At 46.5% G+C, this 57,671-nt stretch carries 48 protein-coding genes (1 of these 48 only partly in view); 19 read left to right on the top strand and 29 right to left on the bottom strand.

The window, feature by feature from the left end; genetic code table 11:
* Positions 1-804, bottom strand: the 5' portion of a protein-coding gene (locus tag H8K52_RS11490) for an adenosine kinase (RefSeq protein ID WP_186923041.1). 201 nt of this gene lie to the left of the window's left edge; 804 of the gene's 1,005 nt are visible here — the first part of the coding sequence; its start codon is at positions 802-804; its stop codon lies beyond the left edge, outside the window.
* 284 nt (positions 805-1,088) lie between these two features.
* Here H8K52_RS11490 and H8K52_RS11485 point away from each other — a divergent pair, with 284 nt between their 5' ends.
* Positions 1,089-6,077 (top strand): PAS domain-containing protein, encoded by a 4,989-nt coding sequence (locus H8K52_RS11485; protein ID WP_186923040.1) that lies wholly within the window; start codon positions 1,089-1,091, stop codon positions 6,075-6,077.
* Positions 6,058-7,023: a diguanylate cyclase gene (locus H8K52_RS11480; RefSeq protein ID WP_246464466.1), complete on the top strand. Its 966-nt coding sequence runs from the start codon at positions 6,058-6,060 to the stop codon at positions 7,021-7,023. Before H8K52_RS11485 ends, H8K52_RS11480 begins: the two co-directional genes overlap by 20 nt.
* 216 nt (positions 7,024-7,239) lie before the next feature.
* Here H8K52_RS11480 and H8K52_RS11475 read toward each other — a convergent pair whose 3' ends face one another.
* Positions 7,240-7,548: a hypothetical protein gene (locus tag H8K52_RS11475; RefSeq protein WP_186923039.1), complete on the bottom strand. Its 309-nt coding sequence runs from the start codon at positions 7,546-7,548 to the stop codon at positions 7,240-7,242.
* Between the two features lie 265 nt (positions 7,549-7,813).
* Between H8K52_RS11475 and H8K52_RS11470 the strand changes: the two genes are divergently transcribed.
* Together H8K52_RS11470 and H8K52_RS11465 are read left to right on the top strand one after the other, a co-directional pair.
* Entirely contained in the window at positions 7,814-9,379 is a 1,566-nt protein-coding gene (locus H8K52_RS11470) for a B12-binding domain-containing radical SAM protein (protein ID WP_186923038.1), read from the top strand.
* Positions 9,380-9,565: 186 nt separating this feature from the next.
* On the top strand, positions 9,566-12,562 hold the full coding sequence (locus H8K52_RS11465) for a bifunctional diguanylate cyclase/phosphodiesterase (RefSeq protein ID WP_186923037.1): 2,997 nt from the start codon (positions 9,566-9,568) through the stop codon (positions 12,560-12,562).
* A 2-nt stretch (positions 12,563-12,564) separates the two neighbouring features.
* On the opposite strand, the gene H8K52_RS11460 is transcribed toward H8K52_RS11465, so the two are convergent.
* From H8K52_RS11460 to H8K52_RS11440, 5 genes are all read right to left on the bottom strand, one after another.
* Positions 12,565-13,869, bottom strand: a complete 1,305-nt coding sequence (locus tag H8K52_RS11460) for a glycosyltransferase (RefSeq protein WP_186923036.1) — start codon at positions 13,867-13,869, stop codon at positions 12,565-12,567.
* A 34-nt stretch (positions 13,870-13,903) separates the two neighbouring features.
* Positions 13,904-14,413 carry an EexN family lipoprotein gene (locus H8K52_RS11455; protein WP_186923035.1) on the bottom strand — a complete coding sequence of 170 codons (510 nt, stop codon included), beginning with the start codon at positions 14,411-14,413 and terminating at the stop codon, positions 13,904-13,906.
* A gap of 28 nt (positions 14,414-14,441) precedes the next feature.
* On the bottom strand, positions 14,442-14,927 hold the full coding sequence (locus H8K52_RS11450) for an asparaginase domain-containing protein (RefSeq protein WP_186923034.1): 486 nt from the start codon (positions 14,925-14,927) through the stop codon (positions 14,442-14,444).
* A 109-nt stretch (positions 14,928-15,036) separates the two neighbouring features.
* Positions 15,037-15,237 carry a VF530 family protein gene (locus tag H8K52_RS11445; RefSeq protein WP_186923033.1) on the bottom strand — a complete coding sequence of 67 codons (201 nt, stop codon included), beginning with the start codon at positions 15,235-15,237 and terminating at the stop codon, positions 15,037-15,039.
* 8 nt (positions 15,238-15,245) lie between these two features.
* Positions 15,246-15,734 (bottom strand): FKBP-type peptidyl-prolyl cis-trans isomerase, encoded by a 489-nt coding sequence (locus H8K52_RS11440; protein ID WP_246464464.1) that lies wholly within the window; start codon positions 15,732-15,734, stop codon positions 15,246-15,248.
* A 186-nt stretch (positions 15,735-15,920) separates the two neighbouring features.
* Here H8K52_RS11440 and H8K52_RS11435 point away from each other — a divergent pair, with 186 nt between their 5' ends.
* The 3 genes from H8K52_RS11435 to H8K52_RS11425 all read left to right on the top strand — a co-directional run bounded on the left by H8K52_RS11435 (position 15,921) and on the right by H8K52_RS11425 (position 18,834).
* Complete coding sequence (locus tag H8K52_RS11435; protein WP_186923032.1) at positions 15,921-16,799, top strand: PhzF family phenazine biosynthesis protein; 879 nt, start codon at positions 15,921-15,923, stop codon at positions 16,797-16,799.
* Between the two features lie 56 nt (positions 16,800-16,855).
* Entirely contained in the window at positions 16,856-17,236 is a 381-nt protein-coding gene (locus H8K52_RS11430; RefSeq protein WP_186923031.1) for a SirB2 family protein, read from the top strand.
* 62 nt (positions 17,237-17,298) lie between these two features.
* Positions 17,299-18,834 (top strand): amidase, encoded by a 1,536-nt coding sequence (locus H8K52_RS11425; RefSeq protein WP_222613761.1) that lies wholly within the window; start codon positions 17,299-17,301, stop codon positions 18,832-18,834.
* A 107-nt stretch (positions 18,835-18,941) separates the two neighbouring features.
* Here H8K52_RS11425 and putA read toward each other — a convergent pair whose 3' ends face one another.
* Positions 18,942-22,586, bottom strand: a complete 3,645-nt coding sequence (gene putA, locus H8K52_RS11420) for a trifunctional transcriptional regulator/proline dehydrogenase/L-glutamate gamma-semialdehyde dehydrogenase (protein ID WP_425507534.1) — start codon at positions 22,584-22,586, stop codon at positions 18,942-18,944.
* Between the two features lie 162 nt (positions 22,587-22,748).
* Between putA and H8K52_RS11415 the strand changes: the two genes are divergently transcribed.
* Positions 22,749-23,207 (top strand): Lrp/AsnC ligand binding domain-containing protein, encoded by a 459-nt coding sequence (locus tag H8K52_RS11415; RefSeq protein ID WP_186891595.1) that lies wholly within the window; start codon positions 22,749-22,751, stop codon positions 23,205-23,207.
* Between the two features lie 100 nt (positions 23,208-23,307).
* On the opposite strand, the gene H8K52_RS11410 is transcribed toward H8K52_RS11415, so the two are convergent.
* The gene (locus H8K52_RS11410) at positions 23,308-24,567 is read right to left on the bottom strand and encodes a tetratricopeptide repeat protein (RefSeq protein ID WP_186923029.1); all 1,260 of its coding nucleotides are present in this window, start codon (positions 24,565-24,567) and stop codon (positions 23,308-23,310) included.
* Positions 24,568-25,044: 477 nt separating this feature from the next.
* Here H8K52_RS11410 and pabB point away from each other — a divergent pair, with 477 nt between their 5' ends.
* Positions 25,045-26,748: an aminodeoxychorismate synthase component I gene (pabB, locus tag H8K52_RS11405; RefSeq protein WP_246464462.1), complete on the top strand. Its 1,704-nt coding sequence runs from the start codon at positions 25,045-25,047 to the stop codon at positions 26,746-26,748.
* Here pabB and H8K52_RS11400 read toward each other — a convergent pair.
* The 4 genes from H8K52_RS11400 to gpmA are packed head-to-tail and all read right to left on the bottom strand — an operon-like array spanning position 26,737 to position 31,164.
* A complete protein-coding gene (locus H8K52_RS11400; RefSeq protein ID WP_186923028.1) occupies positions 26,737-27,489 on the bottom strand; it encodes a HesA/MoeB/ThiF family protein in 753 nt (250 codons plus the stop codon). The genes pabB and H8K52_RS11400 overlap by 12 nt on opposite strands.
* Before the next feature lie 32 nt (positions 27,490-27,521).
* Entirely contained in the window at positions 27,522-28,991 is a 1,470-nt protein-coding gene (locus H8K52_RS11395; RefSeq protein ID WP_186923027.1) for a S41 family peptidase, read from the bottom strand.
* 33 nt (positions 28,992-29,024) lie between these two features.
* On the bottom strand, positions 29,025-30,413 hold the full coding sequence (locus H8K52_RS11390) for a murein hydrolase activator EnvC family protein (RefSeq protein ID WP_246464460.1): 1,389 nt from the start codon (positions 30,411-30,413) through the stop codon (positions 29,025-29,027).
* A 4-nt stretch (positions 30,414-30,417) separates the two neighbouring features.
* Positions 30,418-31,164, bottom strand: a complete 747-nt coding sequence (gene gpmA / locus H8K52_RS11385; RefSeq protein ID WP_186923026.1) for a 2,3-diphosphoglycerate-dependent phosphoglycerate mutase — start codon at positions 31,162-31,164, stop codon at positions 30,418-30,420.
* A 157-nt stretch (positions 31,165-31,321) separates the two neighbouring features.
* Between gpmA and H8K52_RS11380 the strand changes: the two genes are divergently transcribed.
* The 5 genes from H8K52_RS11380 (at position 31,322) to H8K52_RS11360 (ending at position 34,303) form a co-directional block, all read left to right on the top strand.
* Positions 31,322-31,723: a rhodanese-like domain-containing protein gene (locus H8K52_RS11380; RefSeq protein WP_186923025.1), complete on the top strand. Its 402-nt coding sequence runs from the start codon at positions 31,322-31,324 to the stop codon at positions 31,721-31,723.
* Between the two features lie 9 nt (positions 31,724-31,732).
* The gene (grxC, locus tag H8K52_RS11375) at positions 31,733-31,996 is read left to right on the top strand and encodes a glutaredoxin 3 (RefSeq protein ID WP_186923024.1); all 264 of its coding nucleotides are present in this window, start codon (positions 31,733-31,735) and stop codon (positions 31,994-31,996) included.
* A 235-nt stretch (positions 31,997-32,231) separates the two neighbouring features.
* Positions 32,232-32,726, top strand: a complete 495-nt coding sequence (gene secB, locus H8K52_RS11370; RefSeq protein WP_186923023.1) for a protein-export chaperone SecB — start codon at positions 32,232-32,234, stop codon at positions 32,724-32,726.
* Between the two features lie 74 nt (positions 32,727-32,800).
* Complete coding sequence (locus tag H8K52_RS11365) at positions 32,801-33,253, top strand: SH3 domain-containing protein (RefSeq protein WP_186923022.1); 453 nt, start codon at positions 32,801-32,803, stop codon at positions 33,251-33,253.
* A gap of 54 nt (positions 33,254-33,307) precedes the next feature.
* Positions 33,308-34,303: an NAD(P)H-dependent glycerol-3-phosphate dehydrogenase gene (locus tag H8K52_RS11360; protein WP_186923021.1), complete on the top strand. Its 996-nt coding sequence runs from the start codon at positions 33,308-33,310 to the stop codon at positions 34,301-34,303.
* Here H8K52_RS11360 and H8K52_RS11355 read toward each other — a convergent pair.
* The 10 genes from H8K52_RS11355 to H8K52_RS11310 all read right to left on the bottom strand — a co-directional run bounded on the left by H8K52_RS11355 (position 34,295) and on the right by H8K52_RS11310 (position 43,687).
* Positions 34,295-34,501 carry a hypothetical protein gene (locus H8K52_RS11355; RefSeq protein WP_186923020.1) on the bottom strand — a complete coding sequence of 69 codons (207 nt, stop codon included), beginning with the start codon at positions 34,499-34,501 and terminating at the stop codon, positions 34,295-34,297. The genes H8K52_RS11360 and H8K52_RS11355 overlap by 9 nt on opposite strands.
* 47 nt (positions 34,502-34,548) lie before the next feature.
* The gene (locus tag H8K52_RS11350) at positions 34,549-34,743 is read right to left on the bottom strand and encodes a hypothetical protein (RefSeq protein ID WP_186923019.1); all 195 of its coding nucleotides are present in this window, start codon (positions 34,741-34,743) and stop codon (positions 34,549-34,551) included.
* Between the two features lie 29 nt (positions 34,744-34,772).
* Entirely contained in the window at positions 34,773-36,113 is a 1,341-nt protein-coding gene (gene hslU, locus H8K52_RS11345; RefSeq protein WP_186923058.1) for an ATP-dependent protease ATPase subunit HslU, read from the bottom strand.
* Positions 36,114-36,142: 29 nt separating this feature from the next.
* The gene (gene hslV, locus H8K52_RS11340) at positions 36,143-36,679 is read right to left on the bottom strand and encodes an ATP-dependent protease subunit HslV (RefSeq protein ID WP_186923018.1); all 537 of its coding nucleotides are present in this window, start codon (positions 36,677-36,679) and stop codon (positions 36,143-36,145) included.
* Between the two features lie 128 nt (positions 36,680-36,807).
* Positions 36,808-38,211 carry an STAS domain-containing protein gene (locus tag H8K52_RS11335; protein WP_186923017.1) on the bottom strand — a complete coding sequence of 468 codons (1,404 nt, stop codon included), beginning with the start codon at positions 38,209-38,211 and terminating at the stop codon, positions 36,808-36,810.
* 398 nt (positions 38,212-38,609) lie between these two features.
* Positions 38,610-40,607, bottom strand: a complete 1,998-nt coding sequence (locus H8K52_RS11330; protein WP_186923016.1) for a TonB-dependent receptor — start codon at positions 40,605-40,607, stop codon at positions 38,610-38,612.
* A 103-nt stretch (positions 40,608-40,710) separates the two neighbouring features.
* Positions 40,711-41,088, bottom strand: a complete 378-nt coding sequence (locus H8K52_RS11325; RefSeq protein WP_186923015.1) for a hypothetical protein — start codon at positions 41,086-41,088, stop codon at positions 40,711-40,713.
* Between the two features lie 185 nt (positions 41,089-41,273).
* Positions 41,274-41,729 carry an RNA polymerase-binding protein DksA gene (gene dksA / locus H8K52_RS11320; protein WP_186923014.1) on the bottom strand — a complete coding sequence of 152 codons (456 nt, stop codon included), beginning with the start codon at positions 41,727-41,729 and terminating at the stop codon, positions 41,274-41,276.
* A 322-nt stretch (positions 41,730-42,051) separates the two neighbouring features.
* The gene (locus H8K52_RS11315; RefSeq protein ID WP_186923013.1) at positions 42,052-43,128 is read right to left on the bottom strand and encodes a CobW family GTP-binding protein; all 1,077 of its coding nucleotides are present in this window, start codon (positions 43,126-43,128) and stop codon (positions 42,052-42,054) included.
* A 37-nt stretch (positions 43,129-43,165) separates the two neighbouring features.
* Positions 43,166-43,687, bottom strand: coding sequence for a Fur family transcriptional regulator (locus H8K52_RS11310; RefSeq protein WP_186923012.1), 522 nt, complete (start codon positions 43,685-43,687; stop codon positions 43,166-43,168).
* 199 nt (positions 43,688-43,886) lie between these two features.
* Here H8K52_RS11310 and H8K52_RS11305 point away from each other — a divergent pair, with 199 nt between their 5' ends.
* The 3 genes from H8K52_RS11305 to H8K52_RS11295 all read left to right on the top strand — a co-directional run bounded on the left by H8K52_RS11305 (position 43,887) and on the right by H8K52_RS11295 (position 46,856).
* On the top strand, positions 43,887-45,575 hold the full coding sequence (locus H8K52_RS11305) for a mechanosensitive ion channel family protein (RefSeq protein WP_186923011.1): 1,689 nt from the start codon (positions 43,887-43,889) through the stop codon (positions 45,573-45,575).
* Positions 45,576-45,690: 115 nt separating this feature from the next.
* Positions 45,691-46,239, top strand: coding sequence for a thymidine kinase (locus H8K52_RS11300; protein WP_186923010.1), 549 nt, complete (start codon positions 45,691-45,693; stop codon positions 46,237-46,239).
* A 461-nt stretch (positions 46,240-46,700) separates the two neighbouring features.
* Positions 46,701-46,856, top strand: a complete 156-nt coding sequence (locus H8K52_RS11295; protein ID WP_186923009.1) for a hypothetical protein — start codon at positions 46,701-46,703, stop codon at positions 46,854-46,856.
* A gap of 67 nt (positions 46,857-46,923) precedes the next feature.
* On the opposite strand, the gene H8K52_RS11290 is transcribed toward H8K52_RS11295, so the two are convergent.
* Positions 46,924-47,838 (bottom strand): YihY/virulence factor BrkB family protein, encoded by a 915-nt coding sequence (locus tag H8K52_RS11290; protein ID WP_186923008.1) that lies wholly within the window; start codon positions 47,836-47,838, stop codon positions 46,924-46,926.
* A gap of 351 nt (positions 47,839-48,189) precedes the next feature.
* Here H8K52_RS11290 and H8K52_RS11285 point away from each other — a divergent pair, with 351 nt between their 5' ends.
* A complete protein-coding gene (locus H8K52_RS11285; RefSeq protein ID WP_186923007.1) occupies positions 48,190-50,394 on the top strand; it encodes an OsmC domain/YcaO domain-containing protein in 2,205 nt (734 codons plus the stop codon).
* Positions 50,395-50,478: 84 nt separating this feature from the next.
* On the opposite strand, the gene H8K52_RS11280 is transcribed toward H8K52_RS11285, so the two are convergent.
* From H8K52_RS11280 to H8K52_RS11260, 5 genes are all read right to left on the bottom strand, one after another.
* Positions 50,479-50,925: a nuclear transport factor 2 family protein gene (locus tag H8K52_RS11280; RefSeq protein ID WP_186923006.1), complete on the bottom strand. Its 447-nt coding sequence runs from the start codon at positions 50,923-50,925 to the stop codon at positions 50,479-50,481.
* Between the two features lie 36 nt (positions 50,926-50,961).
* The gene (locus H8K52_RS11275; RefSeq protein WP_186923005.1) at positions 50,962-51,849 is read right to left on the bottom strand and encodes a type 1 glutamine amidotransferase domain-containing protein; all 888 of its coding nucleotides are present in this window, start codon (positions 51,847-51,849) and stop codon (positions 50,962-50,964) included.
* 52 nt (positions 51,850-51,901) lie between these two features.
* The gene (locus H8K52_RS11270) at positions 51,902-52,963 is read right to left on the bottom strand and encodes an AraC family transcriptional regulator (RefSeq protein ID WP_186923004.1); all 1,062 of its coding nucleotides are present in this window, start codon (positions 52,961-52,963) and stop codon (positions 51,902-51,904) included.
* A 144-nt stretch (positions 52,964-53,107) separates the two neighbouring features.
* Positions 53,108-53,881, bottom strand: coding sequence for a LytR/AlgR family response regulator transcription factor (locus H8K52_RS11265; protein WP_186923003.1), 774 nt, complete (start codon positions 53,879-53,881; stop codon positions 53,108-53,110).
* Positions 53,871-55,001, bottom strand: coding sequence for a sensor histidine kinase (locus H8K52_RS11260; RefSeq protein WP_186923002.1), 1,131 nt, complete (start codon positions 54,999-55,001; stop codon positions 53,871-53,873). The genes H8K52_RS11265 and H8K52_RS11260 overlap by 11 nt, the downstream gene beginning before the upstream one ends.
* Before the next feature lie 359 nt (positions 55,002-55,360).
* On the opposite strand from H8K52_RS11260, the gene H8K52_RS11255 reads away from it, so the two are divergent.
* Positions 55,361-57,580, top strand: coding sequence for a carbohydrate binding family 9 domain-containing protein (locus tag H8K52_RS11255; protein ID WP_186923001.1), 2,220 nt, complete (start codon positions 55,361-55,363; stop codon positions 57,578-57,580).
* The last annotated feature ends 91 nt before the right edge of the window (positions 57,581-57,671 follow it).

Genomic DNA, 57,671 nt, shown 5'->3' with positions numbered 1-57,671 from the left:
TGCCGCAACTTGGTGGCTTTGTTCACCGTCAAAAACCAAGGCACCATCAGCACCACAAGTAATCGCAAACTTCTTCGCGTATTGCTTCAAACGTTCACAAGCTTGCTCAAAATTGTCGGCTTGGGTAAAACCGATGGCTTCGTCGCGATTGCAAAAAATCAAATCGAGACCGTCACCGATCATTTCCAACAACCCATCGCGGAAAAATTGCACCATAGCCGGATCTGACAAGCTAATCGCCACCTGAGTTCCATGTTGTTGCGCTCGTTCACGCAATTGGATCGCGGCTGCCCGACCTGTTGGCGACGTCACCAGATAGCCTTCAATGTAGGCAAATTGGGAAGTTTTTAGCGCATCAAAATCGATTTCGCTAACACTTAATTCACCACTGATACCCAAAAAGGTATTCATGGTGCGCTCGGCATCCGGGGTAACCATCACCAAACACTTACCGGTAATACCATCTGGCGGAACAATATGTGATGGTGTGGCAACGCCAGCGGCTCTCAAGTCGTCTAAATAGAATGCACCGTTTTCATCGTTCGCCACTTTACAAGAGTAAAAATTTTGGCAGCCGAAATAACTGGCGGCGATAATGGTATTTGCCGCTGAGCCGCCACTGGCGCGCTTTGAAGCAATCAGATGATGCTCAAGCGCGGCAATCAATTCAGTCTGCCTAGCTTCATCAACCAAGGTCATTACGCCTTTATCGACCTTCATATTTTGCAAGTCGGCATCATGCAAAGTAATTTCTGTATCGACTAAGGCAGCGCCTAGACCGTAAATCGCGTATTTTGTGCTCATAAGTGTTTTAAATTAGATGATAAATAGTGGAAGGTGCATATTAGTATTGCTTGGTATAACTAGATAGAGCAAATAAGACGTGTCGGTACGATTTGTGAATTCGTCGCCTAGGTTAAACAAATGTCGATATTTCCATGAGAAATTCGAAATTGGCTATGACACGTGTTCAGATCAAGGAAACGTCAATAAAGCAGCCTAAGTCCGCAGAATGTTGCATTTTCGCGCAATTATAAGCTTCCCCAAAGAAATATTTGATTGACGGCAATATCAAAAGACCGCGATACTTGAAAACCGTCAATCGCTTTGCTACGCATGGACTGTCTTTCGTGAAGAAATTCTGGCTCTCACAGCGGTGGCTGCTACCTCGGTATCTCCCCACCGCCATCTTCATTCTGGGCATGTGCTTTGCTACTGCAGGCACCTGGTGGCTCAATCATAACGAAAAAAACAAACTCGAAAGAGAGTTTCAAAGCCGCAGTGAACGCGTCGTCAATGAAATTCAGCAACGCTTTACCATCCCGGTCTATGGTCTTAATGGCATCAAAAGTCTGTTTGGCATCAATCAGCATTTGAGCTCGAGCGAGTTTCGTGATGGCATACTCACCCACAATCTAACAGAAGAGTACCCAGGACTGCGTGGTTTTGGCTATGTCGAACAAGTTCCCAAAGCGGATTTGGACTCCTATATACAGCGACAAAAAGCGACGGGGAATGGGGCGATTACGTTTCAAGAGTTTGGCGACAATCCCGGAAACATGCGCTACATCGCCAAATATTTTGAATCTCCGTTCACCAATCATTTTGTCGCGGGGACCGATTTTGGATCTGACCGGCGCCGCCTGGAGGCAATAAACGAAGCCATTAATTCTGGCTTACCTAGTATGAGCCCCCTGATTTATGCACCGCCAAAAACTGAAAAAAAGGCCAGTGTTCTACTTTTTGTTCCCATTTTTAAAAAAGGACTGTCCCACGGGACGCCCGCTAACCGGCAACAAGCTGTGCTGGGCTTGGTATATACACCTATTTTGGTCAATGATTTATTGTCCTCCATCGCCGATATCGATCAGGATATCGTGCAATTCGAATTAAACAATACTGAAGGCTACGGTAATGTCGATACGACAAAATACTTTAGTGCTAACGTCGCACCCGGCGCGAAGGACGTAAACCCTGCCGACGCCAGCCAAACCCCGACGAGCACGCAAGTATTGCGAAACGCGATGTTCACGACTACCCGCACAATCACTTTACATAGACATAATTTTAAATTGGTGATCGCTAGTACTGCGATATTTGAAGCAAAGCTGCATCGTACGACACCGATAGCTTTTTTCTTCGCCATGAGTTTGATCAGTGCGTTATTGGCTTCATTATTAAAAATCCAACTGGGCATCAGTGAACAAATTCAAAAGCAATTGGACGCCGCGGTAAGGGATAATGAAGCTCTGCTCAGCACCTTAAATATGCATGCAATCGTCTCGGTCACTGATGCCAGTGGTTGTATTCTCGACGTGAACGATGCGTTTTGCAGAATCAGTGGCTACACACGTGAAAATTTATTGGGGCAAAACCATAGAATTATCAGCTCGAAAGAACAACCCAGCCAATTTTGGAGCGATATCTGGGAAAACATTTCGACCGGCACACCGTGGCGAGGCGCGGTCTGTAACCGAGCGCGCGATGGCTCCCTCTATTGGGTAGACACCTTTATTGCCCCGTTCAAAAATATTCATGGGGTGATAGAAAAATATATTGCCATCTGTACCGATATCACCGAGAGCAAAATGGCGGCACAAAAGCTGCAGGCCGCCTTGCGTGACAGCGATGCTCTGCTCAGTACCCTCAACATGCATGCCATTGTGTCTATTGCCAATGGCGCAGGAAAGATTATCGATGTCAATCAGGCATACTGCCGCATCAGTGGCTATAGCCGTGAAGAAATTTTAGAAGGTAATCACAAAATTGTTGCGACCGGTGTTCAATCGCCAGATTTTCTATCGACTATGTGGCGCACGATTTCTTCGGGTACACCTTGGCGTGGCGAAGTCTGCAACCGCACCAAGAACGGCAATTTATATTGGGTAGACACCTTCATTGCACCGTTCAAAAGTGCCGATGGTCACATTGAAAAATTCATTTCTATCCGTACTGATATTACCGCCAGCAAAAAGGCCGCCAGTCGCCTGGCAAACCAACGATCAGCACTCGCGCATATTATTGAAGGAACCAACGTCGGCACCTGGGAATGGAACATAGAGACCGGTGAAATGCGACTGAATGAACGCTGGGCGGATCAGGTTGGCTATGAACTCAACGAGCTCGGTACACCTACGATACAAACCTGGGATGACCTGACTCACCCTGAAGATCTAAGCAGAGTGAAAGCGCTCATGGCAAAACATTTTGCCCATGATCTTACCTACTATGAATGCGAGAATCGACTCCGACACAAAGACGGTCATTGGATTTGGGTACTGACCCGCGGCCGAGTGTCGTCCTATACCCCATTAGGTAAACCAGAATGGGTATCTGGCACACAAATGGATATCACCGAGCGTAAAACTGCAGAAGCCGAATTACACAGGAGCACACAACGTCTGCTGGCGGTACGCGACCAACTGAGCAAAGCTGCCGAAGTCGCCCAACTAGGAATCTGGAGCTGGGATATTGCGAACAATAAGATCGTGTTCAACGACCGTATGTATGAAATTTACGAAATACCACAAGCCAACCGACTGGAAAAATTAACATATGACTTTTGGCGTTCAAAAGTCCATCCAGACGACATTGCCGAGACCGAAGAAAGACTAAAAGCTGCGCTAGAAGACAATCACGTTTATAGTCCCATTTTTAGAATTATCAGCCCAACCCAGGGCATCCGCTACATCCAAGCTGCTGGCGGTGTCGAGTACGACGAGAACGGCAAAGCCATCTTGGTCACCGGAATTAATCGCGACATTACCTTGCAATACCACGCCGAAGAAACCTTGCGTCAAGCAAAACAAGCGGCTGACGAGGCCAGTCAGGCGAAATCGGCATTCCTCGCCAATATGAGCCATGAAATTCGGACCCCTATGAATGCGATTTTGGGTATGTTGAGTCTGTTGCGAAAAACAGCGCTGACACCGCAACAAAATGACTATGCCAGCAAGACCGAAGGTGCAGCTCGTTCTTTACTCAATTTACTCAACGATATTTTAGATATCTCTAAAGTCGAAGCTGGCAAGATGAGTTTAGATCCACATCCATTCAGGCTCGATCAATTACTCATCGATTTATCAGATTTGTTATCAATCAATATTGGTACCAAGCCTGTCGATATTTTATATGACATCGACCCACACATTCCTAATCGCTTGATTGGCGACGCTTTGCGCTTACGTCAAATTCTCACTAATTTAGGTAGCAATGCTGTGAAATTTACCGAGCAAGGTGAAGTCATTATGTCGATCCGTGCTGTGGCACAAACGGCAGAGTCCGTGACGCTCAACTTCTCAGTGAAAGACACGGGCATAGGCATCGCAGCGGAAAATCACGACAAGATTTTTACCGGTTTTACACAAGCAGAAACCTCCACCACCAGACGCTTTGGCGGCTCCGGCTTGGGTATTTCCATTAGTCAGGGCTTGGTCGATATGATGGGCGGCAAGCTGGAATTAGAAAGTGAGCTGGGGAAAGGATCACGCTTTTACTTCACAATCGATTTACCAATCGCAACACAGACGCAAGCAGCTTTAGAGAATAGCAAAGAGCAAGAGAAATCCGTCGCAATCTTAGTTGCCGAAGCCAATATTTTTGTCCGCGAGCACATTAAAGGTGCCTGCAAAGACTTGCACATCGAACCTGAATTTGTCGATAGTAGTCAATTGGCCTTGCAAATACTTCAATCGCATCGCCATGATTATCAGGCGGTATTAATTGATTGGGACAGCATAGAAACCGATGGCTGGGGCATCATTCGCGAGATCAGTGAACAGTGCCAACAAGGCTCGCAACATATGCTATTACTGATGCGCGAAACCGAACAAGAATTGTTTCAACGCGCGTCACCAAAAGAACAACGCCTGTTTGATCAAATTTTAGTCAAACCTGTCAATACCAAAAAACTGGCGGACCATCTGCTGAGTAAACTCGACAGAAGCAAGCAATCTGGCCCAGCAGGGGCACGCACCTTGCAAAATTTACGCATTTTATTGGTCGAGGATAATCTCAATAATCAACAAGTTGCGCGCGAATTATTGGAAGCAGAAGGCGCCACTGTTTTGATCGCCAATCATGGATTAGAAGCCATCGAATTAGTTGCCAACGAACGCTTACCCTTTGATCTGGTACTTATGGATCTGCAAATGCCTGTAATGGACGGTTTCACGGCGAGCAGAAAAATTCGTACCGAATTGGGGCGCGCGCATTTACCGATCATCGCGATGTCTGCCAATGTGATGGAATCAGATAAAGCCGCCTGTCTGGCTGCCGGCCTCAACGATCACATTGGCAAACCATTTGATTTACAAGACTTAGTCCAGGTGATATTGCGCCACACGGCACGCGATCATTTGGGCAATGTCTATCAAAGCGCAGCAAATGCGAGGGAAAACACTGAGCTAAGTAGTACTGCCGCCCAACTTGGAATCGATATCTACCCGGCCTTAAACCGGCTCGGCGGCAAACAAGATTTGTACTTGCGGATGCTGGAAATGTATCGCAAAGATCTGCAACTCATTCCGGCACAATTGCTCTCCAGCTTGCCCGACAATCTGAATAATACCTTGCGCCATTTGCATACGATGAAAGGTCTGTCTGCCACTTTAGGGGCAAATCAACATGCCAACACCTTGGCTGGCATTGAGAAAGAGTTCAACCAAGCTGCGGCGCAACAGCAGATTAGCGAATGCCGCCGCTTGATTGAACAGACTTGCCAATTAGTTACCGAGTTTGATCTACAACTCGCCACCCTCGCTAACTATCTGCACACGAACAACGCTACGGCGACACTTGGATATCCATCAGGAACGACATCTGAGGTAGATCACTCGCACGATGCTTTTGATCCCCTCGTATTCCGCCGCCGTCTGCTAGACTTATCCGAGCAACTCGACAATGCCGACATGGCCGCCACTGAAACTATCCTCGAATTGCAAAATGCGTATCGTAGTAAACTCGGTGCCCATTTGGCACCATTAGAAAACGCGATAACCACTTTGGATTTCGTCTTGGCGCAACAACTCTGCGCTGCAATCTTGGAGAACTCCGCAATTGATTCTCAATCCCTATAACATCAATCAAAACGAAGATTTTTTTCCTTCGCCAAGCCGACCACGCTTATTAGTAGTCGATGATCAAGCGACCAATATTCAGGTCTTGTACCAGATTTTGTCCAATGATTATCAGGTGCTGATGGCAACCAATGGCGCCCAAGCACTCGCGCTTTGCGCCTCCAAACAACCTGATATGGTGTTGTTAGATTTGGTAATGCCCGACATGGATGGTTATCAGGTTTGTCAAAGGCTCAAAGCCGATGCAATTACACGTGATATTCCCGTTATTTTTATTACTGCACAAACCGACGAATCAGCGGAGGAAAAGGGCTTTGACTTAGGCGCAGTGGATTTCATCTCTAAGCCGATTAATCCTCGCATCGTCAGAGCGCGAGTCAAAACCCATTTGACACTCAAAGCGCAATCCGATTTGCTGCGCAGCTGGGCGTATCTGGATGGCTTAACTGGGGTGCACAATCGTCGCTTTTTTGACGAACGCATTCATGCGGAAATGGGACGCGCGATCCGCAATCAGACTGCGCTCAGTGTCGTCATGATGGACGTCGATTTCTTTAAACGCTTCAACGACCATTACGGTCATCAAGCTGGAGACGACTGCTTACGCAAAGTCGCGAAAACGCTTAAGGCCAGTTTGATGCGCGCCAGTGACCACATTGCGCGTTATGGCGGTGAAGAATTTGTCTGCTTGCTACCAGATACGGGCTTTGCTGGGGCTATGCAATTAGCGGAAACCATACGAAAAGATATCGCGAGCTTGCAAATCGAACACAGCCAATCCTCGGTTGCACCGTTTGTCACTGTAAGTCTTGGAGTCGGATGCAAACCAGAAAAAGTACATGGCAATGCCAATCAATTAATCAATCTCGCCGATACTCAATTGTATAAGGCGAAAGAACATGGACGACATCGAATTTTTGGCGCGGAATTGTCACACGATGCCTAAGGATGGCACTGCAACTTGTTGACGATGAAGAGCACATAAAAATCAAAACTTTCTCATCTACCTATCGCTAGAAAAAGCGACGACTAAAGGTCAAAAAAAACTTTGATTTGTACACGCCAAGAAGAGTGTGGATCTAACGTCTTTACATCATTGACAAACGACTTTTACTGCACGATTTATTGGCACACTCTTCACTTCACTTGATGCATCATACGATCAGCCTTTGGCAGGTGTTTTGCTTTTTGCAGCCGCTTGCCAAGCGCGGTCTTGTTCATCCATCGCGACTTTTTGTTCTGCGGTTAAACGCTTCGCGCTGATCACAACCGTGTGCATACCTGTTGATTGCAAATCAAAAATCAATTTTTCTTCTGGACTCATGCGCTTGGCCGCAATGGTCACTTTCTGAATTTTTTGCTTAGGTGTCGCAACTTGCTCTTGCGTCGCTTGATAGGCAGTAGCAACGCTCATTGCTGCGACGACGGAAACGGTTGCTAACAGGACTTTACTTGCGAATGTGGTTTTCATTTTATTTCTCCTTAACGTTGATGTCGCTGGGTTTTTTACTGGTCTCGACCTGTGTCGATGGTTGAACTATAGCGATCTCGATTTTCACTCGCCATCGACTTGCGACGAAATGCAAAAACACGAGGATAAAGCTGCAAAATTCGCTAGCGAGCATGCATTCCATAGAATTCGTCAGCACACTGCGCTAGAAGCCTAAGGCCAGCGTACAATGACGCCTTTCGGGAACCGCAAAAGCTTAGCTCCCAGCATCAAATTCTCTATTTCTATGACCATCCTGCTCTCCACTCTGAACGCCCGCTACGCCCACGCTTCTATGGGATTGCGTTATCTCTATGCGAATATGGGAGAGTTGCAAGCGCAAACCCACTTGCAGGAATTTGTCATTGGTGCAAAAACCACCGACTTGTTAGAGCGCCTATTAAGCTGGCAACGCGCTGATGAAAAATTGATCATCGGTTTTGGTGTGTATATTTGGAATGTCGAAGAAACTACACGTCTGGTTGCACTAATCAAACGCGTCGCACCCGAAGTTATCATCGTGCTAGGTGGACCGGAAGTCTCGTATGAAACACAAGAACAGACTATCGTTGGCTTAGCAGACTATGTCATCACCGGCTGGGGTGATATTAGTTTTGCTGCGCTGTGCCAGCAAATTCTGCATGGTCCTAAGCCTTTGATGAAAATTCATGCGGGCGTACAAGCCAAACTCGATGACTTGCAATTACCTTACGACTATTACACCGATAAGGACATACAAACCCGCACCTTGTATGTTGAAGCTTCGCGGGGTTGTCCGTTTAAATGTGAATTTTGTTTATCGGCTTTAGACAAAACTGCTTGGCCTTTTGACATCGACCGATTCTTAGCAGAAATGGAAAAGTTGCACGCGCGTGGCGCCCGCTTGTTTAAGTTCGTCGACCGCACCTTTAATCTGAATATCAAGACCAGCTTAAAGATCATGCAATTCTTCCTCGATAAACTGGAAGCGAATCCGGATGACCCAGTGTTTGCCCACTTTGAAGTGGTACCCGATCATTTGCCGGACGCGCTCAAAGCGGGCATCCAAAAATTTCCGGATGGTAGTTTGCAATTCGAAATCGGCATCCAAAGTTTTAATCCCGAAGTGCAAAGCCGCATCAGTCGCAAACAGGACAATGCCAAGGCTGCTGAAAACATTCAATGGCTATGTCAACATTCCAAAGCCCATTTGCACGTCGATCTGATCGCTGGCTTACCCGGCGAAACTGTCAGCAGCTTTGCCGCTGGTTTTAATCAGCTGTATGCACTCGGCCCACATGAAATCCAATTCGGCATCTTAAAACGCCTGCGCGGTACACCCATCATTCGCCATACCGAAGATTTCAGCATGCGTTTTGATCCTTATCCTCCCTATACAATCTTGGCGAATAAGGATGTGCCGTTTGCCGAGATGCAAAAACTCGTACGCTTCGCACGCTACTGGGATTTAGTCGCCAACTCCGGTCGCTTTAGTCACACCTTGCCAGTGATTCTGGGCGACGCACCGTTCGAAAATTTCATGGCACTGTCTGACTGGATTTATGCCAAAACCGATGCGACGCATAAAATCGCCCTCGACCGCCTAGCAAACTTGGTCACACAATGGTTATGCCAAGAACGCGGCATGCCACAGCAAGAAGCCCTGACCATGATCGGTAAAGATTACGCGGGAGATGCCAAGCATAAACAAAGTCCAGAGGTATTACGCAGCGCGCATGTCATCGAGAATTCAGCAAAAAAACTTTCGCCAACAGAACTTGGGAATGACAATAAGGCTAGACCTAAACGGCAAAGTCGACATTTGGCTGGTTGAAGGTTCACCGATTGGTACGGCGACAACAATGTTTTTGTCTGATACCAATCTGATTAAATACAACATAAGAAACGGGTTTTTTAAGCATCATCACAAAATGACAAATTTTTGCCCGATAGAATGTTTTTTTACTGGAAGTTTCGCGCATAATGCAGAGGTTATCTTAAGTTTAATTACACTTGCATCATGCCGACCAATGCCCTCATTCCACCAGGTTCGAATCGTCTTCGCCTAGGCTTGCGTCTGTTTTTGGTGTATCTGGGTTACTACGGATTTGGTAAGTTAGGACTGGCGTTTCCTTTTATATCTTCCAACATCACGTTGATCTGGCTGCCAACCGGTATTGCCATTGCCGCTTTGATTGGTTGGGGATATTCAATGAATCTGGCGGTCTTCGGTGCCGCTTTCATGCTCAACCTCAGCACGGGAATTTCTTGGTACGCCGCCTTTGCAATCGCGGTTGGCAATTGCCTCGGGCCTTGGAGTGTTGCTTGGTATTTGCGCTATCGTAATTTTTCTTTTAACTTTACACATCGCGATGATGTGTTTCAATTTTGCCTCGCAAGCATCATTGGGATGAGTATCTCGGCCAGTATCGGCTGCCTAGTATTGGCGCAATTAGGTCATATCCCGGATCTTAAATTCGCCTGGCTGAGTTGGTGGGCTGGCGATACTGTTGGGGTGTTTTTAGCTGCACCTTTCCTCTTCGCCTTGTCCAGCCACTTTCCCAAATTCAGGCAATCCTACGAGGAAAATTTCATCTTCCTGTGCATTTTTGCCATTTCTCATTGGTTGATTTTTCTTTCCAAATCCAGCATCTTACATTTAACGTTTATCGCTGTGGCTGTGATGATTTGGGCCGCGATTCGATTAGGAAATTTACTCGCTTCCATCACCGTGCTGGGCTCCTCGACCGTTGCGGCGCTCGCGACCTACCAGGGTATTGGCCCATTCCAATCACTCAATCCAGTCGAAAGCTCTATCGTTTTATGGCTGTACATGGCGACTCTTTCAATTACGGCATTATTGATTACGGCCCTACAGGCAGAACGTGTTGCTGCCACCAGTGAATTACGTGATGCCTTTGAACGAATCAGTAAAGTCGCTTCACGCTTGCCTGGCGTTGTCATGCAATATCGTATTCGTCGTGATCGTAGTACATCAGTACTGTATGCCAGCAATGCAATTGAAACGATGTTTGAGATCGGCGTTGAAGTTATTCGTGGAAATGCTTCGATTTTAGTGAAGCGCATTCATACTGCAGACAAAAAAACATTTTTGGAAAATCATGAATATGCGACTAAGCACTTAAGCCCTTATCAAATGGAATTTCGCCATCATCGTCTTGACGGCACGATGCGTTGGTTATTCTTGGATGCCTTGCCGGAATTAGAGCCAGAAGATGGCAGCACGTTGTGGCACTGTTTTATCAGCGATATTACGGACAGAAAAGCGGCGGAACAAGATCTGCGAGTGGCGGCAATTACCTTTGAATCACAAGAGGGAATTTTCGTGACGGATAATCAGTGGAATGTCTTGCGCATCAATCAAGCATATTCACGTACCACCGGTTTTGATGCCCAAGAATTGATAGGTAAACCACTACCCCGTTATGTGAATCAGCAACAAGACGACGTATTCTTTGCCAGTATTGATAAAGGATTGGGGCTGCATCGATATTGGCAAGGAGAACTGTGGGCAGAGAAAAAAAATGGTGATGTCTATCCACAACTCATCACACTCACCGCGATTACCAATGATAGCGGTATGACCACCAATTACATAGGTTCATTCACCGACATCAGTCGCCACAAAGGCTATGAAGACGAGATTCTGAATTTGGCGTTTTACGACCCACTGACGCATTTACCAAACCGCCGCTTGTTAATGGATCGACTACAACATCTCATCGCCGCGAATCAACGCGACGAAGCCCATAGCGCTATTCTGTTTATCGATTTGGATAACTTCAAAACCCTCAATGACACTCGTGGTCATGATGCCGGTGACCTGCTCTTAATCGAGGCGGCCCAACGGCTACAAACCTGTGTGCGTGAGAGCGATACCGTGGCACGCTTAGGCGGTGATGAGTTTGTGGTGGTACTACAAGCACTAAGTGATCAGCGCGAAGAAGCGGCGATACAGACCGATCGCATTGCTGAAAAAATTCGTTTGCTTCTGAACGAGCCATATCAAATCACTGACTTCATCCATCATGGTGCCGGTAGTATCGGCGTGTGCCTTTTCCAAGGCTGCGATGTCACTGTCAAAGATCTATTCAAACGCGCTGATACCGCTATGTATGAAGCCAAAACTTCTGGGCGCAATGCCGTGCGTTTCTTTGACCCAGCGATGCAGGCGGTACTAGTGGTGAAGATGATGTTGGAGTCAAATCTGCGGGTGGCTTTGGCCTTAGAACAATTCCAGTTGTATTACCAGATCCAAGTCGATGCTGAAGGCAATGTGATTGGTGCGGAAGCCTTATTACGTTGGATACATCCTGATCGCGGCTTTATCTCGCCACTAGAATTCATCCCCGTGGCCGAACAAACCGGCTTGATTATCCCTATTGGTACTTGGGTGTTGGAAACCGCATGTAATCAATTAAAAAAATGGGGCAGAAACCCCAAGACCGCGCATTTAAGCTTGGCGGTCAATGTCAGTGCCAAGCAATTCCAGCAAAGTAATTTTGTGGAAACCGTGACCGAAATTGTACGCTTACACAACATCAATCCTACCCGTTTGAAAATCGAACTGACCGAAAGTACGATTCTCGATAACGTCGACGCGACTACCGAAAAAATGCAGCAACTGAAAAAGCTCGGTATCGCTTTTTCTATGGATGATTTTGGCACAGGTTATTCTTCACTGGCCTATTTGCAAAAACTGCCTTTGAACCAATTAAAGATCGATCAGTCTTTTGTCCGCGATCTGAACGACGACGAAAACGATGCGACTATCGTGCGGGCGATTATTTCATTGGGCTTAAATTTGGGCTTAGATGTGATTGCCGAAGGTGTCGAGACGGTCGCCCAAAGGCGCTTCCTGATCGAACACAATTGTCTGACTTTCCAAGGCTATTTATACTCTAAACCAATTCCTATTGAAGGCTTAGACGCCTTACTGGCAGGTGATTCTAGCGATCATCAGTTCTTACTAACACCGCCTGATCCCGATGAATAAGCTCATGGTGTACTGTACGTGATGCTCTGATTTTTTAGCTGTATCCACTGCGACATATACTGCGTACTTTTCATACTGTGATGTCTTAACATGGCACCAGTAAAATTTTGTAAGCGTCGCGCAGCCTGTTGTTCACGAGCCTGTAAGATCGCTGCGATAAAATCCAGTTCGGCAGATTGGCGATCAAAATGGTCTAGCAAAATTTGCTGTCCACGCTGTTGCGCCAATTGCCATTGCGCTTCATCGCTCACCAATAAAATTGCAGCATCCACAAAGTCTTCTAACTGATCCGCAATCACACCACCCCAAGCTAAATCGCCGTGCATAGACTCAGCACCAATGCTGGTAGTGACGCTGGGCGTACCACATGCCATCGCATCCGCCAGCTTACCCTTGATGCCCGCACCAAATCGCAAGGGTGCTAAACACACACGTGCCGTAGCCATCACTTGTTGCGCGTCTTCGGCCCAGCCACGCACATGAAAGCCCTGGTCGGGCTGATGCAGAGCAATTGCCTTTGGTGGCGGATAAGAACCGTAAATCTGAATTTGCGCGTCTGGCATCTTGGCGCGCAGACGTGGCCATACCGCTTGCTTCAAATACAAAACCGCATCCCAATTTGGCGCATGTCGGAAATTACCTATGCTGATAAAGCCTTGTCGGTGTTGGAAATCAGGTGATTCATTTACCACCGATGTCAACATCAGATTGTTTTCACACAATAAGTAGGCTGGTAAGGCGAAGGCATCGCGCAATAATTCGGTCTCGAAACGCGAAATCATCAAACTCAGGTCGCATCGATAAATTGCCGCAATCTCACGTTGCGCAAGATCACTCTGCGCCATCTGCTGCACCAAAACTGAAGTATCACATTCTGCCTGCAACACCAAATGCCGCTCACGCTCGTTGTGGCAAGCCTGCAATTGCTGCTTCAAAATTTGTTGACGCGCCTCGCGCAAGCTATGCAAGTCGCAGGTATCTAAAACGCGCAGTGCATTTGGTACCTGACGCTCAACCCGCCAGCCAAATTGTTCTTCGGTAAAGAAGCGGTCGAATACCACCAGATCAGGTTGATAGTCACGTACAAATTCATCGAAACTATCGCAGTTGAGCGTTAATTGTTTTTCTTCAATTTGCAATGCAGACAGATCAGCGCGATGCGGAGATAAAGCAGCGACCGAAGCAAAAATCACTTGCCAGCTTTGCTGACGAAACAAGCACAAAAATTCCATAGTACGGCTGCCAGCGGCAGACGAATTCGGCTCTGGCCAGACATAGCCGAGATATAAAACTTTTTGGATGGTCATACGTTAGAGCTGAGAAGACGATTTTGCCAGCGAGTTATTCTTCCGGCCAAATCGAGAGCACGATTTGTTCAACATCATTCGGGTCGCCAACTTTTTTCTTGGCCTCTATCCAGTCTTTGGGTTCTGGAATTGCCTTGTTGGTGTGCTTAGGCGTGTCAATCGCCATCTTGATCGCAAATACCATGATGCCGGTATCGACGTCAAAGGGACGCATTTTCTTTATCGCCTCGACGATCTCATAATCATAGTATTCGTGCAAAACTGGTTCCATATCTAACCATACCGCGACTTCTTGATCAGATCGCACCGCCACCACGATGTAGCCATTGCCGGGTGTCGTCTGTCCCTTTTGCATGACCTTTGCGACTTGGGTCTGTAAAATCCTGGTGTATTGCGATAACTGTTCGAGGTTAATTTTTTTCTTTTGCAGATCTTCTTCCGTCTGAAAAAAATACACCGAATCAAAACGCACTTGCACATTTTTTTGACAGCCTGTAAGCATGAACAAGCCGCAGCAGAGAAGAATAGAGAGTAGGCGTTTCATCATTGGCTTCCAGAAAAAAATGGGCTATTTAGTTAGGGACGAAGACCCCAACACTACGATCTTTTTTCACATTATCCCAAGGGAAAACTTGACCATTCATGGCAACATACACCCCAGCTGGCATCAATTGCGCAGCGGCGCAAGCAAAGCCCAGATTAAAAAATGCATCGGAATTGGTTACACCATAAGGAATCATGGCGCCTGTAAATATGATCACTTTGTCGAGCTTAGCCGTACCTAAAACATGCGCGGTTTCACGCATGGTGTCGGTGCCATGAATAATCACGATGGCTCTTTCTGGCGATTTTTCACAAGACTCTAGAATGTCTTTACGATCTTGATCAACCATGTCTAAAGAATCAATCAGGGGACGCACTTCTAACTCTACTGGCACAGTCAAACGCGCGCGTTTCAATACCTCTGGCAAATGACTTTCATGAAAAGTCAGCTTACCTGCCAATTCATCATAATGTTTATCAAATGTGCCGCCAGTGGCGATGATACGGAGTGTCATACAAATGTCCTTATTAACTGCAAAGAAAGTGGTACTAGGAGTATGGGTGATGGTGCATGGACTGTCAATTTGCGCATGTCAGCGCAAGCATTTTTTAGTCTTGTTGACGCTATGGCAAACTGACAAACAGTAACTCAACTTTCGCTCTTGCCCAGGGGGTTTTTCGCAAAAATTTCAAGCTCGATTTGATGCTGGGATCGTTGACAAAACATTGGATTGCGATCCGTTGCGCCAAGCCGTCCCAGCCATAGACCTCGACCAACTCAGTCAAGATCGTTTCTAAAGTTTTACCTTGTAAACTGCGTGCCATCGTCTGACTTACTTTTTGAGTGAGACGAGTTCAACTTCAAAAACCAAATGCGTATTTGGCGGAATATTGCCAGAACCTTGCGTGCTATAAGCGAGGTAAGCAGGGATCATCAAAGTGCGTTTACCACCGACTTTCATTCCCAACAAACCCATATCCCAACCGCGAATGACCTGTTTTGCACCCACGGTCAATGCCAAAGGCGTACCACTCGCACGCGACGTATCAAACTGTGCTCCCTTTAAATTCCAAGCTTTATGATTGTAGAGCCAACCAGTGTAATGTACCTCAACCAGATTGCCATTAACCACCGCATCACCAGTGCCCTCCAACGTATCGGTAATGCCAAGTTTAGTAATATGTAATGGCGCTGGTGTCGTGCTTAATGGCGCACTAGCGGCTGCTGTGTCCGCAGGGTTGGTCGCGTTGACGTTTTGTGCGTGCGTCATTCCTGTCGTAAGACAAGATGCCGCCATCAATAAAAAAGAAGCTAATTTCATAAATCTATCCAGAATAAAATGAATCACAGGGCAATAGCCTGCATGATAATCGAAATCCGCTTGAAACTAGTCGACATTTTCAGAAGGCCAAGCCGATGCTGAGCTTCGGGAAAGACAAGTGAATGAAGCTTACCGGACAAATTCACAACCATATTAAAATACTATTTTCATTTATTGCTCATCTCTATGCCCGCGTTCAATTATTTTCATGTTGATGTCTTTGCCAACAGACCGTATAGCGGCAATGGTTTGGCGGTGCTTTTACATACAGAAAACTGGTCAACCGAATTCATGCAGACCCTCACGCAAGAGATGCAGCAATTTGAATCTATCTTTTTGTCGCACATTCAAACCAAAAAGACTTACAGCGCGACCGCCAGAATTTTTACAGTGGAAGAAGAATGGCCATTTGCTGGTCATCCTATGCTAGGCGCGGCGGCAATATTGCATCGGACGCACGCCAGTCAAGACCCCGAATGTATGTGGTCTATCAAAGTGGGTGAGCGTAAAATCGCCGTCTCTAGCAAGCAACTTGGCGATCATTTTCTGTGTCAGATGAATCAAGGGAGGCCAGTCGTCCAAGGGACACTGACGCACCATGCCGTCAACAGCATCTTACAAAGAATGGGCTTACAAGTAACTGATTTAATCCAAGAATTGCCGCCACAAGTGATCTCTACGGGCTTAGATTATTTAATTCTACCAATACACAGTAGCGCGATCGATAAGGTGCAATTTTGCGGCACAGATCTAGAACAAGAATTAGCGAAGCTCAATGCCAAATTCGTGTTTATTTTTGATATCCAAAACCGCGAAATTCGAACTTGGGACAATACCGGCAAAGTCGAGGATATCGCCACTGGTAGCGCCGCTGGTCCGGCAGCCGCGTATCTTTATGAACATGACATAGTAAAAGCCGATCAACTTATTCAAATTCATCAAGGGCGCTTCCGCCAACGTCCTAGTCTCTTAACGGTCGAAAAAACCCCTGATGGTGAGATTCTGGTCAGTGGCGCTGTGTGCGGCGTCAGCGCGGGCTACTTAGAAGCAATGCCACAACAATAAACCCGCATTTCAAATAGAATTCGCCACTGATCATTCAAAAAAGCGAGATAGAACCCATGTACCTTCCCTTAAAACATCTACATCTGACTTGCATCACCCTCAGCATCGTGTTCTTCGTTACCCGCTTTTATTGGCGTAAGCAAAACTCAGGTATGTTACAAAAAAAATGGGTCAAAATCTTACCTCACACAATTGACACGGTCTTATTAGGAAGTGCCATCGGCATGGCGATTATTGCCAGCATCAATCCGTTTGAACAACACTGGTTAGCAGCAAAAATTCTGGCGCTATTGGCCTATATTCTTGCTGGCACTTTTGCCATCAAACGAGCACAAAGCGCACACGCACAAAACCTCAGTTTTGCGCTGGCGCTCGCTTGCTTTGCCTATATCCTGATGGTGGCAATCAGCAAGCAAGTCGCCCCATTTATGAACTAAATCAGGCGATACACATCCAATTGCAATTAAATTATTCAACAAAAACAAACACCGGAGACATGATGCAAAAGCAAAAACACCTCGCCCTCAGCGTGACCCTAGCTTGTATGACTTTCAGTGGCGCAATTTATGCGCAAAGCACCGAAGATTTGCACCAATTAAAGGAAGATCTGCAATCGGGTAAAACCACAGCAGTCAAAATTCTGGAACAGTATCAAACCCGCAGTGACAAACTCAATCCACGAGTCGCAGCCATTAGCGCAGTGCGTGCCGAAGCTAAACAAGATGCGATGTTGGCAGATACCAACAAAAATCCTCGTCTGATCTTGCAAGGCTTACCGATCATGGTCAAAGACAATATCGCAATTCAAGGCATGCCAACCACAGCCGGTTCTCTGGCCTTAGCAAATAATATGGCAAGCAGCGATGCATTTCTCGTCGCTAAGTTACGTGCGGCTGGCGCCGTACTGGCAGGAAAAACCAATCTGAGTGAATGGGCGAATTTTCGTTCATCTAAGGCCACCAGTGGTTGGAGCAGCGTTGGCGGGCAAACCCGCAACCCCTACAATCTGAATAAAACGCCTTGTGGCTCTAGCTCTGGCTCTGGCGCGGCAGTTGCGGCACGCTTAATTCCCGCCGCGATCGGCACGGAAACCGATGGCTCTATCGTGTGCCCAGCCGCGATCAATGGCTTAGTCGGTCTAAAGCCCACCTTAGGTTTAGTCAGTCGCAGTGGTGTCGTTCCACTCTCCCATAGTCAAGATACCGCTGGCCCCATGACCTTAAGCGTGCGCGATGCAGCACTGTTGATGAACGTAATAACAGGTAGTGATGCGAGCGATCCCGCCACTCTCGCAGCCGATCAACATCAAACGGATTACACAAAGGGCTTAGATGCGCAAGCACTCAAAGGTAAACGCATCGGTATTGTCAGTGCTCTCGTCAAAGGCTACGACAAACAAACGTTGGCGCTCTTCAAGAGTAGCGTGGAGATCCTCAAAGCACAAGGTGCCGTCATCGTCGATCAAGTCGAGATCCCGAACATGGAAAAGGCAGGCAAAGATGAGTACATCGTCTTGGTTTATGAATTCAAAGCCGATCTCAATGCTTATCTCGCCAACACGCCAAGCACCGTAACCACACGCAGCATGGCGGATGTGATCGCGTTCAATAAGAAAAATGCGAAACAAGTGATGCCGCATTTTGGTCAAGAAATTATGCTGTACACACAAGCAAAAGCTGGTGCATTAACTGACAAAGCCTACCTCGACGCCAGTGCAAACGCCAAGCGTTTATCAGGCCCAGAAGGCATCGATGCCGCGCTGAAAAAACACCAACTCGATGCCCTAATCGCACCAACCACAAGCCCAGCTTGGGATATCAACTACAAAAAAGGCGATGCCATCACTGGCAGCGCAAGCTCTCCGGCAGCCATTGCAGGTTACCCGCATTTGACAGTGCCTATGGGTTTGGTGAAAGGTTTGCCGGTTGGTTTGTCCTTCTTTGCTGGTGCATGGAGCGATGCGAGTTTATTGAAGATAGGATATGCGTTTGAGCAAGCGCGACCTGCTTTGCCTGCGCCCAATTTGTTGAAATAAAAATCTAAATTGAGTTTTAGTTTTAGTTTCAGTCTTAATTTCAAATTCAATAGACACAAAAAAGCCGCAACCCAAATTGGGCTGCGGCTTTTTTCCATGCAAGATAATTAGCTCTGTAAACTCATCAAGCTAGCATTACCACCCGCGGCCGTCGTATTAACACACAAAGCGCGTTCTGCGACCAAACGCCATAACGGCAATTCTGTCTTCGCATCACACTCCGCGATACAAACAATCGCACCAGTTTGCTGGGCTAATGCCACTTTGTAGCTGGCTGCAATATCACGGCCAAGCAGTGCAAAGTGCACGTGTTCAGAAGTACCGACGCTAATCGCATCGCTGACCAATTTCGGCAAATCTGCTGGCAACAAAGCCTTAGTTTTGTCTTCCAACACAACCGTATTACCCGTTGCGAGAACTGCGGCGATTTGATTGAGCAAAGTCGCAACATCGCTTGCTGCACAGAACACACTACCGCGCGAAGCAAACGCCAGCGTATTGGTTTCACCAGTTGGGCCAGGCAACAACATCGTCATCTTATAAGGATTGAGACGTGCGTATTGTTCAGCCAACAAAGCAACATCCGCATGACCATGGGTTTTCGCCCAGACAGTAAAAGCATCGAGTGCAACTGGCGCTTGTTTTTCATAAACGGTGTTGCCACTGAAGCTCATCACCGGATTGTGTTGCAAGCGTTTCAGATACAAAGGACCACCCGCTTTTGGACCAGTACCAGACTTACCTTCACCACCAAATGGCTGTACGCCAACCACAGCGCCAACGATGTTACGGTTCACATAGATATTGCCGACATGCGCGCGTTGTGTGATGAATTCGATGGTTTCATCGATGCGAGAATGCACACCCAAAGTCAAACCAAAACCCGTCGCGTTAATCGCATCAACCAAAGCTGGCAATTGATCACGGTGATAACGCAAGACGTGTAAAACTGGGCCGAACACCTCTTTGGTCAACTCAGACAACGATTTAATTTCCATCACGGTTGGTGCCACGAAAGTGCCGTTGCTGCAACTTGCTGGTAATTCCAAGCTGTAGAAAGATTTAGCTTTGCTACGCATGGCGTCGATATGACTTTGCAGATTTTTTTGCGCTTCTGCATCGATCACCGGACCAATATCGGTTGCCAAACGATCAGGAATACCCACGCGCAATTCTTGCATTGCACCGCGTAACATTTCCATTGTTTTATCAGCGATATCTTCTTGCAAGCACAATACACGCAAAGCTGAGCAACGTTGACCTGCACTATCGAAGGCCGATGACAACACATCATTCACGACTTGTTCTGGCAAGGCACTACTGTCGACGATCATCGCGTTCTGACCACCAGTTTCAGCGATCAAAGGAATATCAATGCCTTCAGCGACAGAACGTTTTGCCAAGGTGCGATTAATGATCTGCGCAACTTCGGTCGAGCCAGTAAAGATCACGCCTTTGACGCGGCTATCTGCCACCAATTGCGCACCCACGACTTCGCCTGAACCAGGTAAGAATTGCAATGCACCGACTGGTACCCCAGCTTCATGCATCAGTTGAATTGCACGATGTGCGATCAATGGTGTTTGTTCCGCAGGTTTCGCCAACACGACGTTACCTGCAGCCAAAGCGGCACTCACTTCACCGATGAAAATCGCGAGTGGGAAATTCCATGGGCTGATACAAACCACTGGACCCAGAGCCTGCGTTTGAGGTTGATTTTCAACTTGTGCGGCGTAATAGCGCAAGAAATCGACAGCCTCACGCACTTCGGCTAAAGCATTCGGCAAAGACTTACCTGCTTCACGAATTGCCAATGCCATGAAATCTAAAGTCTGTGCTTCTAACAAATCACCAGCTTTACTCAAGCACGCTGCTCGTGCGGCTGGCGTTTGATTTTGCCACTCTGCCGCATAGGCTTGTGCTGCTGCCAAAGCAGTTTGTACGTCGTTTGCATCAGCTTCGATGACCTGACCGACAACATCGCTGTGGTTCGCGGGATTCAAAACTGGGCGTGCAGAAGTCGCCGAAACTGAGCCTGCCAATAGCGGTGTCGCTGTCAAGGATTGCTGACTGAATGCGCTGAAATGCGCGCTGATTTTTTGCAATTGCAATTCATTGCTGAAATCCATACCAGCAGAATTTTGACGTTCTTTGCCGAACAGGTTTGCTGGCAAATTGATGCCACTATGCATCTTGCCTGCGAGTTTAGTGGCGATGCTGATCGGGTCTTCAATCAAAGAATCTATCGAGATTTTTTCATCAACGATTTGATTCACGAAGGAAGAGTTTGCACCGTTTTCTAGCAAACGACGAACTAAATACGCCAACAAAGTTTGATGTGATCCAACTGGTGCATAAATACGGCAAGGCTTATTCAATTTATCCGCGCCGACCACTTGATCGTACAAAGTTTCGCCCATGCCGTGCAGACATTGAAATTCGTAATCGGTGACTTTGGCTTCTTGCGCCCAGCTGTAAATCGTCGACAGTGTTAAGGCATTGTGCGTTGCGAATTGTGGGTAAATCACATCCGTGACTGCCAATAATTTTTGCGCGCACATCAAGTAAGACACGTCGGTGTAAACCTTGCGTGTGTAAACTGGGAAGCCCGGCATGCCATCCACTTGCGCACGTTTGATTTCCGAATCCCAATACGCACCTTTGACCAAACGCACCATGAATTTACGGCCACTACGACGCGCCAGATCAATCAAATAGTCAATCACAAACGGGCAGCGCTTTTGGTAGGCCTGAACCACAAAACCGATGCCTTCAAAACCTTCTAAATCTTTGTCGAAAGCCAGTGCTTCCATTAAATCTAAGGACAACTCCAAGCGATCGGTTTCTTCTGCATCGATATTCAAGCCGATGTTGTATTGCTTCGCCAACACCAGTAATTTTTTGAGTAAAGGCAGCAATTCTTCCATCGTGCGAGCACGTTGCGCACGCGAATAGCGTGGATGCAAGGCGGAAAGTTTGACGGAGATACCTGGACCATCTTTGATACCACGGCCGTTTGAAGCCTTACCAATCGCGTGGATCGCGGTTTCGTAAGCTTTGTAGTAAAACGCTGCGTCGTGCATGGTCAATGCTGCTTCACCCAGCATATCGTAAGAATAACGATAGCCGCGTCCTTCATTTTCTTGACTGTTTTTCAGCGCTTCATCAATTGTCTGCCCTGTTACGAACTGATTACCGAGCATACGCATCGCCAGATCCACGCCTTTGCGGATCAAAGGTTCGCCACCTTTTGCGATCAAACGCGTCAATGCAGAACCCAAACCTTGGTCGCTATTCGTGCTGACCAATTTACCCGTGACCAGCAAACCCCAAGTGGCGGCATTCACAAACAAGGATGGCGATTCGCCCAAATGTTTGCGCCAGTCACCCTTGCTAATTTTGTCAGCGATCAAACGATCTTTGGTCGCAGCGTCGGGAATCCGCAACAAAGCTTCCGCCAAACACATTAAAGCCACACCTTCTTCCGATGACAATGAAAATTCGTGCATCAAGGCGTCAACACCAGAAGCACGAGTACGTTGTTGGCGCACGGAGCTGACTAATGTCTTCGCGAGTTCGTGAATCTTGTTTTTTGCTGCAGGGATATCCTGCAAATTTGCCAACAACCAAGCGACCGCATCCGCTTCATCACGACGATAAGCCTCAGTGATTTTGACTCGTAACTCGGTGGGATTGGCCAGCAATTCTTGCTGTAGGACTTGAAAAGGGAGAGTGCTTGAAGGTAGGTTCATGGAAGGATTCATCATTTATTTATAAAAGCAAATATGATTTAATTGTATAGATCATTGGCGAGGATTAATTCTGGAAATTCCAAGGTATATCGAAATATTGTATTTTGTGAGAGAATTCCACCAAATATTATTAATAACCACTTAAACCCTATCTAACTTCTTATGCTAGACAAAATCAGTAAAAGAATTTTGGCCGAATTACAAAACGACGGCCGCATCAGTAATGTAGAACTCGCCACGCGCGTCAACCTGTCTCCAGCAGCTTGCTTGGAACGTGTTCGCAAACTGCAAGAATCAAACTACATTCTAGGCTATACAGCCCAACTTAATCCACATTTACTCGATGTGGCACTTCTGGTGTTCATCGAAGTGGTATTGGATCGCACCACCCCCGATGTGTTTGACGCGTTCAAACGTGGCGTACAGGCTATCCCAGAAGTGCTGGAATGCCACATGGTTGCGGGGGGGTTTGACTATCTGGTCAAAGCCCGCGTCAAAGATATGAACGCTTATCGCGACTTCCTCGGTAAGTCCTTGCTGCAATTAAGTGGCGTACGTGAGACACATACTTATGCCGTGATGGAGGAAGTCAAAAACACGACAGCCTTACCGATCAAATAAAGAGCGTGCCATACAGCACATCCTTGGTTAATCGATTCTGCATAAACAAAAAGCAGTAAAGACAAAATCTTTACTGCTTTTTTTATGCGCTATGCAAAATTTACTTCATGTATGTCCAGTAACGCGCCAACTCAACCGCGCCATCATTACCTTGTACTGTTTTCAGGATTTCAGCCGCTTTCGCTTTATTACCTGCCTTATGATAAGCCATACCCAAGTGCAATTTAGCTTCCTCGGGATACTTCAAGCCACCTTTTGCCAAACCAGCTTCGATCAAAGCAATACCGCGCTCGAATTGGCCATACGTCACAAAGTTATAGCCCATGTTGACCATACCTAAACCGGTTTTCGCCGCTTTAGCAGAAGCCTCTCCCGCATCTAAAGATTTCGCATCGTCGGCAGCTTGCTTATTCGCTTTGTCTTGTAAAGGCTTATGTTTGGCGAGATTCTTACCCTTACCAAAATAACCGCCTTTATACGCTGCATCGACAATATTTTTTGCTTCTAATGGCAAACCAGCCAAGAGGGCCGTTTCTGCCATTTCCATAAACTGAGAATCATCTTCTAAGTTTTCAAGAGCCAGCATAATACGATACCAGTCCAAACGCATACGATCGCTAAAGCCTTGTTTGGCAATTAGACGATACATCAAATCCGCCCAATAATCCTTGTTTGGATGATATTTGACCAACATTTCTAATGCTAGGGTTGAGCTGTCGATATCTTTCAACTTCATCGCTGAACCATGCATCAAACGCAGGCGCTTTTCATCTGGCACTTTGGCGGCCTGTTCGTCCGCCATGACTTGAACTTTAACTTCTTTTAAAGCATTCGCAAAATCTTCTACCAAATAATAGTTTTGCACTAACAAATCTTGCATCACAGTGTGATTTGGATTTGCGGCGAGATAACGTTTGGTCCAGATTTGTGAGTCATTGTATTGCTTCAGATTATAGAAAGTGCCCGCTAAACCTTCGGTGAAACGCAACTTCTCCTCAGCTGGCAAAAATTCGCTCGCAATCATTTCTTCAAAACATTTCGCCAACAAGGCATTGTCACCCATAGCGGAAGCGATGGCGGCTTTGGTACGACTTACGACAAAATTTTCATACGGCGTTTTCTTCTCAGAAGTTTCAAACATTTTTAACTTTTCGAGAGCCTCAGGATACTGCTTGTCAGTCATCAATTTTTGAATTTCGGTATATGGCTTCGACCATTCCGTACGTATGACTTCTTGTTTCGCTTTTTCTTTTTCCTTTTCTTCGGCAGTTTGCGCATACGCAGTTACCGGCATCACAGAAATAGAAGCAGTTCCAAGGGCTAACAATAAGGCCGCCAAGGCGATAGGAGATTTTTTCATCATAACTTTATTTATATAAATGAGATAAGTGAGCGAATGAACAGGACAACCCAGATTAAACAATTATTGTACACAACTGCCTTTGATCAAAAATTCATCTTAAAGAATTGAGACCACTTTAGGAGTCGCTATGTGCGCGCATTATAGCGCGTTTATTGCGGCTCTCTGCTGCTAACGCGCCACAAGCATTTTGGTTTCAAGCTTGTTCTTGGTCTGACTCAATTTTACCTATTTTTACATTCTAGGCAGGAAAATGAATCGCCTTACTGCAAGGAAGGCAATCTAGGGGTAAACTAGGCCCGATTCCAATCCCGTATAAGTATTGTGTCAGCTCTAACTTCCTCAAATTCCCTGCGACTCAACAATTCTGACTGCTTCGCATTATTAGATGATGCGCAAAGTGATGCTGGCGATTCGCGATTTTATTCCGGTCTAATTAGTTGTCTTCCCTGTGCCACAGCGGAGGCATGGCCAACGATGTGGCAACAAGCACAACAAGCGCTGGAGACTGGTCATTTCGTAGTAGCCGTTTTGAGTTACGAAACCGGGGCACAACTCCAAGCAATCGAAACGCGCCCGACTCCCCTCAAATCTGCGCAAATTTCACAGCTCTTAATATTTAATAAATGCCAGCACTGGACTCGACAGCAAGTTGCCGATTGGCTTGAGCAACAATGTGCCGAACAATATGCAGGCATTCGCGACATTCGCACCAACGTCGATGAGGCATTGTTCGCCAAAGCTATCGAAAAAATTCGTAACTACATTGCAGCGGGCGACACTTATCAGGTCAATTACACTTATCGTTTGCATTTCCAAGCCTATGGCTCAGCGATCGCTTTGTATCAAGCTTTACGCAAACGCCAACCGGTTCCCTTTGCTGCGCTGATCGCCTTACCTGATGGCAGCGTTATTTTATCCTTATCACCCGAACTATTTATTCGTCATCAAAACGGTGGTCTCTTCGCAAAACCGATGAAAGGAACGGCGGCAGCAAGCGGCGACGATGCGCGTGATCAGCAGATCGCAGAAGAGTTGCGCCAAGATCCGAAAAATCGCGCAGAAAATCTCATGATCGTCGATTTGCTGCGCAATGATCTGGGACGTATTGCCCAAACTGGCAGTGTTGCGGTGCCCGCCTTGTTTGAAGTGCAGCGCTTTAGCAGCGTGCTGCAAATGACCTCGACGGTCACGGCACGATTGCGCTCTGAACTCAAGCTGGAGCAAATCATGTCAGCGCTATTTCCTTGCGGGTCCATCACTGGCGCACCGAAACATCGCACCATGGAAATTATTCGCGAGCTCGAAACAGAAGATCGGGGCGTCTATACCGGTGCAATAGGTTGGTTCGATCCAGCTACAAGTCCACAGGCTATCGGTAATTTTTGTTTATCCGTACCGATACGAACTTTGGTCTTGCAAGCTGAGGATGCACAAGGCTGTCGACAAGGCGTGATGGGCGTCGGTGCTGGTATCGTCTACGACAGTGTGGCGCAAGAGGAGTTTGCAGAGTGCGCACTGAAAGCTAAATTTTTAACAGGTTTAACGCCAGATTTTGAATTATTTGAGACGATGTATGCGACACGAGAACTCGGTTGCCGACATCTCAATCGGCATCTGAACCGACTACAGACTTCAGCCAACTATTTTGAATTTTCATTTGATCGTGAAGACACTGCGCGACAATTACAAGCATACTGCGATCAATTCACACCACAGACTGCCTATCGATTGCGCCTGTCGCTCAACTGCAGAGGGCAAATACAAATTCAACATGCGGTTTTGAACCCTATTACAGAACCAGTACGGATCTTGATCTCATCTCAAATATGTGAAACGTCCGCTATCTTCCTAGCTCATAAAAGTAGTCATCGCTTGATCTATGATCGAGCTTGGCAAAGCGCCGAAAGATTAGGCGCCTTCGATAGTTTATTCATCAATCAACATGGATTCATCACCGAGGGTGGTCGCTGTAATGTATTCGTCAGAATAGGAAATGATTGGTTCACCCCGCCTTTGAGCGACGGTGTATTACCGGGAATTATGCGTGGTGTTTTACTGGAAGATCAGCAAATGCAAGCACGTGAGCGATCAGTAACGATCAAGGACTTACAACAAGCGGATGAAATCATAGTCTGCAATGCTTTGCGTGGCGCGCTTGCCGCAAACCTAGTGTTTTGATCCACAGACGAGGCAGTCACCATTCTTGCTAACACCTATGCTAGTCCACTCCATCGACATAGCATCAAGCAACATCAGGCGACCAACTAAACTCTGCCCTAAATCCATCACCAGTTTCAGAGCTTCAGCCGCTTGTATGGTACCGATGATACCGACTAAAGGTGAAAATACGCCCATCGTAGAACAGCGTACTTCTTCGACATCCTGATCCGCTGGAAATAAACAGGCATAACATGGCGCATTGGCTTTACGGGTGTCAAATACACTGAGTTGCCCATCAAAAGAAATCGCTGCGCCGGACACCAGCGGCACACCATGCGCGACACACGCGGCATTCACGGCATGTCGAGTTTCAAAATTATCACTGCAATCTAAAACCACACTGGCGCTCGCCACCAAATCGGATAAGCGCTGTCCTTGTAAGCGCTCCTTCAAAGCATGCACTTCCACTTCAGGATTGATTTGCTGCAAACTGATTCTGGCAGAGTCGACCTTATTTTGTCCCACTCGTTCAGTTGTATGCAAAATCTGCCGCTGTAAATTCGTCAAATCAACCGTATCATCATCAACGATGGTCAACTTGCCGATGCCAGCACTAGCCAAATATAGTGCAGCAGGCGAACCCAAACCGCCCGCGCCTACCACTAAAGCATGGGCGGCGAGTATTTTTTGTTGCCCTTCGATGCCGATTTGGTCGAGCAAGATGTGCCGCGAATAACGCAACAACTGACTATCATTCATGGTTCGAATTCTATCGTTGTGGAGAGTGACTATTACTGCTTACTAGTTGCGGATTTATTCTTTGGCGTTGCAATTTTTGCCGCCTCTTCCCCAGCATTGTCCAGCTTCGCGGTTTTCAAAGGTGTGACCTTCACTGGCAAGCCCTTCAAATGGTTCAGCGCCTGACGCAATTGAAAATCGTCTTTACTGCCAAAATCAACCGGCACACTTTTCTTCGCCAATTCAATTAAACGCTTTTCTTCTTCAAGCTCATCCACCGCTGCGGCATCAGATTCCGCTTCTTTGTCATTACTCAAATGCTTATGTAAATCAGCTTCGCGCGAACGGAGGGCGTTAAAACCATCGCCGTTAGCGGTTTCTTCTACCCGCAAATCGGGTTGTATACCTTTGGCCTGAATCGCTCTGCCCAATGGAGTGTAATACCGGGCGGTCGTCAATTTGATCGCGGTATCATCGGTGATTTGATGCACCGTTTGTACCGAGCCTTTGCCATAACTTTGCGTCCCCAAAATAGTGGCACGGCGATAATCTTGCAAAGCACCAGCGACAATTTCAGACGCGGAAGCAGAGCCAGTATTAATCAACACCACCATAGGCACGTTCTTTACGGCGGCTGGTAATTTCGCCAAAGGATCACTCCCAGCACGCCCAAGATAAAATTCTTTCTTGGCAAAATACGTACGTCTAGAGTCTTCTACTTGTCCATTGGTAGAAACGACCGCGACGTCTTTCGGCAAGAAGGCAGCAGACACCCCAATCGCACCCGGAAGCACGCCGCCCGGATCATTCCGCAGATCTAACACCAAGCCTTTTAGGCTTGGATCTTGCGCATACAAGACATTGATCTTTTTCACCATATCATCAAGGGTAGGTTCTTGGAATTGGGAAATTCTCAACCAAGCATAACCAGGCTCAACCACTTTGCCCTTCACACTATGTTGCTTAATTAATTCACGGGTCAAGGTCACCACAATCGGCTTGTCTTCAGTCTTACGCGCTATGGTTAAAGTAATTTTGGTATTCGGTTCGCCGCGCATTTTTTTGACCGCATCATCGATACTCAAACCCTTAATCGGCACACCATCAATGCGAGTAATTAAGTCACTAGGTTGTATGCCGGCACGCGACGCTGGTGAGTCCTCAATCGGGGAAACCACTTTGACATAACCGTCTTCCATGCCGACTTCGATACCGAGACCGACGAATTTCCCTTCGGTACCTTCGCGTAATTCCTTGAATGATTTTTTATCCAGATAAGCGGAATGCGGATCGAGTGCACTGACCATGCCATTGATCGCCTCAGTCAGCAATTTATCATCTTCGACTGGTTCAACATAATCTGATTTAATCATGCCAAATATTTCGGAAAACTCACTGAGTTTTTCTAATGGCAAAGGCATAGCATTAATTTTCTGCGCGATAGCAGAATATTGCAGAGATGCAGCAACGCCAGCGACAACGCCGAAGCTGATTAAACCAAAACTTTTTAATTTACTACCCATAGTCTCAAAACGGCAGCCGCCGTAAAAAATTGCTTATTTGCGAACCCAAACCATAGGGTCAAATACTTGTCCCTTATAGCGCATTTCGAAGTATAGTCCGGTTTCTTCATTGCCACCGCTGTTACCAGCATTGGCAATGGTATCACCTGCTTTTACCACATCACCGGCATGCTTAAGTACGGCCTGCGCATTGCTATAAAGGCTTAGATATTGACCACCATGATCAAGAATGATCATGTTGCCAAAGCCTCGTAACCACTCCGCAAAGACCACTTTGCCAGCAGCAATCGCCTTAACCTCGGCACCTTCGCTGGCTTTAATAAACAAGCCTTTCCAACTTGGTCCATCGCCGCGCTTAGTACCAAACTTGGCGATGAGTTCACCTTTCACTGGCAAACGAAGTTGACCTTTTAGTCGATTAAATTCTTGTCCATCAAACATGCCGGGAACGGGAGTCTGTTCAACCGTCATGCCTTTGCTAGCTTTAGTATCTTCGACATCTTTACTGACTTTACCGGCATTTTGGCCTGCAACTTGATTCTTCTCTCGTTGTGCTTTGTCCTGAGCTAATTTGTCTTTACGCTGTTTCTCTAACTGCGCCAAACGCTGCTGCTCAGCTTTGGCCTGCTCTTCCATCAACTTGTTCAAACGAGATACTAAATTACTTAAACGCTGCTCATCTTTTTCTAGGTTCGCGGCTTCTTTTTTCTGGGAATGTAATTTAGAGGCGAGTTGCGACAACAAAGACGCATGTCGCTTTTTCTCTTTTTCCAGTTCTTGCTTATGTTCACGCTCTTCTTGCGCGATCTCATCTAATTCGTCTTTGGTGTCTTGCGCCGACTGTTTGTTCTTTTCGATTTCCTCTAAGTTGTTGCGCAAAGCGGCGATCATTTTCGCTTGTGTCTGCGAGACATAACTCATGTAATGCAAGTCACGGTTAATACGATTGGGGTTATCTCCCGACAACAGCAATTTAATTCTGTCGCTATCACCATGCATGTATTGGCGACGTAGGAAATCCGACAATTGTTTTTTCTGCTGCTCGACTTGCGCGGTTAGCCGAGCTTGTTCGGCAACTAATTGATGCAATCGCTCATTCGCGGCTTGCTGTTCGATTTGTAGATCACGGATAGAACGATTGGCTTCAGAAATCGCTTGTTCCGAATCTTCCAAGGCATCACTGGCTTTCTCCTTGGCGGACTCAGTTTTGCTGATGTCCTTTTTTAAAGCCTTGAGCTTTTGTTGTAGCTCGATACGACTTACTTCCGCTTGTTTTTTTTCTTTGGCACGTGTGCTCTGTGCATTTGAGACACCAGGCAAAACGCACAAGCTCACGCTGGAAACAAGACAAACCATCTTTATCCATTTTGATAAAGACAGTTTGCCAGTTTGTAGATTTTGAAGCGAAGGAGAAAATGCCATCGAATTATTTCGACTTGCCTTGACTTGCTACCGCCGCTAATGCCGCAGCAATCGCGTCTTGATCGCCCAAGTAGTAACTCTTGATCGGCTTTAAATCCGCATCTAACTCATAGACCAATGGCTGACCATTTGGAATATTTAAATTCACAATATCAGCATCACTGATGCCGTCCAACATTTTGATTAGGGCACGCAAACTATTGCCATGAGCAGAAACAATAATGCGTTTGCCAGAACGGATCGCTGGAGCGATCGTGTCATTCCAAGCTGGAACCACGCGTTCTACTGTGTCTTTCAAACATTCAGTCAAAGGAATTTGTTCACGCTGCAAACTTGCATAGCGTGGATCATTGAACGACGTGCGCTCATCATCTTCAGCCAAAGGATTTGGTGGCGTGTCATAGCTACGGCGCCATACCAAAACCTGTTCATCACCATATTTAGCAGCCGTCTCAGCTTTATTTAATCCTTGTAAAGCGCCATAGTGACGCTCATTCAAGCGCCAATCATGTTGCACTGGCAACCACATCAAATCCATCTCGTCCAAAGTTCCCCACAGTGTACGAATCGCGCGCTTTAAGACGGAGGTGTAAGCCAAATCAAAAGTAAAACCAGCTTCTTTCAGCAATTTTCCTGCTTGACGCGCTTCGGCCACGCCTTTTTCAGTCAGATCAACATCGGTCCAGCCGGTAAAACGATTATCGAGATTCCAAGTGGATTCGCCATGGCGCATCAATACAATTTTATACATGATATTTGCTTATTTACTGTGGTTGAAGAGGAGCAGAAAGGAACTTATGACGGTTCTAAATCAAGATTTAAAACAGTTTAAAACTAATTTCCCCATCTATTTTATAATGAGGCGCTTGTCTTTAACCACTTATAAACTTTCTTAACACGGGAAAACTGTGAATTTCATTAGCGACAATCTGCTTTTACTGTCTATCGCCATCATATCCGGCGGTGCCTTATTACTCCCTAGCCTGCAAAGACGCGGCGCCCGAGTCTCGCAGCTGCAAGCGACACAGTACATGAATCAAGGTAAAACTCTGGTACTCGATGTGCGTAGCGCCGAAGAGTTTGCTACCGGCCGTTTGCCTAATTCTAAGAACATTCCCCTGAAGGAATTGGAATCTAGAATGAAAGAAATCGAGAAGTCTAAGGCGCATGTGGTAATCACAGTTTGTGCCAGCGGCGTGCGCTCTAGTAGCGCAGTTTCCATTTTGAATAAAGCTGGTTTCGAAAAAACCTTTAGTTTAGACGGTGGTGTTGCGGCTTGGCAGTCGCAGGGCTTACCAACAGTTAAGTAAGGAGTTGATATGACTGCCCATGTTGTGATGTATAGCACCGCCGTTTGCCCATATTGTGTAATGGCTGAACGCCTATTAAAGTCCAAAGGCGTGGAAGAGATTGAAAAAGTCAGAGTTGACCTCGACCCTGCGATTCGCGAAGCGATGATGCAAAAAACTGGACGCCGTACTGTGCCTCAGATTTACATAGGAGAAACACATGTAGGCGGTTTTGACGATTTATCAGCCTTAGATCGTGCTGGCAAACTCGATTCACTACTAAATCCAACATAAAACGCAGTGCACAAGCAGCTTTGATTGCGGTTTTTTGACTCTGCTTGCTACAATAGAAGGCTGATTCTGTTTCGTCACCTTAGTTTGCTTAGTTTGTCAGCATAATTTATTTGCATGGATTATTCGCAGCATTGATGGAACAAGGCAGAAAATGGGACTTGAATTATCCCTATTCGTCCCTAAGTAAGCAGCTAGTTGTTCCTGATTAATTTATAGAATTTTTAGAAAGCCTCACATGTCCGACCAAAATTTGCAGCCAATTTTCCAAATTCAACGCGTCTATCTGAAAGATCTGTCGCTCGAACAACCAAACTCTCCAGCGATCTTCTTGGAGCAAGAAGCGCCAACTATCGAAGTCACTTTAGACGTAGCTGCTGAACCATTGGCTGAAGGCATCGTTGAGTCCACAGTAACTGTAACAGTGACTGCAAAAATCAAAGATAAAGTCGCATTCTTGGTGGAAGCGAAACAAGCTGGTATTTTCGAAGCACGCAATATTCCACAAGATCAAATGGACCCATTGTTAGGCATCGGCTGCCCAAATATCATCTATCCTTACCTGCGTTCTAACGTAGCGGATGCGATTTCCCGCGCTGGTTTCCCACCGATTCATTTGACAGAAATCAATTTCGAAGCGTTCTACCAACAGCGTTTAGCTAACATGGCTGAACAAGCTAAATTGGCAGCAGAGGCTGGTACCGCTGAAGCAGCACCTGCAACTACGCACTAATTGTTTTACCGACCCATTATTCCTACCTCAGGAATAATGGGTTTTTTCTTTAGAACTTCATCCTAGGTTACGCAATGCGCCTTATTTCCAGACTCTCTACCCTGGTTTTTTTAGGATTAAGCTCTGTCTCAGGTCTTTCCCACGCATTAGAATTCCGTTCCATCGGTGCCACACCTGTCATCATGTACGATGCTCCATCCGCACGTGGTATGAAAGTGTATGTAGCTCCCGCAGGCATGCCAGTCGAGGTCATTTTGACGTCCGGCGCGTGGTGCAGGGTACGCGACATGAGCGGTGATTTAAGTTGGGTCGAAGCAAAAGACTTAATCACTCGTCGCAACCTCATCGTCAAAGCGGCCACCGCCCGTATCCGCGTTGCGGCTGAAGAATCTGCTGCCATGGTATTTAGTGCTGATAAACATGTTTTGCTAGAAATGGCGGAGCCGGCCATCGGTGCTTGGGTAAAAGTGAAACACCGCGACGGTCAAGCTGGTTTTGTCCGTACCAGTGAAGTCTGGGGTCTCTAGGCTTTTCAGCTTTACCGCACATTGTCCTAAATTTCTTCGTTGGACGGATTCATTATGAAAATTACTGTTCTGGGTGCTGGTGCCTGGGGTACCGCCTTAGCAATTTCTCTAGCGGCCAAAAATCAAGTTGTATTATGGGGGCGTAATCAAGCCGCTATGACGGACATGCAGAATCAACGCGAAAATCGGCACTATCTAGCTGGCTTTCCTCTGCCTAACAATTTACAAGCGACTTCCGATTTTGAAGCAGCACTCGAACATGCATTACATGATGGATTATTGATCATCGCCAGCTCCGTATCCGGTTTGCGTCCGATTCTGCAGCAATGTAGAGCGTTCCCATTGCGTCATGTCGTTTGGTTATGTAAGGGCTTCGAAGAGAGTAGCCGTTTATTGCCGCATCAGGTCGTCAAACAAGAGATGGGTGAGCAAGTACTTACTGGCGCATTGTCTGGCCCTTCCTTTGCCCAAGAGGTTGCACAAGGTCTACCGTGCGCGCTCACCATTGCCTCGCATTCTGCTGAACTGTGCCAGCTAGTGGTTGAAGCCGCTCATAGCCCTAGTCTGCGCATCTATTCCAGCGATGATGTGGTTGGCGTTGAAGTTGGTGGCGCGGTCAAAAATATCATGGCTATCGCCACGGGCGTAGCCGACGGTTTGGGCTTAGGTCTGAATGCACGTGCCGCTTTAATGACACGCGGTCTGGCAGAAATCAGCCGACTCTGTACCGCACTTGGCGGTCGACTAGAAACCTTGATGGGGCTCACTGGCGTAGGTGACTTAATCCTCACCTGCACCGGCAATTTATCACGCAATCGCAAGGTAGGTCTGGCGCTCGCTGAAGGCAAATCCTTAGAGACTATCATCCAAGAACTAGGACACGTGGCAGAAGGCGTGCGTTGCGCGCAAGCAGTCAAAGCGTTGGCGCATGAATTACAAGTGGAGATGCCGATTACAGATGCTGTCGCTGGGGTTTTATTTGAAAAGGTAGCCGCACGCGAAATGATAGAACGCTTGCTATCGCGCAATTCCAAAATGGAATCAATATAAGGGGTAATCGTTGTGGATCACCCGGGCAATCACAGGCTCGGGTACATTTTTTTCACGTAAAAAAGCGATCGCCTTTAAGCCACCAAAAGACTCCGCATAAGACATCCCCAATTCGACCAACATACGCGTCACTACGTCGCGCCGCCGAAGTGGACGTCGATATTTGTTGAGGCACTTACGTTTTCTGCAGCCTGACATGACGAACTCCGTTAATCAAATTGCGATGTGGCAACGACCCAAGAAGTTTAATCCCCATCGCCCTCGGTTGGCAATTTCTTTAAGGCTTGTTTTTGCGCTTGTCGTAAAGCCGCACTGTTTTTCTGATGGCTTCCCGCACCACCTCGCTTAGCCAATGCGGCTATAGGATTACGTGGCTTAGTGGCGGCGGGGTCGAGACGAAACACCATTTTTTGACGTGTTCCCAAAGATTTATTTGCCATCTCACCCCCGCTACTGAATCACACTGCGCTTATAAAACGTAGCGCGACAAATCCTCATTCACCGATAGCGCCTGCAAGCGCTGCTCGACATAAGCCGCATCAATCACCACGGTTTTCCCACTATTTTGATGGGCATCATAAGAGATTTCCTCCAACAATTTTTCCATCACGGTGTAAAGGCGACGAGCCCCGATGTTTTCGGTAGTTTCATTGACCGAATAGGCAATTCCAGCCAAACGTTGCACACCCTCTGGTAAAAATTCTAACTTAACGCCTTCCGTTGCCAATAAAGCTTCATATTGACGCGTTAAACAAGCGTCGGTACTGGTCAAGATACATTCAAAGTCAGCGATAGACAAGGATTCCAACTCGACCCGAATCGGGAAACGTCCTTGCAATTCAGGAATCAAATCAGACGGTTTAGCAAAATGAAATGCGCCGGATGCAATAAACAAGATATGGTCGGTTTTAATCATGCCGAACTTGGTATTGACTGTCGTGCCTTCTACCAAAGGCAATAAGTCCCGTTGTACACCAGCACGAGAAACCTCTGCACCGCCAGATTCCGAACGTGAGGCGATCTTGTCGATCTCATCCAAAAAGACGATGCCGTTTTGTTCAACATTTTTTATCGCGTCTTGCTTCAACTCGTCTTCGTTGACGAGTTTGGCGGCTTCTTCCTCTATCATCAATTTCAATGCGTCTTTGATTTTCAAGCGTCGCGATTTCTTACGACCACTGTTAACGCCAGAAAACATGGATTTGATTTGCTCAGTCATTTCTTCCATGCCGGGTGGCGCCATGATTTCCATCTGTGGCGCCGCTTCTGCGACATCGATCTCAATTTCCTTGTCGTCTAAACTACCTTCTCGCAAGCGCTTACGGAAAGTCTGGCGCGTCGCATTATCGCCGGCATTAGCTTCAGTCGAAGCGTCTTGGCCAATGCCAAAATCTCGCGCTGGCGGTAACAGCGTATCTAAAATTCGGTCTTCTGCAGCATCTTCTGCACGCGCACGCACTTTACGCATTGCCGACTCGCGCGTTTGTTTAATACCAATATCGACCAGATCACGAATGATGGTATCGACATCGCGACCAACATAGCCAACCTCGGTGAACTTAGTCGCTTCGATCTTAATAAATGGCGCATCGGCCAATTTAGCGAGACGACGAGCGATCTCAGTTTTACCAACACCGGTTGGACCTATCATTAAAATATTTTTAGGCGTGATTTCATAGCGCAAAGGCTCTGCAACCTGCTGGCGGCGCCAACGATTGCGTAAGGCAATTGCCACCGCACGTTTGGCGTTATGTTGGCCGACAACATGTTTATCTAATTCGGAAACGATTTCCTGCGGGGTCATATTCATCATTTTGATCTCAATATCGTAGGCACGGATTATTCTAAAGTTTCAATCGTGTGTGAAAGATTGGTGTAAATACAAAGTTCGCCTGCAATTGTCAGCGACTTTTTCACAATATCGATCGGTGATAAATCCGTGTTGTGGTACAAAGCCATCGCCGCCGATTGCGCAAATGTACCACCGGAGCCGATCGCACCAATACCGTCGTTGGGTTCTAACACGTCACCATTACCGGTAATCACCAAAGTCGTGTCTTTATCCGCCACCAACAACATCGCTTCAAGCCGGCGCAACATGCGGTCTGTACGCCAATCTTTCGCCAATTCGACCGATGCCCGCATTAAATGACCTTGGTGTTTTTCTAATTTCGATTCAAAGCGCTCAATTAAGGTGAAAGCGTCAGCAGTACCGCCAGCAAATCCTGCTAACACTTTGTTGTGATACAGCTTGCGCACTTTACGTGCGGTGCCTTTCATCACGATATTGCCCAAAGTGACTTGCCCATCACCACCCAATGCCACCACATTGCCTCTGCGTACAGTCAGGATTGTGGTGCCGTGAAATTGTTCCATAATGTCCTCGTTGATATGCTACCTACACAAAAGCATAGGCGAAAGCCGCGATCAGCGTAAGACTGACGCGCTCAGAAAATGAAAATGGGGTGTTTTTTGCCAATTGCAAGACTGGCCGCTTGACGTAGTTAAGATTGCTTGCGGGGGAAAATAGCTGCCACGTTTTTCAAACCCATGGCATTAAATAGGTGCATGACTAGATAATTCACTTCATGGAATTGGATCGATTTATTTTTGGTGCTCGAAATAGGTACCAAGCCATTCAGCAATTGTGCTGAGGCACCGAATTCAACACGCTCCAACTGCGAGCAATCCAAAATCACCAAATCGTGAAGCTTAGAATGCGTAGTAATTTGCTTCACCAATTCATCGGTACTGCCCTCAATAAATTTCGGCATCAAAAAGCGATCAGATGTGTCAACTTCTGGAACGGCCTCTGCCACTGCCGTAGTGACTTTACTCGTCGGCGCTTCGAAAGCGGGTGGAGAAACTTCAAAAGTCACGCAATAATCGATGCTCGCTTCTTCGAACACTTCTTTTAACTGCAATAACTGCAGAACCTCTAGTAGCAGCAACCACGGAGCTTCCGTCTCATCACGACGTCCCACTTCAAGTATCGAGCGAATCTGCTCAGTCAGATTTTGCGCGGCAACCAATACCAAATCATGCTTGGACTTTTTCAAGTTACGAATCGCGCGTAATAACAAACCACAGCCGACCGGATCAACGGATTTGACCCGACCAAAATCAATTTTCAAAACTTTACTGTTTTCACTAAAGTTATTCAGTTTCTGCAGTAATTTGATAATGTCACCGTCCAACTTCGATGGAAAAGTCAGGCTAGGAATCGCACTCTCGTCTTTACTCTCAGGTTCATTGCCTGAAGTTTCTGGATTACGCCAAACTGGAGGTGATGTTTCGTACTTGCCAGCATAGTCTAGCGAGAGGCTTTCAAAAGCATATTGATTTTGCTCGATCTGATAAAGATCAAACAACATAAACCAGGCTAGTGGCGTCGCATTCCCTAAATTATCCAAATCAATTGCGCTACGCAGCATGTGCTCTGCAACTTTAATCTGACCAGTTGCAAACAAAATCGCGGCCTCTTCCAACAAGGGAATCGACTCGGTCTGTGCCATTGAAGGTGCATTAAGCTCCGTGTGCCCGAGGAGCAACTCGGTGGTCGGCAAACTTAAAGCGATCGTACTCTGGAAATCGGTTGCGATGAAATCGCTATGAAATTGATTAGGGCCAGTGCGTTTGAGTGGTTCATCAACCGGACTCTTCGACTGCAAGGTCTTGGGTCGCCCCATATCACGCGACATTTCGAATTCAATCGCGTCGATCTTTCTCTCGGTTGCGCGCGCGATATGCTTTTTCTCGGTTAAGGAATGCGTCAAAGCTTCGTCATCTTGGAATTGTCCAATGACGGTATTTTGTCCCTTTACACGAGTTTTCTTGGAAGCTGGCTTGTCCGAGCTATTACTCTCTTCACGACCTGGCTTCTTTCCGAAAAGCTTAAAAATCCCCACGGCAACCTAACGAATGATTAAAAAAGTAAAAAACCATTTCAGTTCATGTAAACACGATACTGCACATAATACAGCGAACCGATTAAATATATCTAAATCAAATAAAGTTTCAAATATGAAGTATAGACCGAAATTTCGAAATTTTGCCGACTTACAACGTTTATAAAAATACTATCGTTAATAAACTACTACAACCTTACGAGTTACGAATCCGTCTGATATCGACAATTTTGCACTTCTCATATACAAATCTTAATGTTATAAGTATACGCCGAAGTCTCCGAAATGCCGGATGTGAATCACGACTAAAGCACATTTATTTCACATAAATTTGCGTTTGCTCCAAGAAAAACGATCATCTCTCATTTTTTCTCAGAGCAAACAACGGATTTCAAAAATCAGAAATTAACTCGAACGCCGCAAATGAAACCACGCATTGGCTGCGGTACGGTTTCCTTTAAAACAGAAGTCGCTAATCGGATGTCTTGGTTCAATAAGTTCTTTACTTGTGCAAACCAGGTTAACTGCGCATTCATGTATGGGTGAGTATAAGTCACATTCACATCCACTTTTGTAAACGCAGGTGTCGCATAGGTTTCTGATGCAGCCAAGCGGTCTTGTTTTTGTGCGTGTAACACACTCACGGTGTTGCGCCAGGCGCCACTACGATAGGACAAATCGATTCCGACCCGATTGGCCGCCTGCAAAGGCAAATTTCCACGTTGCTTTAAGGTGCCGCGAGAAGTATCAGCAAAACCACGGGCAGAAAACCCTTCACCAAATTGGTTATAAGCGATCTCTGCTTCTCCGCCGCGAACAGTGGCAGCGGCTTGTTTCCAAAACCGTTGAGTAAACTCGCCTTCAAGATCGTGTTCACCTTCTTCATTTACACGCAAACCATCAATTTCGCCATAAACGTAGTTATCAACCTCATTGATAAAACCATTGATCTTCCAATGAATTAAGCCTGAAGTCTTTTGTACACTCAATTCCAGATTGCGTGATTTTTCACGTAACAAGTGATTGTTACCAATATCAAAAGTCAAAGTTGATTCATGCGGCCCATTTGAATACAGTTCTTCAGTGGTTGGCGCCCGCTGTGCTGTCGATAGACTGCTGACAATGGCATACCCTTTGGCGACTGGAATGAGTGCGCCCACAGAAAATGAATGCAAATTGAATTGCCGATCAGGTAAATTGAAACTGGCTTGCGGCTGACGTTTTACGGTTTCAAAACGTCCGCCACCACTGAAAGTCACTTCGCCAAAATTCTTTTGTTCGACCAAAAAAATCGCATTGGAGGTACTGCGGGTAGTCGGCACGGTATCAGCACGACCCGTTTCTGCAGACAATGCAGAGAAATTGGTATTTTCCGTTTGTACACCGATACTCCCCTCCCACCCTTGCCAGTTCGTGTGTGACAAACTGGTGCGCGTCTCTAGATTTCGATTTTTAAAATCCGTAGCGGGTGTGCCATCTTGCAACTTTTCCGTGTGCTTATAGTCAGTTGATCCCAATTTAAATTTTAGGGTGTCAAACACTAGAAAAGGTTTAAACACCGCAGCGTCAATATCAAAACGAGTTTGGTCGAGATCAATGTAAGACATTTCTTCGGTTGGAATGCCGTAACGATCTGCCATCGTTTGTATCGAGGCACCGATGTGTCCCCAAGCTTTGACTAAAGTTGCGCCAAAACCCAAGCTATGTTCATGTGTAAAGCTATTCGGCAAACGACCTTTAACTTCACCATTACCGTAGGCACTGCCATAACCTGGGATCTTATAATCGCTGGTATTGCGACTATTACCGTCTAAGTGCAAAGCAATCTCGTCAATCGAACCATCGAGGAAAAAGGAAGCACTCTTTTCTGCGTTCACGCCCACATATTTCAATTCCATCTCACCATTAAGCTGCTTGCTCAAAGTGGTTGGAATGCGGCCATCAACCACATTCACCAATCCGCCAATCGCACCACTACCGTAAAGCAAGGCAGCGGGACCGCGTAAGATTTCTATCTGTTGAGAACTGGCGGTTTCGCTGGCAACAGCATGATCATTTGATAGACCCGACACATCGGCTACCGCCATTCCGTTTTGTAAGATTTTAACCCGCGGCCCCTCCAAACCCCGAATAATTGGACGCGAGGCACCAGCACCAAAACCTGAAGCACTCACCCCAAGTTCACCACCCAAGGTTTCACCCAAAGAGCTACCAATCTTGGAGCGCAATTCCGAGCCCGACAAAATTTTGGTTGGACTTAAAATCTGCATACTCTCCTCCTTGCCCAAAGGATTGGCAGAAACAGTCACCGTGGTAGCAGAAGACTGCGCATGTGCAGTGAATGGCGTAAATGCTGCACAAATAGCGGCAGCTAACAATGTTCTTTGTAAAGACATAGGAGTTCCTGAAAAACAAATAGCAGAAGAGGCCGAGCGAACGGCATCAATGAATGATCGTACAGCGTCTGGCAATCAAGTCAGACTTAGCTAAGATGTTTTTTCAGAATGGGGGAGCGCGACTTAAAAAGTAAATTCGTAGTGAAGCAAACCAAGGAATGAGCCTCACTTGCTCGCGCGGCAGTGCGACGATTACAGTCGGAACTACCAAGGCAAAAGTATGCTGCAAGCCATCAGCAATACTCGCTGCATCAAACAAAATACAGGAATGAATACTAGATTCTGTCGAATTTTGAAGTTTTTGAATTCCCAGATAATTTTCGCCATCGGATGCCAGGCTCATGACCTCACCGGATATGGTCGAGATATGTGACATCCTGTGGGCAAAACCTAGCCATTGCGCCGACAATAGAACTAGCAACATCGTCCCCAACAGGACAATGGCTTTCAAACGTCTATTGTGAAACAAGCGATTCGACATGCTTAATTTGTTTTTTTCGTAAATGACAAGCGACCACCAATGTAAAGCACAGGCTAGTATCAGTAAGTAGTAGTAACAAGCCCGAAGTCACTATGATCGAATAGGTGCAACAAAGTTGCAGTAATCTCTCATAAAAAATGCGCAGGATATGACTGCGCATTTTTTAAGTGTAAAACTATACTAACTTAGTCGCCGTACAGCTTCTGCTTCAATTCACGACGCTGCTGTGCCTCTAAGGACAGAGTCGCTGTTGGTCGTGCCATCAAACGTGGTACGCCAATAGGCTCGCCAGTTTCTTCGCACCAACCATATTCACCAGCGTCAATTGCAGCAATCGATTGCTGCACTTTGCGCAGTAACTTGCGCTCGCGGTCACGGGTACGCAACTCTAGAGAATGTTCTTCTTCGATGGTCGCGCGATCTGCTGGATCTGGTACTAATACCGTTTCACGCAAATGCTCGGTCGTTTCGTCGGCATTCTTCAACAAATCTTTTTCAAGTTGTTGCAGACGGGCTTTGAAAAACGCCAATTGCGCGTCATTCATGTAGTCCTTCTCACCCATCTTCACAATTTCTTCTTCGGTGAGGAGAGCTGCAGGTGCACTAGCTGGTGCCGTTGATTTAGATGATTTAGTTGCCACTTCGATTACTTTCGATACAACAGGTTAATATACGCAAGTGCGTTCGAACACTCTTCTTATTGGAATGTTATCCCCGCACTTCCCCTCAAGGACAAGTATATAGCGTGCTTGTTCCGCATTCAAATCTAGTGCACCTCAAATAATCCAAACTTCGTCGCTATACGTTGTTGCGGAAAAAATTTTATCCCTTACATATCAAGCATATGCAGCGGGCTAAAATTTTTTCCGCGCCTAGCCTAGCTTAGAATTTTGACTTATTGGAAGCGCCCTCTATTCAATTGCCACAAAAATATCATGTGATGCAATTCAATAGGGCGCTAGTTTATACCATACATTGCTCTAAACCTTGAATAAAAATCTCTTTTGGTAAATTTTTACCAATAAACACCATTTTGCTTTCTTTGGTTTCATCGTCGCCCCATTTTCCTCCTATGTCGGTGCCCATAATTTGGTGCACGCCCTGGAAAATAACTTTACGATCTGCGTGTTCCATATACAACACTCCCTTATAGCGCAGCATGCGTGGACCATAAACTTGCACTAAGCCACCTAAGAAATAGTCGAGCTTTTCGGTATTAAAGGGACGCGTGGACTTAAACACGAAAGCAGCAATATCATCGCTATGATGCGCATGATGATGATTGTGGCTACCGTGCTTGTGTTCGTGCTCGTGATCATGCTTATGCTCGTGCTCATGTCCGCAATCAGCATCACAATGGTCGTGCTCATGGTCGTGCTGTTCGGCTAGCAAGAAGTCAGGATCCAGATCCAATTTAGCATTCAGATTAAAGCCTTTGAGATCCAAGACTTCGGCAATCGCGACCTGACCAAAATCGACAGCACAAATGGCAGCGCGAGGATTGATTCTGACTAAACGGTTCTTTAGTGCTGTAACCTCCTCTGCGCTAACCAGATCGGCTTTCGACAATAAAATCTTGTCAGCGAAACCAACTTGACGCTGCGCCTCTTCATGTTCATCTAGTTGCATCATGCCGTGCTTGGCATCGACCACCGTTACGACCGCATCTAGCATGTAATGCAAACCGACTTCTTCATCCACAAAGAAAGTTTGCGCTACCGGCCCTGGGTTCGCCAAACCCGTGGTCTCAATAATGACGCGGTCAAACTGCAATTCTCCCGCTTGCTTTTTCTGCATCAACGTATTTAAGGCCACAATCAGATCACCCCGTACGGTGCAGCAAATACAGCCGTTGTTCATTTCGATAATCTGCTCGTTACTGTCCTGCACCAAGATCTCGTTATCGATATTTTCCTGCCCAAATTCATTTTCGATAACGGCAATCTTATAGCCATGTTGCTCTTGCAGAATACGATTCAATAAAGTCGTTTTGCCAGCACCGAGGAAGCCAGTCAAAATCGTGGTGGGGATAAGTGCCATGGTATGAATTCTTCTAATGGTTTTTTAATCGGTAAAATTAAGCTTGATTACAATGATCGCACCAGCCCTTAATCGTGACTTCGATGTCATGACTTTGAAAACCCTTCAAAGCCGTCGATGCCAAGGTTGCTTGCAATTGATCGCGCAAAGTATTGGCCGCATTGGGCTGCTCCAAGCAAAACACTTTCGCGCATCGCGTGCATTGGAAGTGTCCATGCTGGTGCTGCGGCGGCATCAAAGCTTGCTTGAGGTCAGCGGATTGCTGGACTTCACTGCCAGTACTAAAGCGAAACACGCGATCATCACCGGTAATCTTATGTGCCAGGCCAGCCTCTGCCAAGCAATCTAGCGCCCGATACAAAGTGACTCTATCCATCGCCGGCAGCGCGTCTTGCATCTCGTTATGCGACATCGCGCGCTGTTTGCTTAATAGCACCGTCAGGACTTCTAAACGGGCTTGCGTGACCCGCACTTCCGCTTGCCGCAATTTGGCTTCAGCTAATTCCTGACCTGAGCTATCAGGTGCTGGGGTTTCAGAGGTTTTGTGCTGATTTTTCATAGCATAGACAAACGGGGAAAGCTATATTATGCCTGAATGCAATTGAGTTGCAAAATCCGTATACTAGACAACAATCCAATCAGACCAATATTCGAAACTTTTAAACACATTGAATTGTTGCGTGCCTCCGCTAATTCTCCTAAGCTTAGCCGTGATTTAAGCAACATCTCCGTTTCCCTCACCGCGATCATTCCTGCATATGCCCACCAATCAAAAATTACCACTCTTAACAATGCGCGAACATATCAAACTATTGTGCATGAGCTTGTTGAGTGTATTTCTGTTCAGCCTATCCCCTACCAGTTTAGCCTTTACAACACAAACAACTGCGACCGCGACGGCACCAGCGTTAAAAGCACTCAACAAAGAAGCCCATCTGATTATTCTCAACCGTGACATCGTCAGCTTTCGTGGCACCGTTCTGGGTATCGAACCCGAAGAACGAGTCGTGCGAGCGCAACGTCGCATCACCCAGCAACTGAGTGGCAATGGGCCGCACAAAGTTAGTGTCGTCGATATGCCGCCTGGTAAATTAATTCAAATCGATGGCGCTGGTAGCTTTTATATCGCACCCGATGATATTGACCCCTATCAACAAGAAACCCTAGACAGCATCAGCGCCCAAGCGCTCAACCATATCAACTTAGTGATAAAGGAAACCCAAGAAGGGCGCAGTCTCGAAGGAATGCTGCGTGCCAGCGCGTATACCGGTTTGGCAAGTCTGGTTTTTGTAAGTTTACTTTGGCTATTGTTGAAAGCCAGACGCTTTGTTATCGCACAAACCCTGTCCTTCGCTCGTGAAAAACTCGATGAACATCAATTAGTTCAAGCGAAATTAATCCGTCGAGACCATATACAAAGCGGACTGCGAAAACTTCTACAATGGTTTTCCTGGCTCATTATTTTCTTGATGACCTATGAATGGCTAAGCTTTTGCCTCTCTCAGTTTCCCTTTACCCGGCCATTAGGCGAGCAATTAAACACCTATTTAGTCGGCATCATCGCCAGTATCAGTGGCGCGATGCTAAAAGCCATCCCGGATTTATTTACCGCCTGTGTCATTTTCTTTTTGGCTAAACTGGTGGTACAAGCCTTCAATGCGCTTTTTGACCGCATTGAAAATGGTAGCTTAACAGTCAGCTGGTTAGCTGCCGACGTCGTCGCACCAACCCGACGCATTGTTAAAGTGGCGATCTGGCTATTTGCCTTAACCATGGCCTATCCATATTTACCAGGCTCGGGTACCGAGGCCTTTAAAGGTGTTTCGGTCTTAGTCGGTCTGATGATTTCGCTTGGTGCCTCTAGTCTGATAGCACAAGCCGCAAGTGGATTGATCCTGACTTACTCAAGAATTTATCGTCGAGGCGAATTCATCCATGTGAATGGACATGAAGGCACAATCACCGATCTCGGCATGTTCACCACACGACTGCGCAATGGCATGGGTTTAGAAATCACGCTGCCCAACGCTTTAGTACTTGGCAATGTCACCAAGAATTATTCACGCGCGGTCGAAGGCCCTGGCTTTGTCGTCGACACCAAGGTGACAATCGGCTATGACACCCCTTGGCGTCAAGTGGAAGCCATGTTGATCGAAGCGGCGCGCCGTACCGACAGTGTCCTGAGTACGCCAGCACCCAAAGTATTTCAAACCGCACTCTCCGACTTTTATCCAGAATATCTGCTAATTTGTCAGGCGGTGCCGGGTGACCCGATACCACGTGCAGAAGTGATGAGTCAGTTGCACGCAAATATTCAAGATGTTTTTAACGAATACAATGTGCAAATTATGTCACCACATTACTTGGCTGATCCTGAAAAGGAAAAAGTAGTGCCAAAAGAAGGCTGGTTCCGAGCACCAGCAAACACGACGATCGACAGGACTTAAACCCTGTACTGGCGTTTCTAATGCCGTCGTTCGCAAAACTGGGTTGCCGCGCTTACCCTAGGAATGGTATAACGCCCACCCAGCTATCGGCACACATCTTGACAGGAATACAGAATTGGCAAAGTTATACTTTCGATACTCGGCAATGAATGCCGGCAAATCCACCGCACTGCTACAAGTCGCACACAATTATGAAGAACAAGGGCAAAGCGTGTGTTTATACACTGCTGCCATCGATAATCGCTATGGCACAGGCAAAATCACGTCTCGCTTGGGTCCACAGCGTGATGCCGCGACCTTTGATGCCGGCTTTGATTTTTTCAGCAACGCGCCAGCGGTTAATTGCATCCTCGTCGATGAAGCCCAGTTTTTATCCCCCGAACAAGTCAAGCAGCTGCACCGCCTCGCTCATGTCAGAGGTATACCTGTCATTTGCTATGGATTACGCAGCGATTTTCTCGGCGAACCTTTCCGCGGCTCTGGCTATTTGATGACCTTGGCCGACACCATCGAAGAATTAAAAAACATCTGCACCTGCGGCAAAAAAGCCACCATGAATATCCGTGTCGATGCCCAAGGCAAACGCATGACCGCTGGCGAACAAATTGATATCGGCGGCAATGAGCGCTATCAGCATGTGTGTGGACGGTGTTTTTATCAGTGATCTAGGCTTTTGATCGAGTCAGACAACATCAATCGGCAGTCAATACGTCAAGTAGAGACCGCCTCACTGCCCCCATACGCTTAGGTCGAAAAAGCGTAAAAAATCTCAACGCAATACCATTTTCACTGTCAAATCAAGCCATCGGCATCAGCACAAAATGGTGCCAGTCCTGCCCCGTCATTCTCTCTGTAAACCACCGACGAGCTTATAAGTCATGGATGTAATCCCTCGACGGAAAGGCTTGCGTACGAAACAATTCAAATGTCTATGGCGGGTGTTCCCTCCGCGAAAAACCGCCTCACCGAACCCAGCAGTCTCCGTTATTTGCTATCCACTTCCACAATGTTGCTTAACGCACCGTGTTCCTTTGCAGGTAAGCGCATGGTGTTTCATGTTGGTGTCGTTTTCATGTACCAATGCACCAATGAACCAATGAACCGATCGTCTTTTAGGAGAATTTTATGAAACAAGAAACACCAAACAAAAACCCCAAGCAGATGAATAGCCAACCATCAAGGACTGATACGTTAAACACGCTAAAGCAGAAGGCGGAAGTAAAAGAAGTCGCTGGCAGGCATAAAAATGATGGCCAAAAAGATCACAAGGGTGCGCGCTAAGTAACGCGGGCAATTTGGATCAAAGACAGATGAGGGCATGCATACATGCACTCATCTACACATTGAGTCACGTCGCAATGGCTTTGGTCTCGCCGTCAGTTTTTGCTAGTGTATTGGCCTTCTTGAGACTGCCAAAATGCAAAGCATAATGCCGGGTAAATTCAGCGCCTAGAAAGAAGATTTGCGCTGAATAATAGACCCATAACAGCAGCGCCACAATCGAGCCAGCGGCACCAAAACTATTGGAAACGCTGCCGTTGCCGATGTACAGACCAATGGAAAATTTTCCAAGGGTGAATAACGCCGCCGTCCCCAGAGAGCCGATCAAAACGTCGTACCAAGATAGGCGTACCCGAGGCAACATTTTATAGATCACGGCAAACAAGGTCGCGATAACACTAAAACCAATGAGTCCGGCCATCATTGAGAGAAGCGGCGCCGCGTCTTTCCAGATGCCACCCCAATAGTGTTCCAGTAAGGCGAGTGCGGCACTGAGCACGAGTGAGACCATCATGAGAAATGCCAGCACCAGTACCAAGCCAAACGATAATAAACGGGTACGCAGAAAATCCCATAGCGACAATTCACGTGTGATCGGGAGTTCCCAAATTTCATCAAGGCTAGCTTTTAATTCTGCAAACACACTGGTCGCGCCGAATAGCAAGAGGACAGTGGCGATCACCGTGGCACGCAAGCCTTGCACCTGATCGCTCGCGCCAGTCAAGATAAGTTGTATAGCATCGGCGCCCTGCGCGCCGAGCAATTGACGCAGTTGACTAAGTATCTCGGTTTGCGCTTCTTGTTTACCAAAAAACGTTCCCGCAACGGCGATCACCAACACCAAGATCGGTGCCATCGAAAACAACGTGTAGAACGCGAGCGCTGCACCTTTGCTGGCATCACGATGATTGAACCAATCATTCACAGCACAATTGACCACGTATCGCATTCTTTGCACGACGCCTGGCAGTTTTATTTTCATTGTTTATGTCCGAGCCATTTGTATGAGGTGGAGACTATTTAGGATGCAACGACAACACAGAAGGGATGCAGATAAAAGTCGACATTTTGAAAAGGAGTTAGTGATCGTTCATATGGCCGCAATTTAATATAGCCATATCACTATCGTTTTTACGAAGCCTATGCCAAACAAGATCCGTAGTCTGTACGGCAACACACTTCTATGGTCGTGTTATTCATAGAACGATCCTCTGTTTAGCTAAGATAGCGAAAGGCGTGCGACGACGAAATTGAGCGGGCAACTGTGGAATCTAGGATAATGGCGGCTAATTCACACCTAACGCTATGTAGTCCGCCTTTTTGGAACCCTCTCATGGAAATTAAAGTCAACTTTCTCGATAAACTTCGCCTCGAAGCCAAGTTCGATGATTTCACGGTGATCGCCGATCAGCCTATCCGTTATAAAGGCGATGGTTCTGCACCGGGGCCGTTTGATTACTTCCTCGCTTCATCGGCTTTGTGTGCGGCGTATTTTGTGAAGTTGTACTGCAACACGCGCAATATCCCAACCGAGAATATTCGTCTTTCGCAAAATAATATCGTCGATCCGGAAAATCGCTACGCGCAGATTTTCAAAATCCAAGTCGAGTTGCCCGCCGACATTTCTGCCAAAGATCGCGAAGGTATTTTGCGTTCGATTGAACGCTGCACAGTGAAAAAAGTGGTGCAAGAAGGTCCGCAATTTGTGATTGAAGAAGTCGAGAATCTGGATGCCGATGCGCAAGCCTTGCTGACTTTAAATCCTGATGCGAACGCTGCCACCTACATACTCGGTAAGGATTTGCCGCTTGAACAAACCATCGCGAATATGTCGAGCTTGTTGGCAGGACTCGGCATCAAAATCGAAATCGCGTCTTGGCGCAATATCATTCCGAATGTATGGTCACTGCATATTCGCGACGCGCATTCACCGATGTGCTTCACTAACGGCAAAGGTGCGACCAAAGAAAGTGCTTTAGCTTCCGCTCTCGGCGAATACATAGAACGTCTGAGCAACAATCACTTTTACGCGGGCTCATTCTGGGGCGAAGATATCGCGAACGCCGAATTCGTGCACTACCCGAATGAGAAATGGTTCAAGCCCGGAAAAAAAGATGCGTTGCCCAAAGAGATTTTGGATGCTTATAGCTTAGCAATTTACAACCCAGACAAAGAATTGCGTGGCTCACATCTGATCGATACTAATTCTGGCAATAGCGAACGCGGTATTTGCAGCTTGCCATTCGTACGTCAATCGGATGGCGAAACGGTTTATTTCCCGTCTAATCTCGTCGAAAACTTATTCGCGAGTAATGGCATGAGTGCTGGTAACACTTTAGCGGAAGCGCAAGTGCAATGTTTATCTGAAATTTTCGAGCGGGCAGTCAAGCGCGAAATCTTAGAAGGCGAAATCACCTTACCAGATGTGCCGCAAGAAGTGCTGGCGAAATATCCAGGCATCTTGGCTGGCATTCAAGGTTTAGAAGAGCAAGGATTTCCTGTCTTAGTAAAAGACGCCTCACTTGGTGGACAATATCCAGTCATGTCCGTCACTTTAATGAACCCACGTACTGGTGGCGTATTTGCCTCGTTCGGCGCGCATCCAAGTTTAGAAGTAGCACTCGAACGTAGCTTAACCGAATTACTGCAAGGTCGTAGTTTTGAAGGTCTGAATGACTTGCCGCCACCGACTTTTGTTAGCAACGCCGTCACTGAGCCAAATAATTTTGTTGAACACTTTATCGACTCAAGCGGTGTGGTCTCGTGGCGCTTCTTCAGTGCAAAAGCCAACTACGAATTTGTCGACTGGGACTTTTCCGGCCATGGTGAAAATTCCAATGCTGACGAAGCTGCCACTTTGTTTGGCATTCTCAAAGACATGGGCAAAGAAGTTTATCAAGCAGTCTACGATCAACTCGGCGCAACCGCCTGTCGTATATTGGTACCAGGCTATTCTGAAGTGTATCCAGTTGAAGATCTCATCTGGGATAACACCAATAAATCACTGTTGTTCCGCGAAGATATTTTGAATTTACATACACTGGATGACGATGCACTCGAATCCTTACTTGAGCGCTTAGAGAACAATGAACTCGACGAATACAGCGACATCGCCACTTTAATCGGTATTGAGTTTGATGAAAACACGGTGTGGGGTCAACTCACTGTGCTCGAACTCAAACTCCTGATCAATCTCGCCTTGCAGGAATTTGAAGACGCGCATGAACAAGTACAGAGCTTCTTGCAATACAACGACAACACCGTTGACCGTGGTTTATTTTATCAAGCTTTGAATGTCGTGTTGGAAGTCGAGTTAGATGATGAACTCGACCACGACGACTACGAACACAATTTCCGTCGCATGTTTGGTAATGAACGCATGGATGCAGTCTATGGCTCTATGGAAGGCAGTGTGCGCTTCTACGGCTTAACACCAACCAGCATGAAACTGGAAGGATTGGATAGACATCAGCGTTTGATTGATAGTTATAAGAAGTTGCATGTGGCGCGTAGTAGATTCTTCAGCACATCGCGCTAAAACATTTAACTTAGGAAACAGAGAACTAGTTCAACTGCCAAAACTGTGCAGTTGAACTAGCGATCATCTGTTTATTTGCAATAACTATTTACGCGTCCCACTCCAAGATTTACTGACGATTTTCCACTGTCCATCAATCTTATTCAGCGCAAGGTAATCCACTCCTAACCATTGCGGATAGTCCAGTGTGACTTTGACTACCGCACCAGTGTCGCTGATATCTAAAATCGTATATAGCCGATGACGCTGCGCTTCGTCTTCGGCTGGTTTCCCGGGAAAACCTTGCAGCCATTCCTCTCCCGTCTGCGTAATCACTTTTTGCTGCCGGTTCGAGTATCCCAAGACCACGGCATCTTTTCTTGCAACTAGCAAACCTAAATCACCACGTCCTTCTCTAAACGCCTGCATCATCGTTTTCATTGTTTGATCGACTGCTGCAAACTCCTTGTGCTGCTGGACTTGCGCGAGAGCTGGCTGGGACACGCCGGTTATGGCACAGACTAAGACGATTAATGTTAAAAATTTTTTCATCATTTAATTCCTTGAAAGTGAAGAGAAAACAAAAGTTTATTGGGAGGTTTTTTGCTGTAGCAATTGCACTACCGCGTTGGCAACTAAGGGTGCAGATGGATAATTTTGACCCGTCACCAACCGGCCATCGATTTCCATATGCGGCTTTTCAGGGTCAGGTGCGTTAAATATACCGCCATGCTGTTCTATGGTTTGACGAATCAGAAACGGAAAATGTTGAAAGTAACCGGCGGTGCGATCTTCGTATTCTTCGGGATAGCCGGTAACCCGCTTGCCATCGACCAAGTACTTACCATCGCTGAGTTTTAAACGCGCAATCCCAGCCGTACCATGACAAACCGCAGAAACCACACCGCCACGTTCATAAACCTTACGGGAAATGTGCTGCAAGTTTTGATCATCAACGACTTGATAAATGGCATTGCTACCGCCGACGTAATACACGGCTTGATATAGATTGGCATCAATCTGTTCTGGCTTTGCAGTGCGCTCCAGTCCATCCATGATGCGTCGGTCCTGCAAGCGCGCAGTTAAGCGTGGTCCCAGCACCGTGGGATCAATTGGCACAGCGCCACCGGCAGGAGAGACAAAATCAACCGCATAACCAGCCGTGACGAAAATATCCCAGGCATTGACCACTTCACCAAAACTCACACTCGCGGGCAAACTAGAGTTACCATGAAATCGACTGCTCGATAAAATAAATAAGACACGACCGGATGATTTGGTCTGGGATGTTTTTTCTGCTTCAGTAGAAATGGTTGCTGCAAGCAGATGGGCTGACTGGGGTGTCACTTCTGCTAGTGAGGTATTACTTAGAGGAACATGTGCTTTCGCTTGCGTGGTTCCGGCGCACCACAGGCACAGCGCCATTACCAGCATCAGCAACATCGGCCGCATAGAATTGTTTCGATTACAAAGCATCGTTGAAAGCTCCATTGAAAGTTGAAGGAGCTTTCATACTAAACAAAATCTTCTAAATCAAAGTCTTAGCAAGTGTTTCAGGAGTCCTGAAACCTGTTTCCGGAGTTTGATTTTGCTCTCGATAGACTGAGGGCGTACATCCATTGGCTTTTTTAAAGGCGGCGTAAAAAGTTGACATCGACTGGAAACCCGCAGCCTCGGCGATGCTCTCTAATGGGAGTTGCGGCGTTTGCACAAGCAAGCGCTGTGCTTCCGCCAAGCGTAAGCCAGTCAGATATTGTTTGAATGAGGTGCCATTATTATCGTTCAGTAATTGCGACAATCTCGCCTGAGGCACGCCCAACCGTCGCGACAAACGCGGCAGACTGAGCGACGGATCCAGAAACAATCGTTCGGTTGACATTAAATTGGCTAGGGCTTGCAGTTCGTTGACCGCTTCTGGTGTATCGATTCGTCTCTTCTGATAGGGTTCTACTGGCGCCTGACCATGTCGCCATCCCCATGCCACGATCAAACACAAGTACAAAACAAATGAAAACGACAATGCGCCAACAATGTAAGAGGTGTAGCCAGACAAAAAATAAGCGAACCAGATGATCCAAAGCCCCGCGACTAGCGTCAGTAACAAACGTCGTGCATTAGCGGTGGGCAAACGATGCCTTTGCTGTACTAACAAAGCACTGCTAATGAGCAGATAAGCAAACCAAAGCCAAGAAATTGTTTGGACAATGGCACCATGCCAGAGGGATGTATGATGGGCATAAGGCAACATCAGATTCACGAACATCGCCACAACACCGATTAGCAACAAATGAGTGCGTTCCCAAGATCCCAAACTAGTCGCGCTGCTTAAACTACTACGCACAAAAAAATACAAACAGGGGCCAATGAAAAAGCAGGCTGTCAATCCAATTTGTATCACGATGGATGGCGTATCCGATAAGAAAAAAAGCGCGACGGATTTGCCGGTACGAATGCTAACCATCAAAATCAAGATCGCCAACCAACGCTGGGCGATAGACACAGAGCTTGTAATCAACAAGTAAAGCGAGAGTGCCAGACCGTTAAAAGAACCGAGGGCGGCAAAAAAGAACAATAAGTGATTGCTAAACATATTCAAACTTGTTGATGCGAAATCACGCAGATAGTTTTATGGAAAATTAAGGCTATTACATCGATTTAGGTGATCAGCACAATGACGTATTTTCGTTTGACCATCAAAGTAAACTGAGATCGACAGTGCGGCCATTATGGCGCCTCATAAAACATCAACCATCATCTCCTTGACCGTCTGCAAGTAGGCTCGACTCACCGGTAAAGTCGTGCCGCAGCTAAGGATCAATTTCGCCGCGCCATTCGTAAAATTACTGAGCTTTACAATATGTGTAGCGCGTACGATATAACCACGATGAATGCGAACAAAAATTGCTGGATCTAATTTTTGTTCCAAGGTATTCATCGTAACTCGTAACAATTTACATCCTTGCTTCGCATGTAATTCGACATAGTTGCCCGCAGTAGAAACGTAACCGACTTGATCCAGCGAAAGCAGTTCAATCTCGCCGAGACTCCGTATGGCGACCTGTTGTAGATATTTATTTTGCGGTATCGAGCCAGCCTCTAAATAGGCATGCAAGGATTTACCATAGTCGCTATTCCCTCGCATGTGTACCGTTTCAGCAGCTCGCACAAGCGCTTCTGACAACCGCGTATTCGAAAACGGCTTTAATAGATAATCCATCGCAAAACACTCGAAGGCATGTAGGGCATAACAACTGTGTGCCGTCACAAAAATAATCACGGGCGGCGCATTGGTTTTAGACAGACGTTTAGCGAGATCAATGCCTGAAGTTTCGGGCATATGGATATCGAGAAAAATGACATCAACCTGATTGTTGTCCAATACTTGCTCGGCTTCACTCGCACTTTCACACAGTGCCAGCACATGCCAATCGGGATGATTACGAAGTGCGCATTGCAAATTAAGTCGACCAAGCTCTTCGTCGTCGACAACAATCGCCTTAATACTCATTTGGCAAAAATATTTCGACTTGAAAACGCTGATCCACTTTTCCAGCACTAAGGGTGGCAGCACCATGATACAAAGAATGGAGACGTGCTTTCAAGGTTTTAAGGCCAAGACCAAAACCCGGCGAACTCGCAATTCCTGCATGAACAGGATTACTCACACAACAGAACAAACCGCTGCTACGCAAACTAAACTCGAAAACGATATCGCTTTCACCTTTATGGCATTCCAAATCATGACGCAGCGCATTCTCTAGCAATGGTTGTAATAGAAAAGGCGGGCAATCATAAGCGAGTACGGCAGCATCTACACCATGAATCTGTACTTTTAAACGCTCACCATATCGCAACTTCTGCAAGCACAAATAATCATTCAGGCACTGTACCTCATCTTCAATACTCACCCACGTCATTTCGCCAGAAGCTAAAGAGTAGCGTAATAACTCACTCAGCTTTTCAATCGCAATCAAGGCACTCTCACTATTCGCAGAGCGGACTAAACCCGACAGTGCGTTCAAGGAGTTAAACATAAAATGCGGTTCTAGCTGCGCTTTTAACATCGCGAGATTTTGTTGTTCTAACGCCAGACTCAAGCGCAAACCATGCTCGCGCTGGTCACGTAAGGCAGCTAAACGTTTTTGATTTTGCTGCCACAAGCGCAAACCCAAGACAGCGGCAAAAATGGCGGTAATCGCACAAATTCTAAATAGGCAAACCGCATTTTCATAGGCAATCACACGATCCCAAAACGGAATTTCCTTGCGTGCCCAAATCAGAGCGAACGCTGCATTAAACACATGCCAAGGGATAATGAACAGAAAGGAAAGTAAATAAGTTAGAAAGACGACGCGTGCATGATTGAGATACTCCTCCCATCGGCAAGATAAAAAATATAAGATCCAAGAGAGTGGCGCTAATACCAAAGCTGCCGCGACCCAATTCACAAATATCGTGCCAAATTGCGCACGCTCTCCATTACGCAAATCTTCGCTATAAATCGCCAAGGCAATCAACACACATAATGAGCCCCACCCGAGTAAGTTATAGAGTAAAAAAACCAGCGGCCTCTTCCAATTAGGAAACTTAAATGCGAAGGGCAATGAGGAATGTGTCGTGCTAATCATAAGTATTAGTATAACGCGATAAATTCCTAGTGAAGTAACTTCAACTGCATTCCATCACGTCAAAATGTGGGTTCATCACATTCCTAGTTTGACAAGCTAAATAGCGTCTCGAACTTCGATCTTTGCGCCTTCCGACCGGCGCTCCTCGCTGCGACTCAAGCTGACCAACACGCACCAACGTTGCAAATTTAAAGTCACTCAAATTACTTTTTTCAATGTCGAAAATCAGCATGCGCTGCTTATCACACCAGGATAGTTATCTGTCACTTTTGCAATGAAACCTAGGTACGCAACCGACATAATTGCCATCCAATTTAATTTAACTTGGACGACACATGATAAAAATAATCGCAGAACACATGACACATTCATTCAAAGAACATTTAAAACAGATGTTCAAAACTTGGTCAAAAAAGTTATCCATGATCCTGCTGTTCGCATTTTTCAGTCTCCATGCACAGGCACAGCTAAACATACCGAAAGTCGATAGCCCTCCACAACTAAAAGATTATCGAGAACCCAATAGAACAGCCTCTACAACCGGAATTGAAATTAATCAGTTCGTGCAGCAATCTCCCGTTGATGGTCGCATTCCTAGCTATGCAACCAAAGCCTATCTTTCTTACGACTATCAAAACCTATATGCCATCTTTGTCGCCCATGCCAACCCAAAACATCTCATTGCACGACATTCGCGGCGTGAAAATAATGGTGGAGAGGATTTTGTCTTACTGCAAATTGATACTTTCAAAGACGGGCAACGTGCATTTGTGTTTTACGTCACGCCGCTCGGTGTGCAAGCAGATTCCAGCTATATCGAAGGCAAAGAAGAAGATTTCGATTTCGATACCCAATGGCAAAGCGAAGGCGAACTGACTGATTTTGGCTATATTGTAAAAATTGCGATACCGTTTAAAAGCTTGCGATTCTCCAACGGTGAAAAACAAGAATGGGGGCTCTCTATCGCGCGCTATATTCCTGAGTTTACGGAATTCGTTAGTTGGCCTCATATCTCGAGACAAAAGCCCACCATTGTCGACCAATTTGAATCTGTGGTCATTCATGATCGCATTCCCTCGCAAAGAAACTTTCAGCTCAATCCTTATCTTTTTAGTGGTAAAGATAAATTTTTAACGATGATGGACAAACAAGGGCGGAAATACACTTCCTTTTCCCAGCAACAAAAAACCCAAATTGGAGTCGACGCCAAATATGTTTGGAACAATACGGCTACCGTTGATCTGACTTTGAATCCAGATTTCTCCGAAGTCGAGAGCGATGAGCCACAAGTATTAGTGGATAAGCGCTTTGAAACCCTATTCCCAGAAAAGCGTCCATTTTTTTTAGAAAATGCCGGTTTCTTCAAAACACCTTTGCCCCTATTTTTTTCACGTCGTATCGTTGATCCGGACGCTGGCGTACGCGTCATTGGACGACAAGATCGGCTCGCCGTCGGCGGCCTAATCATCAACGATACATCCGATCTCAATGCGGAAAATGCCAATATCGGTGTATTTCGTGGTCAAACCGATATTGGAAAGTCTGGCAATCTGGGGCTACTGGTGAGTCATAGGACGCAAGGGAATCAAACAAATTCAGTCGCAGGCGCAGATGTACGAATCACCCCATTACCCAACTGGATATTCACGGGGCAGCTAGCAAAAAGTCAAACTGCCACACAAACCACTACCAAAGATCAACTCGCCTACATAGAAGCCATCTATGGCTCGCGATCATTCACCTACACCGGAAAATACACCAGCATAGGAAAAGACTTTGACGCTAGCTTGGGATTTATCCCTCGTAAGGATATTAGGCAGCACGAACAGCAAGCCAATTACACTTGGTTTGGGACTCCTACTGATTGGTTTCTCACACAAGAGCTAAAAGCGATCGCAATGCAAACCGACAATCAGCATCGTATTTTCCAAGATCAAAGGATGCAGCTTCTCTACACAATCAAAGCCAAACGCGCCAATACCTTCACTTTGGAAAGCACGCAGCAGTCAGAAAGTCTTGCGGATAGACGACTTCATACTTCAGGTTGGCTCGCTGGTTGGAATTCACGGACACTACCTGAACTCAATAGCACGATTAAATTTGGTCAAAGGCAAGCGCTCAACTATCAGTTCCAAGATCCTCAGGTTTTAAGTGGTGATGCTCGCAATGCCCAAGTCAAATTGAAATGGTTGATCGGACGCCATATTCGTCTCGACAGCAGCTATTTTTGGAATGATTTGCGACATACAAAGGGAACAATCTATCGTGATCGCTTGGCGCGCTTCAATTTATCCTATCAGCTCGACAATTATTGGGGCGCAAGCTTCATCATGGATTACCACAATCTCACTGCGAACCCACGATGGAGCAAGCTAAAGAACGAGAAAAGTCTGAATACCAACCTACAACTACGTTATGTATTGAGCCCGGGATCAAGTATGTATATCGGTTATGTTAATCGGCAGGAAAATCTCCGTTTGTATCATGATGAGAATGGTCTGCTACAGTCGACATCAACAAATCATCTGGATCTGCATACCGGAAAACGATTCTTCGTGAAAATGAGCTATCTGTTTTAACAAGGTCAATCCATGTGAAGACCACGCGATATTCGATGCACTGACTCTTTTCGTTGAAATCTTATTCCACGGAACTATGTAGCGTCGTTGA

The organism is Affinundibacterium seohonense (assembly GCF_014284305.1).
Lineage (GTDB): Bacteria > Pseudomonadota > Gammaproteobacteria > Burkholderiales > Burkholderiaceae_D > Undibacterium > Undibacterium seohonense.
The sequence above is the reverse complement of the archived record's forward strand: the minus strand, read 5'-3'. Positions and strand labels throughout refer to the sequence as shown.

What these genes read in the sequence shown, in the direction of transcription:
- H8K52_RS11475 (WP_186923039.1), bottom strand. Translation starts at nt 7,548, where the DNA reads ATGAAAACCACATTCGCAAGTAAAGTCCTGTTAGCAACCGTTTCCGTC.
- H8K52_RS11470 (WP_186923038.1), top strand. Translation starts at nt 7,814, where the DNA reads ATGACCATCCTGCTCTCCACTCTGAACGCCCGCTACGCCCACGCTTCT.
- H8K52_RS11465 (WP_186923037.1), top strand. Translation starts at nt 9,566, where the DNA reads ATGCCGACCAATGCCCTCATTCCACCAGGTTCGAATCGTCTTCGCCTA.
- H8K52_RS11460 (WP_186923036.1), bottom strand. Translation starts at nt 13,869, where the DNA reads ATGACCATCCAAAAAGTTTTATATCTCGGCTATGTCTGGCCAGAGCCG.
- H8K52_RS11455 (WP_186923035.1), bottom strand. Translation starts at nt 14,413, where the DNA reads ATGAAACGCCTACTCTCTATTCTTCTCTGCTGCGGCTTGTTCATGCTT.
- H8K52_RS11450 (WP_186923034.1), bottom strand. Translation starts at nt 14,927, where the DNA reads ATGACACTCCGTATCATCGCCACTGGCGGCACATTTGATAAACATTAT.
- H8K52_RS11445 (WP_186923033.1), bottom strand. Translation starts at nt 15,237, where the DNA reads ATGGCACGCAGTTTACAAGGTAAAACTTTAGAAACGATCTTGACTGAG.
- H8K52_RS11440 (WP_246464464.1), bottom strand. Translation starts at nt 15,734, where the DNA reads ATGAAATTAGCTTCTTTTTTATTGATGGCGGCATCTTGTCTTACGACA.
- H8K52_RS11435 (WP_186923032.1), top strand. Translation starts at nt 15,921, where the DNA reads ATGCCCGCGTTCAATTATTTTCATGTTGATGTCTTTGCCAACAGACCG.
- H8K52_RS11430 (WP_186923031.1), top strand. Translation starts at nt 16,856, where the DNA reads ATGTACCTTCCCTTAAAACATCTACATCTGACTTGCATCACCCTCAGC.
- H8K52_RS11425 (WP_222613761.1), top strand. Translation starts at nt 17,299, where the DNA reads ATGCAAAAGCAAAAACACCTCGCCCTCAGCGTGACCCTAGCTTGTATG.
- putA (WP_425507534.1), bottom strand. Translation starts at nt 22,586, where the DNA reads ATGAACCTACCTTCAAGCACTCTCCCTTTTCAAGTCCTACAGCAAGAA.
- H8K52_RS11415 (WP_186891595.1), top strand. Translation starts at nt 22,749, where the DNA reads ATGCTAGACAAAATCAGTAAAAGAATTTTGGCCGAATTACAAAACGAC.
- H8K52_RS11410 (WP_186923029.1), bottom strand. Translation starts at nt 24,567, where the DNA reads ATGAAAAAATCTCCTATCGCCTTGGCGGCCTTATTGTTAGCCCTTGGA.
- pabB (WP_246464462.1), top strand. Translation starts at nt 25,045, where the DNA reads ATGTGGCAACAAGCACAACAAGCGCTGGAGACTGGTCATTTCGTAGTA.
- H8K52_RS11400 (WP_186923028.1), bottom strand. Translation starts at nt 27,489, where the DNA reads ATGAATGATAGTCAGTTGTTGCGTTATTCGCGGCACATCTTGCTCGAC.
- H8K52_RS11395 (WP_186923027.1), bottom strand. Translation starts at nt 28,991, where the DNA reads ATGGGTAGTAAATTAAAAAGTTTTGGTTTAATCAGCTTCGGCGTTGTC.
- H8K52_RS11390 (WP_246464460.1), bottom strand. Translation starts at nt 30,413, where the DNA reads ATGGCATTTTCTCCTTCGCTTCAAAATCTACAAACTGGCAAACTGTCT.
- gpmA (WP_186923026.1), bottom strand. Translation starts at nt 31,164, where the DNA reads ATGTATAAAATTGTATTGATGCGCCATGGCGAATCCACTTGGAATCTC.
- grxC (WP_186923024.1), top strand. Translation starts at nt 31,733, where the DNA reads ATGACTGCCCATGTTGTGATGTATAGCACCGCCGTTTGCCCATATTGT.
- secB (WP_186923023.1), top strand. Translation starts at nt 32,232, where the DNA reads ATGTCCGACCAAAATTTGCAGCCAATTTTCCAAATTCAACGCGTCTAT.
- H8K52_RS11365 (WP_186923022.1), top strand. Translation starts at nt 32,801, where the DNA reads ATGCGCCTTATTTCCAGACTCTCTACCCTGGTTTTTTTAGGATTAAGC.
- H8K52_RS11360 (WP_186923021.1), top strand. Translation starts at nt 33,308, where the DNA reads ATGAAAATTACTGTTCTGGGTGCTGGTGCCTGGGGTACCGCCTTAGCA.
- H8K52_RS11355 (WP_186923020.1), bottom strand. Translation starts at nt 34,501, where the DNA reads ATGTCAGGCTGCAGAAAACGTAAGTGCCTCAACAAATATCGACGTCCA.
- H8K52_RS11350 (WP_186923019.1), bottom strand. Translation starts at nt 34,743, where the DNA reads ATGGCAAATAAATCTTTGGGAACACGTCAAAAAATGGTGTTTCGTCTC.
- hslU (WP_186923058.1), bottom strand. Translation starts at nt 36,113, where the DNA reads ATGAATATGACCCCGCAGGAAATCGTTTCCGAATTAGATAAACATGTT.
- hslV (WP_186923018.1), bottom strand. Translation starts at nt 36,679, where the DNA reads ATGGAACAATTTCACGGCACCACAATCCTGACTGTACGCAGAGGCAAT.
- H8K52_RS11330 (WP_186923016.1), bottom strand. Translation starts at nt 40,607, where the DNA reads ATGTCTTTACAAAGAACATTGTTAGCTGCCGCTATTTGTGCAGCATTT.
- H8K52_RS11325 (WP_186923015.1), bottom strand. Translation starts at nt 41,088, where the DNA reads ATGTCGAATCGCTTGTTTCACAATAGACGTTTGAAAGCCATTGTCCTG.
- H8K52_RS11315 (WP_186923013.1), bottom strand. Translation starts at nt 43,128, where the DNA reads ATGGCACTTATCCCCACCACGATTTTGACTGGCTTCCTCGGTGCTGGC.
- H8K52_RS11310 (WP_186923012.1), bottom strand. Translation starts at nt 43,687, where the DNA reads ATGAAAAATCAGCACAAAACCTCTGAAACCCCAGCACCTGATAGCTCA.
- H8K52_RS11305 (WP_186923011.1), top strand. Translation starts at nt 43,887, where the DNA reads ATGCCCACCAATCAAAAATTACCACTCTTAACAATGCGCGAACATATC.
- H8K52_RS11295 (WP_186923009.1), top strand. Translation starts at nt 46,701, where the DNA reads ATGAAACAAGAAACACCAAACAAAAACCCCAAGCAGATGAATAGCCAA.
- H8K52_RS11290 (WP_186923008.1), bottom strand. Translation starts at nt 47,838, where the DNA reads ATGAAAATAAAACTGCCAGGCGTCGTGCAAAGAATGCGATACGTGGTC.
- H8K52_RS11285 (WP_186923007.1), top strand. Translation starts at nt 48,190, where the DNA reads ATGGAAATTAAAGTCAACTTTCTCGATAAACTTCGCCTCGAAGCCAAG.
- H8K52_RS11280 (WP_186923006.1), bottom strand. Translation starts at nt 50,925, where the DNA reads ATGAAAAAATTTTTAACATTAATCGTCTTAGTCTGTGCCATAACCGGC.
- H8K52_RS11275 (WP_186923005.1), bottom strand. Translation starts at nt 51,849, where the DNA reads ATGCTTTGTAATCGAAACAATTCTATGCGGCCGATGTTGCTGATGCTG.
- H8K52_RS11270 (WP_186923004.1), bottom strand. Translation starts at nt 52,963, where the DNA reads ATGTTTAGCAATCACTTATTGTTCTTTTTTGCCGCCCTCGGTTCTTTT.
- H8K52_RS11265 (WP_186923003.1), bottom strand. Translation starts at nt 53,881, where the DNA reads ATGAGTATTAAGGCGATTGTTGTCGACGACGAAGAGCTTGGTCGACTT.
- H8K52_RS11260 (WP_186923002.1), bottom strand. Translation starts at nt 55,001, where the DNA reads ATGATTAGCACGACACATTCCTCATTGCCCTTCGCATTTAAGTTTCCT.
- H8K52_RS11255 (WP_186923001.1), top strand. Translation starts at nt 55,361, where the DNA reads ATGACACATTCATTCAAAGAACATTTAAAACAGATGTTCAAAACTTGG.